Annotated in this window: 65 protein-coding genes (2 of these 65 running past the window's edge); 19 read left to right on the forward strand and 46 right to left on the reverse strand. The window is 49.6% G+C overall.

The features are described from left to right. The 3 genes from ACYU87_RS23660 to ACYU87_RS23670 all read right to left on the reverse strand — a co-directional run. On the reverse strand, positions 1-197 hold the start of the coding sequence (locus tag ACYU87_RS23660) for a hypothetical protein (protein ID WP_461116929.1). 1090 nt of this gene lie to the left of the window's left edge; 197 of the gene's 1287 nt are visible here — the first part of the coding sequence; its start codon is at positions 195-197; its stop codon lies beyond the left edge, outside the window. A 9-nt stretch (positions 198-206) separates the two neighbouring features. Beyond that, positions 207-995, reverse strand: coding sequence for a ParA family protein (locus ACYU87_RS23665; RefSeq protein ID WP_461073603.1), 789 nt, complete (start codon positions 993-995; stop codon positions 207-209). 134 nt (positions 996-1129) lie between these two features. Continuing rightward, on the reverse strand, positions 1130-1954 hold the full coding sequence (locus ACYU87_RS23670; protein ID WP_461116930.1) for a recombination directionality factor: 825 nt from the start codon (positions 1952-1954) through the stop codon (positions 1130-1132). Between the two features lie 344 nt (positions 1955-2298). Here ACYU87_RS23670 and ACYU87_RS23675 point away from each other — a divergent pair, with 344 nt between their 5' ends. After that, a complete protein-coding gene (locus ACYU87_RS23675) occupies positions 2299-3285 on the forward strand; it encodes a hypothetical protein (RefSeq protein ID WP_461116931.1) in 987 nt (328 codons plus the stop codon). Between the two features lie 494 nt (positions 3286-3779). Here the strand turns inward: ACYU87_RS23675 and ACYU87_RS23680 are convergent, their stop codons facing one another. The 15 genes from ACYU87_RS23680 to ACYU87_RS23750 form a co-directional block, all read right to left on the reverse strand. Beyond that, a complete protein-coding gene (locus ACYU87_RS23680) occupies positions 3780-4121 on the reverse strand; it encodes a hypothetical protein (protein WP_461116932.1) in 342 nt (113 codons plus the stop codon). A 227-nt stretch (positions 4122-4348) separates the two neighbouring features. After that, positions 4349-4582 (reverse strand): hypothetical protein, encoded by a 234-nt coding sequence (locus tag ACYU87_RS23685; protein WP_461136551.1) that lies wholly within the window; start codon positions 4580-4582, stop codon positions 4349-4351. 75 nt (positions 4583-4657) lie between these two features. After that, entirely contained in the window at positions 4658-4960 is a 303-nt protein-coding gene (locus ACYU87_RS23690; protein WP_100990294.1) for a hypothetical protein, read from the reverse strand. Positions 4961-5114: 154 nt separating this feature from the next. Then, on the reverse strand, positions 5115-5936 hold the full coding sequence (locus ACYU87_RS23695; RefSeq protein WP_461116934.1) for a hypothetical protein: 822 nt from the start codon (positions 5934-5936) through the stop codon (positions 5115-5117). 320 nt (positions 5937-6256) lie between these two features. After that, positions 6257-6583, reverse strand: a complete 327-nt coding sequence (locus ACYU87_RS23700) for a hypothetical protein (protein WP_461116935.1) — start codon at positions 6581-6583, stop codon at positions 6257-6259. Between the two features lie 335 nt (positions 6584-6918). Further along, the gene (locus ACYU87_RS23705; RefSeq protein ID WP_461116937.1) at positions 6919-7791 is read right to left on the reverse strand and encodes a PRTRC system ThiF family protein; all 873 of its coding nucleotides are present in this window, start codon (positions 7789-7791) and stop codon (positions 6919-6921) included. After that, positions 7778-8512, reverse strand: a complete 735-nt coding sequence (locus tag ACYU87_RS23710) for a PRTRC system protein B (protein ID WP_461116938.1) — start codon at positions 8510-8512, stop codon at positions 7778-7780. Before ACYU87_RS23710 ends, ACYU87_RS23705 begins: the two co-directional genes overlap by 14 nt. Continuing rightward, complete coding sequence (locus ACYU87_RS23715) at positions 8433-9611, reverse strand: hypothetical protein (RefSeq protein ID WP_461116939.1); 1179 nt, start codon at positions 9609-9611, stop codon at positions 8433-8435. The genes ACYU87_RS23710 and ACYU87_RS23715 overlap by 80 nt, the downstream gene beginning before the upstream one ends. A gap of 62 nt (positions 9612-9673) precedes the next feature. Then, positions 9674-9895 (reverse strand): PRTRC system protein C, encoded by a 222-nt coding sequence (locus tag ACYU87_RS23720; protein ID WP_100990059.1) that lies wholly within the window; start codon positions 9893-9895, stop codon positions 9674-9676. A gap of 9 nt (positions 9896-9904) precedes the next feature. Then, positions 9905-10426, reverse strand: coding sequence for a prtrc system protein e (locus tag ACYU87_RS23725; RefSeq protein ID WP_461073621.1), 522 nt, complete (start codon positions 10424-10426; stop codon positions 9905-9907). Positions 10427-10757: 331 nt separating this feature from the next. Further along, a complete protein-coding gene (locus ACYU87_RS23730; RefSeq protein WP_461116940.1) occupies positions 10758-11156 on the reverse strand; it encodes a hypothetical protein in 399 nt (132 codons plus the stop codon). A gap of 186 nt (positions 11157-11342) precedes the next feature. After that, complete coding sequence (locus tag ACYU87_RS23735) at positions 11343-11882, reverse strand: hypothetical protein (protein ID WP_461116941.1); 540 nt, start codon at positions 11880-11882, stop codon at positions 11343-11345. An 8-nt stretch (positions 11883-11890) separates the two neighbouring features. After that, positions 11891-12145 carry a hypothetical protein gene (locus ACYU87_RS23740; RefSeq protein WP_461116942.1) on the reverse strand — a complete coding sequence of 85 codons (255 nt, stop codon included), beginning with the start codon at positions 12143-12145 and terminating at the stop codon, positions 11891-11893. A gap of 195 nt (positions 12146-12340) precedes the next feature. Next, positions 12341-13576 (reverse strand): phosphoadenosine phosphosulfate reductase domain-containing protein, encoded by a 1236-nt coding sequence (locus tag ACYU87_RS23745; protein ID WP_461116943.1) that lies wholly within the window; start codon positions 13574-13576, stop codon positions 12341-12343. Further along, the gene (locus ACYU87_RS23750; RefSeq protein ID WP_461116944.1) at positions 13573-13959 is read right to left on the reverse strand and encodes a LytTR family transcriptional regulator DNA-binding domain-containing protein; all 387 of its coding nucleotides are present in this window, start codon (positions 13957-13959) and stop codon (positions 13573-13575) included. The genes ACYU87_RS23745 and ACYU87_RS23750 overlap by 4 nt, the downstream gene beginning before the upstream one ends. 511 nt (positions 13960-14470) lie before the next feature. Here ACYU87_RS23750 and ACYU87_RS23755 point away from each other — a divergent pair. Next, the gene (locus tag ACYU87_RS23755) at positions 14471-14935 is read left to right on the forward strand and encodes a hypothetical protein (RefSeq protein WP_461116946.1); all 465 of its coding nucleotides are present in this window, start codon (positions 14471-14473) and stop codon (positions 14933-14935) included. A gap of 23 nt (positions 14936-14958) precedes the next feature. On the opposite strand, the gene ACYU87_RS23760 is transcribed toward ACYU87_RS23755, so the two are convergent. From ACYU87_RS23760 to ACYU87_RS23790, 7 genes are all read right to left on the reverse strand, one after another. Next, entirely contained in the window at positions 14959-15399 is a 441-nt protein-coding gene (locus ACYU87_RS23760) for a DUF4326 domain-containing protein (protein WP_461116947.1), read from the reverse strand. Positions 15400-15459: 60 nt separating this feature from the next. Beyond that, positions 15460-16086 carry a PD-(D/E)XK nuclease-like domain-containing protein gene (locus tag ACYU87_RS23765; RefSeq protein ID WP_461116948.1) on the reverse strand — a complete coding sequence of 209 codons (627 nt, stop codon included), beginning with the start codon at positions 16084-16086 and terminating at the stop codon, positions 15460-15462. Positions 16087-16307: 221 nt separating this feature from the next. Beyond that, positions 16308-17054, reverse strand: a complete 747-nt coding sequence (locus ACYU87_RS23770) for a hypothetical protein (RefSeq protein ID WP_461116949.1) — start codon at positions 17052-17054, stop codon at positions 16308-16310. A gap of 7 nt (positions 17055-17061) precedes the next feature. Beyond that, positions 17062-17733 (reverse strand): hypothetical protein, encoded by a 672-nt coding sequence (locus ACYU87_RS23775; protein WP_461116950.1) that lies wholly within the window; start codon positions 17731-17733, stop codon positions 17062-17064. A 136-nt stretch (positions 17734-17869) separates the two neighbouring features. Next, positions 17870-18955: a DNA polymerase IV gene (dinB, locus tag ACYU87_RS23780; RefSeq protein WP_461116951.1), complete on the reverse strand. Its 1086-nt coding sequence runs from the start codon at positions 18953-18955 to the stop codon at positions 17870-17872. A gap of 123 nt (positions 18956-19078) precedes the next feature. Beyond that, on the reverse strand, positions 19079-19261 hold the full coding sequence (locus ACYU87_RS23785) for a hypothetical protein (RefSeq protein ID WP_461136552.1): 183 nt from the start codon (positions 19259-19261) through the stop codon (positions 19079-19081). A gap of 56 nt (positions 19262-19317) precedes the next feature. Continuing rightward, positions 19318-19578, reverse strand: coding sequence for a hypothetical protein (locus ACYU87_RS23790; protein WP_461116953.1), 261 nt, complete (start codon positions 19576-19578; stop codon positions 19318-19320). A 109-nt stretch (positions 19579-19687) separates the two neighbouring features. Here ACYU87_RS23790 and ACYU87_RS23795 point away from each other — a divergent pair, with 109 nt between their 5' ends. Together ACYU87_RS23795 and ACYU87_RS23800 are read left to right on the forward strand one after the other, a co-directional pair. Then, positions 19688-20167, forward strand: a complete 480-nt coding sequence (locus ACYU87_RS23795; RefSeq protein ID WP_461073651.1) for a LexA family protein — start codon at positions 19688-19690, stop codon at positions 20165-20167. A gap of 11 nt (positions 20168-20178) precedes the next feature. Continuing rightward, on the forward strand, positions 20179-21447 hold the full coding sequence (locus tag ACYU87_RS23800; RefSeq protein WP_461136553.1) for a Y-family DNA polymerase: 1269 nt from the start codon (positions 20179-20181) through the stop codon (positions 21445-21447). An 83-nt stretch (positions 21448-21530) separates the two neighbouring features. On the opposite strand, the gene ACYU87_RS23805 is transcribed toward ACYU87_RS23800, so the two are convergent. Then, entirely contained in the window at positions 21531-22010 is a 480-nt protein-coding gene (locus ACYU87_RS23805) for a hypothetical protein (protein ID WP_461073653.1), read from the reverse strand. Positions 22011-22151: 141 nt separating this feature from the next. On the opposite strand from ACYU87_RS23805, the gene ACYU87_RS23810 reads away from it, so the two are divergent. Next, on the forward strand, positions 22152-22349 hold the full coding sequence (locus ACYU87_RS23810) for a hypothetical protein (RefSeq protein WP_461073654.1): 198 nt from the start codon (positions 22152-22154) through the stop codon (positions 22347-22349). 166 nt (positions 22350-22515) lie between these two features. Here the strand turns inward: ACYU87_RS23810 and ACYU87_RS23815 are convergent, their stop codons facing one another. The 13 genes from ACYU87_RS23815 to ACYU87_RS23875 form a co-directional block, all read right to left on the reverse strand. Continuing rightward, on the reverse strand, positions 22516-23229 hold the full coding sequence (locus ACYU87_RS23815; protein WP_461116955.1) for a DUF5131 family protein: 714 nt from the start codon (positions 23227-23229) through the stop codon (positions 22516-22518). A gap of 64 nt (positions 23230-23293) precedes the next feature. Beyond that, positions 23294-24376, reverse strand: coding sequence for a three-Cys-motif partner protein TcmP (locus tag ACYU87_RS23820; protein WP_461116956.1), 1083 nt, complete (start codon positions 24374-24376; stop codon positions 23294-23296). 211 nt (positions 24377-24587) lie between these two features. Beyond that, positions 24588-24806, reverse strand: coding sequence for a hypothetical protein (locus ACYU87_RS23825; RefSeq protein WP_461136554.1), 219 nt, complete (start codon positions 24804-24806; stop codon positions 24588-24590). 117 nt (positions 24807-24923) lie between these two features. Continuing rightward, the gene (locus tag ACYU87_RS23830; RefSeq protein ID WP_461116957.1) at positions 24924-25610 is read right to left on the reverse strand and encodes a hypothetical protein; all 687 of its coding nucleotides are present in this window, start codon (positions 25608-25610) and stop codon (positions 24924-24926) included. 164 nt (positions 25611-25774) lie between these two features. After that, positions 25775-26143: a hypothetical protein gene (locus ACYU87_RS23835; RefSeq protein ID WP_461073658.1), complete on the reverse strand. Its 369-nt coding sequence runs from the start codon at positions 26141-26143 to the stop codon at positions 25775-25777. Positions 26144-26678: 535 nt separating this feature from the next. Beyond that, on the reverse strand, positions 26679-27794 hold the full coding sequence (locus tag ACYU87_RS23840) for an ABC transporter permease (RefSeq protein WP_461136555.1): 1116 nt from the start codon (positions 27792-27794) through the stop codon (positions 26679-26681). 57 nt (positions 27795-27851) lie between these two features. Next, positions 27852-28961 (reverse strand): ABC transporter permease, encoded by a 1110-nt coding sequence (locus tag ACYU87_RS23845; RefSeq protein WP_461073660.1) that lies wholly within the window; start codon positions 28959-28961, stop codon positions 27852-27854. Positions 28962-28990: 29 nt separating this feature from the next. Continuing rightward, on the reverse strand, positions 28991-29725 hold the full coding sequence (locus ACYU87_RS23850; protein WP_461073661.1) for an ABC transporter ATP-binding protein: 735 nt from the start codon (positions 29723-29725) through the stop codon (positions 28991-28993). Continuing rightward, entirely contained in the window at positions 29718-30626 is a 909-nt protein-coding gene (locus ACYU87_RS23855; protein ID WP_461073662.1) for an ABC transporter ATP-binding protein, read from the reverse strand. Before ACYU87_RS23855 ends, ACYU87_RS23850 begins: the two co-directional genes overlap by 8 nt. A gap of 11 nt (positions 30627-30637) precedes the next feature. Continuing rightward, the gene (locus tag ACYU87_RS23860; RefSeq protein ID WP_461073663.1) at positions 30638-31579 is read right to left on the reverse strand and encodes an HlyD family secretion protein; all 942 of its coding nucleotides are present in this window, start codon (positions 31577-31579) and stop codon (positions 30638-30640) included. 3 nt (positions 31580-31582) lie between these two features. Beyond that, the gene (locus ACYU87_RS23865) at positions 31583-32860 is read right to left on the reverse strand and encodes a TolC family protein (protein WP_461073664.1); all 1278 of its coding nucleotides are present in this window, start codon (positions 32858-32860) and stop codon (positions 31583-31585) included. 51 nt (positions 32861-32911) lie between these two features. After that, the gene (locus tag ACYU87_RS23870) at positions 32912-33523 is read right to left on the reverse strand and encodes a TetR/AcrR family transcriptional regulator (protein ID WP_461073665.1); all 612 of its coding nucleotides are present in this window, start codon (positions 33521-33523) and stop codon (positions 32912-32914) included. Between the two features lie 530 nt (positions 33524-34053). After that, a complete protein-coding gene (locus ACYU87_RS23875; protein WP_461073666.1) occupies positions 34054-34404 on the reverse strand; it encodes a winged helix-turn-helix transcriptional regulator in 351 nt (116 codons plus the stop codon). A 125-nt stretch (positions 34405-34529) separates the two neighbouring features. Between ACYU87_RS23875 and ACYU87_RS23880 the strand changes: the two genes are divergently transcribed. Next, a complete protein-coding gene (locus ACYU87_RS23880) occupies positions 34530-35300 on the forward strand; it encodes a type 1 glutamine amidotransferase domain-containing protein (RefSeq protein ID WP_461073667.1) in 771 nt (256 codons plus the stop codon). Here the strand turns inward: ACYU87_RS23880 and ACYU87_RS23885 are convergent. Beyond that, a complete protein-coding gene (locus ACYU87_RS23885) occupies positions 35278-35493 on the reverse strand; it encodes a hypothetical protein (protein WP_461136556.1) in 216 nt (71 codons plus the stop codon). The genes ACYU87_RS23880 and ACYU87_RS23885 overlap by 23 nt on opposite strands. Between ACYU87_RS23885 and ACYU87_RS23890 the strand changes: the two genes are divergently transcribed. From ACYU87_RS23890 to ACYU87_RS23915, 6 genes are all read left to right on the forward strand, one after another. Further along, positions 35480-36094: an NADPH-dependent F420 reductase gene (locus tag ACYU87_RS23890; protein WP_461073669.1), complete on the forward strand. Its 615-nt coding sequence runs from the start codon at positions 35480-35482 to the stop codon at positions 36092-36094. The genes ACYU87_RS23885 and ACYU87_RS23890 overlap by 14 nt on opposite strands. A 120-nt stretch (positions 36095-36214) precedes the next feature. Next, positions 36215-36526, forward strand: coding sequence for a transposase (locus ACYU87_RS23895; RefSeq protein ID WP_461136557.1), 312 nt, complete (start codon positions 36215-36217; stop codon positions 36524-36526). Between the two features lie 5 nt (positions 36527-36531). Beyond that, entirely contained in the window at positions 36532-37446 is a 915-nt protein-coding gene (locus tag ACYU87_RS23900) for a transposase (protein WP_461136625.1), read from the forward strand. Between the two features lie 140 nt (positions 37447-37586). Next, positions 37587-37868: a transposase gene (locus tag ACYU87_RS23905; protein ID WP_041616321.1), complete on the forward strand. Its 282-nt coding sequence runs from the start codon at positions 37587-37589 to the stop codon at positions 37866-37868. Beyond that, positions 37865-38722, forward strand: coding sequence for an IS3 family transposase (locus ACYU87_RS23910; RefSeq protein ID WP_461136558.1), 858 nt, complete (start codon positions 37865-37867; stop codon positions 38720-38722). Before ACYU87_RS23905 ends, ACYU87_RS23910 begins: the two co-directional genes overlap by 4 nt. Before the next feature lie 139 nt (positions 38723-38861). Next, on the forward strand, positions 38862-39140 hold the full coding sequence (locus ACYU87_RS23915) for a hypothetical protein (RefSeq protein ID WP_461136559.1): 279 nt from the start codon (positions 38862-38864) through the stop codon (positions 39138-39140). 692 nt (positions 39141-39832) lie between these two features. Here ACYU87_RS23915 and ACYU87_RS23920 read toward each other — a convergent pair. The 4 genes from ACYU87_RS23920 to ACYU87_RS23935 all read right to left on the reverse strand — a co-directional run bounded on the left by ACYU87_RS23920 (position 39833) and on the right by ACYU87_RS23935 (position 43675). Beyond that, positions 39833-40759: a helix-turn-helix domain-containing protein gene (locus tag ACYU87_RS23920; RefSeq protein WP_461136560.1), complete on the reverse strand. Its 927-nt coding sequence runs from the start codon at positions 40757-40759 to the stop codon at positions 39833-39835. Between the two features lie 217 nt (positions 40760-40976). Then, complete coding sequence (locus tag ACYU87_RS23925) at positions 40977-41633, reverse strand: NAD(P)-dependent oxidoreductase (RefSeq protein WP_461136561.1); 657 nt, start codon at positions 41631-41633, stop codon at positions 40977-40979. 268 nt (positions 41634-41901) lie between these two features. Then, the gene (locus ACYU87_RS23930; protein WP_461136562.1) at positions 41902-42114 is read right to left on the reverse strand and encodes a hypothetical protein; all 213 of its coding nucleotides are present in this window, start codon (positions 42112-42114) and stop codon (positions 41902-41904) included. Positions 42115-42271: 157 nt separating this feature from the next. Continuing rightward, a complete protein-coding gene (locus tag ACYU87_RS23935; RefSeq protein ID WP_461136563.1) occupies positions 42272-43675 on the reverse strand; it encodes a carcinine hydrolase/isopenicillin-N N-acyltransferase family protein in 1404 nt (467 codons plus the stop codon). 222 nt (positions 43676-43897) lie between these two features. Here ACYU87_RS23935 and ACYU87_RS23940 point away from each other — a divergent pair, with 222 nt between their 5' ends. Beyond that, a complete protein-coding gene (locus ACYU87_RS23940) occupies positions 43898-44965 on the forward strand; it encodes a sensor histidine kinase (protein ID WP_461136564.1) in 1068 nt (355 codons plus the stop codon). Beyond that, the gene (locus ACYU87_RS23945; protein WP_461136565.1) at positions 44958-45692 is read left to right on the forward strand and encodes a LytR/AlgR family response regulator transcription factor; all 735 of its coding nucleotides are present in this window, start codon (positions 44958-44960) and stop codon (positions 45690-45692) included. Before ACYU87_RS23940 ends, ACYU87_RS23945 begins: the two co-directional genes overlap by 8 nt. A 41-nt stretch (positions 45693-45733) precedes the next feature. Here the strand turns inward: ACYU87_RS23945 and ACYU87_RS23950 are convergent, their stop codons facing one another. Continuing rightward, entirely contained in the window at positions 45734-47563 is a 1830-nt protein-coding gene (locus ACYU87_RS23950) for a CocE/NonD family hydrolase (RefSeq protein WP_461136566.1), read from the reverse strand. Positions 47564-48227: 664 nt separating this feature from the next. Here ACYU87_RS23950 and ACYU87_RS23955 point away from each other — a divergent pair. The 5 genes from ACYU87_RS23955 to ACYU87_RS23975 all read left to right on the forward strand — a co-directional run bounded on the left by ACYU87_RS23955 (position 48228) and on the right by ACYU87_RS23975 (position 51550). Further along, positions 48228-48647, forward strand: coding sequence for a nuclear transport factor 2 family protein (locus ACYU87_RS23955; RefSeq protein WP_461136567.1), 420 nt, complete (start codon positions 48228-48230; stop codon positions 48645-48647). A gap of 76 nt (positions 48648-48723) precedes the next feature. Next, positions 48724-49482, forward strand: coding sequence for an enoyl-CoA hydratase/isomerase family protein (locus tag ACYU87_RS23960; RefSeq protein ID WP_461136568.1), 759 nt, complete (start codon positions 48724-48726; stop codon positions 49480-49482). Between the two features lie 54 nt (positions 49483-49536). After that, complete coding sequence (locus ACYU87_RS23965) at positions 49537-50322, forward strand: enoyl-CoA hydratase/isomerase family protein (RefSeq protein WP_461136569.1); 786 nt, start codon at positions 49537-49539, stop codon at positions 50320-50322. A gap of 60 nt (positions 50323-50382) precedes the next feature. Continuing rightward, on the forward strand, positions 50383-51153 hold the full coding sequence (locus tag ACYU87_RS23970; RefSeq protein ID WP_461136570.1) for an enoyl-CoA hydratase/isomerase family protein: 771 nt from the start codon (positions 50383-50385) through the stop codon (positions 51151-51153). Between the two features lie 106 nt (positions 51154-51259). Next, a complete protein-coding gene (locus ACYU87_RS23975; RefSeq protein WP_461136571.1) occupies positions 51260-51550 on the forward strand; it encodes a putative quinol monooxygenase in 291 nt (96 codons plus the stop codon). A gap of 34 nt (positions 51551-51584) precedes the next feature. On the opposite strand, the gene ACYU87_RS23980 is transcribed toward ACYU87_RS23975, so the two are convergent. Next, positions 51585-54606 carry the 3' portion of a sigma-54-dependent Fis family transcriptional regulator gene (locus ACYU87_RS23980; protein ID WP_461136572.1) on the reverse strand. 218 nt of this gene lie beyond the right edge of the window, so the window shows 3022 of its 3240 coding nt (coding positions 219-3240); its start codon lies beyond the right edge, outside the window — the gene reads right to left on this strand; the stop codon is at positions 51585-51587.

Here is a 54606-nt window from a genome sequence, read left to right on the forward strand (position 1 = left end):
ATCGTTGCCTCCAATCGGGCCAGTTGAGCGGCTTCGGCCGTTGTTAATGGGGTGAGGGTTTTAACGGAGCTGGAACCAAACCGGCGCGTTGGCAGGGGTACATCATTGACCATCACCTCCGGTTCCGGTTCAGGCGTTAACGCGCTGCTTAGAATGCCACCTACCTGTTGCGAAAAATCTTTTGTTTTCTTAGCCATAATTGACACTTAGTTGGCGGTAGTAAGAATGGCTAGCAGCTCATCCACTAACTGATTAAAATCTTCAGCTCCGTTACTGCCCGGATCATACTCAAATATGGATTTATGCTCGGCTGCGCTTTCCATCAGGCCAATGCTCTGCCGGATGGCGGCGGTAAAGACGGGCAATTTACTTTCCACTAAAGCTTTCTTGATTTCAGAACCAAACTTTGTACGTTCCCCAAACCGATTTTTAAGAATGCCTGCCAGTTCAAGCGACCGGTTAAAATCTTTCTTCATGCGGGTCGCCTGCTTGATAATCTGGGCCAGTCCCTGGAAGGCAAAATTTTCACCCTGCAGCGGAACAATGTAGTAGTGGGCAGCACATAAGGCATTCCGGGTAAGTATACCCAGGTTAGGCGGGCAATCAATCACGACGAAATCATAAAATGCGTCCGGTGCTTTTTCGACCTCTTCTTCGATCAAATTCCGTAGGGCGAAAAATTCCGCGTCGTTACTTAAAATGGCATCGGAACGCTGCAGATCCAGGCTAGCGGGCAGAAAGCCAAAGGGATGCCCATTTGTCTTAGTCATCTCGATTACGTCTTCCCACTGCGCATCCCCCGTCAGTAAATCACCGACATGCTTGGATTTAGCCGGCAAGCCTACGGCCATGGTCAGGTTATGCTGAGGGTCCAAATCTACCATCAGCACGGAGTGACCGCGCCGGTTGATACCGGCCGCCAGGTTAAAGGTTATCGTTGTTTTGCCCGTGCCGCCTTTGTTGTTGAATACGGCCAGAATAATTGGTTTTGACATGGTATTAAGTAACGGGGAAGAAATGCGTCAACAAAAAAACTAAGGAATATCTACATTCAGCGAAAATGGACCAACTTGTTTCAACCGGCCGCTTCTACCGGCCGGTACAACCGGGCGTAGTAGATCAAAAAATTTTATACGTGTCCAGCCGGTAAAGACACGACAGTTGGTTCATATACCTGGTCAGGCGGGCCTATCTCAAGTGGATTAAGTAAACTGGCTTGTGGTAAAGTTACCGGTTCCTTGGGGCGGTTCTGGGCAAATTGCCGGGCATGATCAAGGGAGAAGTCGGGCAGTAAGTTCAGGTAGGTGAACTGTTTGGCTTTATCGCTTGATTTACCACGTTTAATGCTGAGGACAAAGGGTACCATACACAAACTTCCCAGTAATTGCTTCCAGGTGTCTACCATTCTAGTAACCTGGGGAATGGTGGATTGTGCGCCATGCGTCATGATCTGCCAATACCCAACCAGGGGAAAGTCCCGAATCATAAAACGCAAAGATAAGGTTGGCTTCCAAACGATGTGCTTGGCCTTATCGGGCGCAAGTCCTTTTTGTAGGTGTTCTTCGGTCCGTAAGGCAATATCCGGAACCTGTTGCAACGTAACCAGTTTGGTATAGCCTGGACTTCCGTCTTTAGGTCGGAAATAAAACGTTTGGCCGTCCGAATAGGCGTATAAATCACCCTTCCGATCCCGGATTTCCAGCCGTACATTACAGCTGGCTTCCTCTGCATCGTTGTAAAAACAAATTGGCAACTGGCGTGGCTCCGGTCCGTACAGTTGCGTGAATAAATCCTGAGCCCGGCCACGGGGCACAAAGTAATCCGTGGCGGTTGGGTATACCTTCCCCCCTTCCGTGTGCGCGAGTTTTCCCAGGCCAATTCGCCCTATTTCAGGAATAGCTTCCTGCGGAATGCCGCCAGTAGCCACGGGTTGCATTGACGTTATAATCCGCATAGTTCAATGAAGGTAAACAGTATAAACCATTTCAATATGGCTTAAATATAAAGCAATATATGTTTTTTTTTCGGTCATTGCAACATAAAATTAAGAAATTTCTCTTCAATTTTTGATTTAATGTGCTGAGTATCATTATGTAAGCTTCGTTGCTATCTACGATCATAATGATCCATTAAGAGCATAATTGTCCGCCACCGAGGTCAATTAACCGATGTATGTTGGGGACTTGCTACGAAAATTTCACACGTCTAACGTTCGTTCAGCATAGGATGAAATTGCCTTCGGATTTGTTCTTTAGGTAGCGGGTCGGAAACGCCGACCCAACACGAAAGATAACGTACATGAGTAGATTGTATACACCAGCCGAAACACTCCGCCGGCTACGGAACCGAATAGGCCATCCATGCACGGATGACTACGAAATACGTCGGGTATTTTATGAGTTGTTTTCAGATCCAAAACTTAAATTTGCCTACACCCCCTACATTTTTCAACATCCCCTACTCCATCGGGCCACTAAACATATCAACGAAAATTGGTTTAGTGACTCTGACGGCAGCCCACTCATCGACCGAATGCACTGTCCGGCTCCTCCCTCCGACCGGGATTATACGTTTCCTCGGAGCCGCTGCAACCTGGATAACGAGTCGATGTTTTATGGGGCTTCGGAAATGGGTGTACCCATTTTTGAGGTTCAGGCAAAAAAAGGCCATTACGTTGTGATTTCGAGCTGGGCTCATAAGTTGGCTACCCTGGCGGCCAATAATCGACCCTCTCAACCGATTGAGGTAGAAACAATCATACTGGGGGCTGAACATATTAGACGCTCACTTGATGTGAATTCGGACGAGGACAAGGACTTGTATGACCTGCTGATTAACCACGAGCCTTATTTTTCTCCATCTACCGATCAGGAAGTTCGCGACGTGGATGCTTATATCGGGCAGGTGTTTGCCGAAAAAGGTAGCAATGAAGTTTATCGATTTACCAGTACGCTGTCAAACATCCTCTTCAATGACTTTCGAGTCAATAAAGTCGCGCCCATAAACGGGTTAATCTATCCCAGTGTCGAAAGTCAGGTAAGTGGTCATAATATCGTATTGAACGCCGACTTTGCCCATAACACGTTTAAGTTATGGGGAGCAGATATGTACTATGTACAGGAACATGACGTACATCAATCATTATTTGTTCTTCGTAAGATAAAGTCGATTAAGTATGATCCTGCTGGTAAGCATGAATGGGTGGGGGTAAGTCCTGCTGATGCAAAAAAACTGTACCGGTTGTCGCCCGCGACAAAACGGGTCTACGCTGAGCCAATGAGTTAGTTATCATTTTAGTGGTACTAAGTCATAAGTAGTTACCTCGCTTACCAGGCTATCGGGCTGTTCGTGCTGACAGCAGCCACAAACCAGGCAGAAGGAAGCTAGCTTTGAATGAACAAACCGCTCTGGACAAGTGCAGTTCCAGAAGTGAGAATTGGTCAGTAACGGTGATTCAGGGGCTACCGGACGTAATTTCCCGGAGATGATTGGGGGTCGAAAAACAGTGGAGGTAAGCCTAATTCCTTCTTTTTTGATAGTCGGAAGATACGTTCTGACTAGGATGAAAATCGATCAATGAAGGCTAAAAAGGAGTAATTTATATCAGTTCCTTCCCCCGTTATACCCCGGCTTTTTAGCCGGATTAAGTGGATAAGTGCTGTAAAACGATACTAGGTGAAGTAGTAGGTTTGGCGCTGGTCATTGGGCTAAAGGCTTTGCCTGATGTGGCCGGTGATGAGCGCTAAACTTACTTTACTTGAAACGAGGCTGGGTAGCCTTTAACGTCCTTCGTAGCGGTCATGGAGCTTCAGAAATCCCTTGAAATGCGCAGCAAAATCGGGTTGATCGCTGTAAACCCAGTCCCCACTAGCCATAAGGTGTTTTTTCTCATGACCAACTGGCCGTAGATGGGGGGCGTATTCATCGCCTAACGCACTTGGTTCAAGGTAAACGGCGGGGCATCGCTCCGAGACAAATGCATTCCCGGTGATGCCTTCACCGACAATGACGACGCTATCGACGTGACCCAGCAAATGGCGCTCATTGGGTCCATAATGACGATAGATTTGAGCACGGATGCCGTTTTGTTTTTGAAGAGCGGGGGTAAGAACAGGCTGCATAGCGGAGTTGTGGCTGATTTTCTATACCCTAAAGATCGTCAGAACAGGTCATTGCCTGGGGGTTAAGGGAAACTCGTTATTACCTGCGCAATGTCCCCTTTCCCCTGTTATAATGGGCGTAGCCTTCTCCCCGACTATCACCACGGATGATTAGTCATGCCCTTTGTCCTTTGAGTAGGTGAAGTGAAGCAAGCATGACCGGCTTCAAACGGTCATCAACTGAATACCTATCCTAAAAACCCTTTACTGTTACTCCACAGATAAACCCATTCAAAGACGTCATTTTCTTGCGGATCATTCACCTCAATAGTAAACTTATCCAGTACCAGTTCTCCCAGGCCCGTTAAGTTTACGTCCTCATCCTGGTTAGGATTGTAATTGCCCGATAAGGTTTGGTCAATTTGATACAGTTCATTCAGGAACTGGTAAACGGCTTGCTGGGTCAGGGACTTCGTTTCCATAACAGGGCGTAAGGGTTTAGTACTGAATCGGCACTGGTTTATAACTTTCTTTTAGGCACTACCCGTCAGTAGGTATTACCTGAATAAGTGAGCAGGTAAGTTTTTAGGTGGTACCAGCTTTTTTCTATTCTTACGCCAGCGGGTGAAAAAAGCCGTATTATTTTTAAAAAACCAGAGCTGAATTTGAATAAACTCACGGGCAAACTTCCTCGACACCTTATTATCCGATAGTAACTTTTTGTAAATCGGCTCATTCGCCTTAACCCGCTCGGCATTGGTGTTAATCCGGTGATGAATTAATAGACGGTACTTTTCTCGCACTTGAAGGGGCTGTTTATAACTACCAAAGTTTAAGCCTTCAAACGGTATTTTGCTCATAATAATCAGGTGTTTACCTTCCTAAAAATACGATTCATCGTGGGGGCAGCTGATTACAATAGGGGGTAGCTGCGGCTGATAGTCAAGTTTTATTCCCCTGTTTTAGTATTGCCTGAATTCGTGAAGTGAGGTAGCCAAGTCTCTATCGGGTTAGTCAATACTTAGAGACAACACAATGACCATGAGAAAATCGGTATTCTCGCAACTGTTCGATACTCCAGTGACCATACTTCTCCAGTGCCTTCTTGAGGTACTGTGGTAGAGCGAGTTTCCCTTTTACGCCATGGTTGACTTTGGACTGAGCGAATTTAGCCAGCTTAGCTGCTTCGCGCTCTACCCACTGTTGCCAGCGATCCGGGTGGGTTCTGTACAAATAAACGATCTCGACTTCGTTCTGAAAGGGACAGAACATACAATTACTTGGGTAGGGTACCGGATATCCGTACCCGGCAATGATGCGTTGGCAGGCGGCCCGGTCGTGGCCCAGTTCCAGGAGCGGATAGCGATGCTCAACGCACAGTTTCCGCCATTTGGGGATATAGGCGGGACCGGTGTCGCCCTCTTGAAACAGAACGTATTCATCCGGTTTGGCTGGCGTTTTGGGGCCTGGATGAGCGACCCGGCTTTCCTCCCCGGCGGCAAAACCGATCCAGCTGACCAGCTTACCGAAGTAATGGCGGTACTGGTAAAAAACGGAAGGGTCATTGCCACGGTATCCGTAATGATCTCGTAGCCACTGCGCCAGAAAGCGATAGCTGACTTTAATCTTCAGATTATCGGTGCAGGATTTAGCAAAGGTGACGCCCATAATGTTGTTATTGCGCTCCATCTGATCCGTAAGGCTCTGCCAGGTGGCCCCGTGAAAGCCCATGTCCGGCGTCACGAACGTAAAATCAATCCCGACCGTTGGACACCATTGTTTTAGCCACGAAACGTATTCTTCTGTTTCCTGATATTCATTGCCGGTGTCAGTCATTAAAGCACAGAAATTAGATTTACCCAAAAACGTTTTCCGAAAACCTATATCATGCTGGCATAACATTAGTAACGCTACGGAGTCCTGACCACCCCCGACAAAGAGGATACGAGTCGGTAAATCAGTGTTAAATAGTACAGACATCATTACGTGTTTAGGGTTATATATGACTAGCGTAAACGGTTTGCCGGGCTTGTTAACACTCAGTAAGTGCCTTACTGAAAGCGACTGTTAGCGCGGCTGTCATACGGATAGGCATCAGCACTGGCTTGGAGAAGGTGCAACATTCGACTGGTCATCATACAAGCGAACGGATAGGCTTATACGTCAAGAAAAACTGACATCTGTTGCGCCGTTTGATCCGTGTCCGTCGCCGTCCTGAGGACCATGAATACGTAGGGATCGGGTTTATCAAATGCCAGGGTGCCCTTCACGGGCATAAGCTCTAACTCAACAAGGCCCGAAATTGATACCCGCCAGCCCTGCCTAGCACCTTGCTCCTGGTCACTGACTTTACCCTTATCTCCACCCTGCCGTAAATACTGACCCAGTGGGTTACTCCCCACTTTCATCGGGCTACAACGCGGAAATTGACAGTTGATGTAGTTGATTCGATTGGTGAGCGGACCGCCGCTGCGGCCGTTCAATGAACACGTTCGGCTCGTCGGTCAACCGCAGCGGCGGTCCGCTGATTACAATAGGCTGGCATGACATCCAAAATCGCCTTTTGGAGTTTATTGGCGGGACTGCCCGCGTGGGAGGTACGAATATAAAATTGAGTATCCATAACCGTAGGAGAGTTACCGTGGCGGAGGCGTATGTTGGCTTACTTAAAAATACGGCTTTTATAGGACTCAATTCCTCATAAGGCTGCTTTAATAGGCTATCAATCAGCCTACGGATAAGCCTTTTCCCCTGTTATAGTCATTGAACGTACTGCTTGAGAAGGTGAAGTAAAGTAAACAGAGTAAAGCCATCCCGGTTAGGCGATGGGCAAAGGAGCGGTGCGGCCCGTTTCCAGATTAAGGAAACAGCCCCGGTGGGGTGTCATCGCTTTGCGGAACAGGGTCCAAAGTAGAGAACAGCCATGATTGGCTAGTGTTGAATTAATAAATAACTCCTGCTTTTGCAACGCTTCGGCCAGTGAACAGCTGGGCGTATTATCGGACTGGTCAGCTTCGAAAAGTAACTGGTCAAATTCGTCCGTAATAAAGGGAAGCTGGCCAACAGCCATATATTCCTGCGTAGGGGGTTGTTCAATTTCGCCAACAGTCGATAAAATGACCTGACCGATTTGTTGACTGTTCCCGTAATCAAGCCAGTAATAGGGTCTGTCGCGGTCGAACGCGCCCCGGTCAGGCGCGACCCGGTCCTGTTTGGCCTGTACGCTTAGTCCCTGTAATATCAGCGCAATTTCCCGCCGTGCCGATACAGTATCTACGCACGTAATGAACAGATTGGCCGATGCGTACTGGCGCGAAGTTCCCCGAAGGCGGCTGATACAGTAGGGGGTTGGAACCGCTTTCCAGTTGGTGCCAAAAAAACCGTTGACCCGGTTAATTAAGGCAACTGCTTTGTTAAGTTTCAATTCAGAATGGGCAAATAACTGTCTACCCAGGTTCGCATGGCTGACGGTATCACCGTCCCATAACCGAACATGCAAACCGGGGTGGCCTAATTCGGTAAAGGCGTGGTTCATTCTGGCCAGCAAGGTCAACACCTGCGAGCCGGTCCCCCCGGCCCCGATTAAATTAACCGTCAGCGGATTGGTCGGATTCAGCAGGTATGAAGCGGTAAAATGAACACTTGGTCGCGCCTGATCGGGCGAATCCACGCGGGGTCTAGTTGTTTCCATCTGTATAACCTGTAAGTTGTTTTAACGTGAAGGGGCTGGTAACGAGTACCTCAAGGGGAAAAGCTGTATTCTGATCAATCAATCGTTGCCATAGTTGAATGATGTTACCCTGAACAGGCTGATGTTCATCGAACAGGTGGGAGAAGTACGAATTGAAAAAGCTTTCTTCCCATGCCGCCATAAATTCGTTAAGCGTGGACGACTGACGAATACCGACGCTGACAGTTCCCATGCAGACCCCTCCCTGCTTGTTGGTATTGAAAAACGGAGCATAATATAGGGGGGTATCTATGGTCGGTTTCTCGGCACTCAGCAGGGCAAACAGAAATAAATAATTCTTGGAAGCCAACCATACCAACGCGGGTAGAGGGGCTATCCCGTTCGGTATAGTTAACGACTCGATGAAATATAAGTTACGCTGTTGCGGGGGGGTGTACCACATTACCCGGCCCTGATCGGCATCCAGATAAAGTACGTTTTCGGGCAACAGCCCGTTGAGTCGTAAAAAACCTTTTTTCTTTTCTTTTTCCACCGTCAGGATTTTGGCTAACTGCCTTGACTCTTGTTCGGTTAAGGGATGGAAATTAATGGGATGACCAGAAACCGGGTCAACGTCGAAGGCTTGCACATGCCCATGATGACTATTGCTCGCCTGTCGATAGACCAGCAGTCCCTGCGTCGGCAGATACGACTTCCCATACTTTGCGGTTATGTTGTTCATCAGCAAGGTTTTTTAGTAGGTCGGCTAGCTCATCAAGGCCGGTATAGAATACCTCCTCAAAGGCTAAACAAAGCGGTGGTTTGGCGCAAGGCCGTTCAAACAAATGATACGCCAGTGGTTCTTCAACGTACCCGCCCCCGTTAAAATCGCAGTCCAACGATTCCAGTATGTTCTCATGGACCCAATCCCCACATTGCCATAAAAAACCAATTCGCTGGTCGGGGTCAATTGAATAATCATCGTCGGAATTGGCCAATCCCCGCTCATAGCTTCGGTAGTAGGCGCGGTCAGGGTACTGACGATATAAATTCAAAAATGAGCCGCTAATCCGGTGTAAGGCTTCTTCCCATTCATCGGTAGGTCGGAAGGATTGATGCCGCGTTTCAAACGCATCCAGATGCCGCTGGTTCCAACCTATGTACCGTTGTAGGATTGATCCGCCCAGTCGGGTATTGGTTAACAGCGTCTCAAATTCAGCCAGCTGGTTTTCCTCATCGTCCTCCCGCATGGATTCTGCCATCATATCACATTGATAATAGACAAAGCTACTCTGGTCGGAAAAGAAGGCCACACCTGCCACCGTATGCAGATACGATACCAACGAACATAACAGGGCCGAAGCCGACAACCTGCTTTTTTCCTTGAGCGTCTGGTAAAGGGGTTCCAGCGGTATATAATACGAGCTAAAGCCCGTTTCATAGACCTTGTAAACGGCAAGGGTTGATCGGAGGGTATCATCGTCCTCGATGATGGCCAGCGATGCATTGGAGTCTGCCGCTTGCAGGGCAGCTTCGGCCTGTGAAAAGGCAAGGAAAACATTATGCGGATAAACGCTGGTATTTTCCATTGCCGTTACGTCAAAACCAAACCCATAGGCTTGAGACAAAAACAACAGGGATTGAAAGAACTCAGCTTCGATAATCGCCTGATCGTGAAGTTCGGCCAGTTCCTCAACAACTGGCTCGAAACGGTATCTTAAAAAACCATTGGTAGCTGACTCAGCGGTAAAGAGCGTCGTTTCTGAACGACGCTGTGAGCCGCGTCGGGGAGTGAGTTGAGGGTGAGCAGAAACGCGGCTATTGCCGAGGAGCGTTGCCATTGATTGGAATAGGGATAGTCCGTTGAAATAACTCTGGCGGGTTTGCCCATGATCGCTACTGATTAACCTTTCGTACCCATAACGCTATCAAACCGGTACTCGATGCGGTCGTTTCTGACTTGCCCCTCACTTACTTTTGCGGTCGTTAACAGGGGATAACTGTTGGCATAAAAATTCAGTACGGCTTGAGGGCTTAAGGACCGTTCAGGGTCAGCCAGTTCAACAGGCTGGCCTTTGTCCTGAATAATAAATACCCGTTTATAGGTTGTGGCGATCAGGTTCATACGAGTTGTTTATGCATTAATTGATTCAAATAGGGTAGGGGCACTGAACTTCTGAACTAATTCTTCCCGCTTTTTGGTGAGGGCTTCCTGCTGGTTGGGGAATAGGGTCGGGTCGGGCAGTTTGGCACACGCTTCGCGGTATTTTCCGGCTTCTTCCAATTCAGCCACTTTGACCATAATGCCATCATAGTTTTTTTTCTGTTCCTCAGCTTCTTTTCGCTGTTTGGTGTCAGCCGCTTTTGCCATTGCCGACTGCTCACTGGCCAGCGCAACACTTTTGAGATGGTCCTCCATACTGACCAGCAATTGAGAAGTCTGCTGATACGGCTCTGTAATCTTTCTGAAAAAAGCTTCATCAATGGCTTCTGGAAGTCCATTGAACAACAGGGGTTTTATTAGCTGTTGGGCTTTGTCTCCGCATTGCTCGTTGGTCAGCAGAACGCTAACAATGAGTTTTTCACCTACGGTTTGACAGACGATTTTAAAATCGCCCTGTAAGCCAAGCTGGTGGACTTTTTGAAAAAACTCCATACGCTGTTCAGGAAATAAATTGTGTTGTTTACTGGTCTAAAGATAGCCATTCAACCGGGTATGGGGTGGGGTAACGAGTGTTGCTTATAGGGATGGGGAAAGCCCTTTTCCCTGTTATGTGTAGCTAGTTGCAGGTTAGCCTGCCTGGGTCCAGGAATCGACCCCATCGCTGTCAACACAGATGAGTAGGTGAAGTAAAGTAGCGATAGCCGACTCGCCCGCTGTGTGCGCTGCGATCGGTATACGACCACCGAAGGGAAGGCGCTTCGGTGGTTATGGCTGAAAAACCCGTATGCGCCGGATCGATCAGAAAATTGTCGTCCCGTAGGATCTATTCCAGCCCTGAACCGCCGTTCCGGGAACCTCCGTTCTGGAAACCTCCGTTCCGGGTCAGGTCGTAAATAGAAACCGAGTAAAACGAATGTGACAGGCTACCCATTAAGCCAAACGAAACACGCACACCATCCACCGTTCCGGTAGAGTCAGAATAAAATATTGTAAACTCATTGAGCTTCACCGGCTGGCCTTCTACCCGTTGGTAGTGAATCAACCGGCACAGGGCGTTATTCATATCGTTGGTTAGGCTACGCCCACCCTGATCCAAGTCAATTAGAAAAAGCGTCTTGGCTTTAAGGTCGATTTGAAACTGCACGTCTGATTGCGGGTAGCCTAATATCTGGTATTTGGGGAGCGTGTGTTTGGGTAGCTGACCGTTATGACCATTTTCCATATCAGTAGACGTTTGCTGGTTTACGACTCAAAAATAGCGTTCGATACGGAAATAGACTGGCTTAGGACCCAAACCGTAGTGCAACATAAGCGCGCCTTCTCCCCTGTTATGGCCTGGTCTTAGGCGTAATAAAAAAGGTGAAGTGACTCTTTTATCAGCGAACGCAAACCTATATACGTATTGCTGTCAGGTAACTAATCTGGCGTACTCAACCGCTAAATCGTCCATTAGCTGAGGAAGTCGTTTACCCAAATCCGGGTAATCAGGCCGTTGAAATACATCGTTGAAAAATTCTTCACACCCCTCCAGGGCTACCCCGGTCAGGCCCTTATTAATTAACCGTTGTTTAGCCTGCGCAAACAACGTTTCCATCCGCTGGCTATACAAACCATACAGGATGGAATGAAACAGGTTTTTTGCGTCCGTCAGGGCGGCATGCTCGCGCCGGTAATGCTGGCGGGTGGCTGGGCTGGCCATTGCATAATGGGTTCCATTTTGCTTGAACCATTCTTCTGTCTGCTTTCGGGGCTCCAGCAGTATATGGACGTACTCATCATACAGACATGGCCACAGTTCCAGCACCTCACTGAGCGTCCGCTTCTGCCAGTCCTCATCACTGCCAATGCGTTCGATCAGACTGCCCACATCCGGCAACGGCGTAACGCGCAGCGGTTGTAGAGCGACGTCTACCGGAGAGCTAAAGAGGTTCAGTTGCCTACTTGCCATGTGGGCGTCTATTTTAAGCTATAAAATTTCACCCGCTTATCGGCGTGTTGCTCGATGAGCCGCTGCTCAGTGGCTTTTCGATCGCGTTTATCGCACCAAAGCTGCACGTACGAAGTTCGGTCTACCTCGATGGGTATGCGGTACTCTAAACGCCCCCCGGCCAGTTTGATCCGGCGAATGTGGAGAATTGGGGGCCGCTTGCTTTTGCGGACGGGCGGCACCTGAATCTGGCGAAGGCGGGGAGCAGTTGAGGCGTGTTCCATGTACTAAAGATACGCCCCTCAGCCCTGGGTATGGTCGCTAATCGATAAGGCTTGCAAAGCTGTGTTGCCTTTCACCCCCCGTTATCTTGGATGAGAAGGTGAAGTGATACAGGCAGGGTGAATAGGTTCGTTGATGACGCCTGTGGCGCGTTTCACCCTTTCCGGTTCCAAAGACGTCCCAGTCTCAGGCTATTTTCAAGGACATCGTTCAGGTTTTTGGGCTGTGTCTTGTTTTTGTCGTCTGTTCCGGGTCCGTCTAGCCATACCCAAGTCAACAGCCACTGGTTTTTTTGTTTCGCGAAGCGATTTCTGAAGTAATAATTCTGCGTAGCGCAGTTGAATGGATTCCGCAGTTGTGTAGGGCATGTCGGCCCATCCATACAGCTGCGCGATGTGCCGTCGCACCATCGCCAGTACCTTTGCATCGTCCAATCCGATCATCTCGGTTGGCCAGCCTTTGGTAAAGCGGATTCGCTTCGGCAGCCTTTGTTGTAAGGCGGTCCTCTCCTGCGCTCGATACCTGGCTTGTTGGTGGCCCATTTGCTGTTCAGCCGATAGCAACTCTGGGGCCAGGCTTGCCAGCCAGGTAGCACCCTGAAAGGAGAAGCCCGATGCATTCTCCAGATCGATCAGCTGACGGTAGGCTGCATGATTATGCTGGGCCTTAAGCGCCCCGCGTAAGTCGGCCTGACTAGACATAATGCAAAAGGTACACGAAACCCGGCTGCAACCGTAGTGTCGATAGGCTTGGTGAATGGGCAAGCCCCCAGTCTTGTGCGCGTCCCAAACCTGAGCCAGCGTCCAGTCAACCAAGGGATTCCAGGTAATACCGCTTGTATTCTTTTTCTTACGCAACAGGGCAGACTGGGGCTGCTGGACGGGCGTACGCTGGCGGTCCTTGCTTTCGGCCCGGCGAACGCCGGTTACCGAAATGATTACCTGATTGGGAAACAGTTCGGTTAGTCGCTGGCAGATAATGGCTGTTTTTAACTCGCTCGTGCAGAACCGCATGGATGGGGTCGACCAGGGCAGGATTAGCGACACGCAGGAGAGGTTTTTGTACCGTTCCACATTAGACTGCCAGCGTTGTTGCCAACGCTCGATCATGCCTCCCTGCCGGCGTTGTACGGTAATTAACGGAATGCCTAATTGATGGGCCACCTGTTGACAAATACGGGCAGAGTCCTCCCATTCAATCTGTCCCAGGTCTGCATGAACCAGGACGCGCGGCCCCCGGTGACCGATCCGGTTCAGGTAAGCCATGACTGCCCAGGCACAGGCCGATGAATCTTTTCCGCCACTAATGCCAATGGCAACCGGGGCCTGCTGCGCGAGTAGGCGATTGACTTCGTCATCAATGGCAAGGCCAAAACCCTCGTCCGTTGACAGGACGGACATTTCAGGTGAAGCAAAAAGAGAAAGCTGGCTCATATAAGAATTTGGTTTGCCTTCTTTGCTATCCGGCCTGACCTACTGGATATCTGGGATTGATTCCGTTGCAGCATACTTTGTAACACGGGTAACAGCGTGTATACCCGGCTTTGGGCAATGGGTAGACGCACGCCACCCACTAACTCAACGTCAAACAAAGGCCGTTTCTGAGAGCGGGTTTGCTGGTGCACACTGAGCAGGTAGTCCGGATTGATAACGTATTGCTTATGAATCCGCAAAAAGCTGGGATAGTACTGGGCCACTAGGGCAAGCGGGCCCCGTCGAAGATCCCGGTATCCCGATAAAAGATGGGTCCATGTGTAATTCTGCTCGCCTGACAAATAGCATACCTGCCGAGCCAATGAGAAGGGTCGATGATTCATGACCGGGAAGAATTAATGAACAGGTTAAGAGCCACCGCACCAAAGAGCGCTTAGGAACAATACGTCTCTTAGTAAGCTTGTCTGACAGCTCTCTCTAAAGTCCGCCAATCAACTTGGCTTTTTGAATTCAAGAATCAGTTCTTCATCCTGCCAGAGTTCGGTACTATTCATGTACGCTTCTCTTGACCATTCGGCGAAATGTCTGGCGTCTGACTGGAATTTGAACGTAGCAAATGGTTCGGTTTGACCCTTAATGCGAACTTCACATCTAAAGGGATTTTCTTTTTGCTTGGCCATAGCATCCGGGGACAGTTCCCTGTTTCTTCTTTCCTAAAGATACGACCCTTCAGGGCGAGCAATGACCAGAATGTATGTGCTGTACGTGTCTTCCGGGCCGCCCTTTCCCCTGTTATACCGGCGTTCACGCCGTCTTTTTTACAAGTCAACTTTTCTTCATTAGTTTAATCAGGCAATCGCCTTTGTCGATCTATCCTGATCAGATTTTACGCTCATGACTCTTTTCTTCTGCTGCCTTGGTCTCATTGCACTGGTGTCAATCCTTACGGTGCTGGCCTTAATTTTACTAAGTAGGTTACGCCGTGAACAGCAGCGTCGGGCGCAGTTGCACCAGCAGGTATGCCGTCAACAATATCGGCTTCAGGTTGATCAGGATGTGATCCGGCAGTTGTATCTCCAGAGTGGGGTTTCACATGAGCAGGTGCAGCGGTGGATCGATGGCCTAACCGAAAGCGAGTTTTACGCCACCTTCTTGTGGGAAGATTTGGTTGAGGAGTCAGGTGAAGTTATTGCCTTGTATGGCCAGGGCAATCTCCCCTTACGTCGGCTGGATCGCAGCCGGATGGCCAGTCAGCAAGGTATCGACTTGTTAAGTCATTCCTTTACTCGTCGGCAAGGCATTTACTACCAGATGCGCCGGCATATCCTGCCCACTGACAAAGGCCCTTGGTTTAGCTAGTTCATCCATCAATCGACACGGCATCATTCCAACTCAAGTCCAAGGGGAGGTAAACTTTCATCATTCGAATAAAGCAGAAGTGTATCAGCATGACAGGGGATAGGCTTCCCTTCTTTCGATAAAAGGGCGCAAAAGCAGGCTAAATTTTTTCCTTTCAGTAATCCTAGGTTACCACGCATCCAAACAAACCGCTGGCGAATGGCTTCGCTAACAAAAGACTCATCGCTCGGTATACCATTGGGATCAGCCAGTAGTTGAGCGAACCGGTCAACGACCAGCTGCTGGGCTAGTTGGTGAATTTGTTCCGCGTCAATGATTCCTGCTTTAGCGCCTTGCCGCTCGGCTAGCTTATAAACGTCAGTTAGTCGGAACGGATTACCAAACCGGCCGGGCCGGCAGACACTGATTGTGTTTGGTGGTAACCGGTATCCTTTCGTTCGTTTACGCTGTACACGGATGGGCATTTACGGTTGTCTGTTTAGGCGTTTTTTGAATTGAAATTTTGCTGGCTTCAGCCACTATTTTTACTCGATTTGCCACGATGTTGGCTGATAAGGCTGCTGTTTCCAAGACCGTAGTAATGACTGGTATTTACGGCGACCATAATTAATAAATGAATCGTCGATTACGTGTTCCAGCTTAAACAATTGATGGGGCTTTTGTTTTTGAACTCCCAAGATCAGGTACCTGGTTACGGCTTGTCCGACCTGTTGGCAACCGTCCAGATAGAAAGCGGCCTGGCGGTCGTAATCGTACGTTTGACAAGCGGTTAAAAAATCGGTGTAGGTTGTGGCTGATGTCGTTTTAACGTCAACGATCAGGCTTTCTACCGGAGCGCGTAAGTCAATGCGTGCTTTGCAGAGAAGTTTTGTCCGTTCATCCTCCCAAAAGTGCGCCTGCTCACAGATACCCTTTTTGAGCAGTTCAGAAAAATCAGTGTCGTTTCGCATCACCTCTAGCATCCGTTTTATAGCCGTAGCCCCCTTACCAGCGGGTTCGACCTCAGGAGTCAGTAATAAGTGATCATGGAAAAGAGTCCCGAATGCCAGTGCCTGGCTAAAGATTGGGATCGGCTTACGTCCGAACAGAAGTTTGTTTTTAAACTCGGTCAAGTCCGAGTTAGCAATTCGGGGAATGGCTCGGTAATTCATAATCGGCTGTCGTTGTAAATACCCACCAGATAAGCTTTTTACAACAACAAGATACACTACGTTGATGAGCCAGTAGACTTAACAGAGAAGTAATTAAACCCTTGTTTAACAGTTTTTTACCCCGTTATTAATAGCGATTGGGCCTATGCCGAATTAGTGAAGTTAGTCCCTAAAATACCTGTACCCGACATACCACTACACTTAAACCTGTGCGAAAAAAATCATTTCAATTCGCGTTCTTTTGTCAGTTCTAGTGTCACGAGTTGGGGACAGAGTCGAGTGGATAAACTGAACAGGCTCATCTCGAAATGATAAATTTCGCATTCCGGAAAAGATTTTTTCAACGTGTGGAGCAGATTAAGATAAGTCCCGTACGTTTCGTCTTTCGTTAATTCAAGCCAACCCCGATCCTCGACTAATTTCTGTCTTGGAAAGACATTCACGAAGTTTTCTCTTTTCGGCCACTGACGAAAGTGTTGGTTCTGGCTAGGTATATACGGGAAAAATACGGGTTGCTCGGGCTTCATCTGCAGTTGAACCGCATTTAAACAGGCAGCTACCCGCGCATCATAAATTGCATACTGCGTACAGTCTTTCAGCGTCAGTATTTTTGAATAGCTGGCTATGCCCTGCAAAGGCATCTGCTTAACATCAAGTTGAATCAGTTGCCAATGCGCGTCAAAGGTTGCTGGCCGGTTCGAACGCACGCCGCCCCAGTCGGCGACGATCCACCGCGCTAATGCTTTTTTGTCGACTTCATTACTGGTGTTCCAGGTCTGGGTTAAATACTTCTTTAGCGCAATGCATTCGCTGGCACTACCTGACTGCATTTCCCATTCATGCCAGGGAAAATCAGGTAAGGCTTCCTTCGTTTTTAAACGAACAGGCCAGTTATAATGGCTCTCAAGTTTAACAAGATGGTCCGCAAAAAAGCGAATAAAGGAATCGACGTGAACCGATGGACTCATTAATAAGTCAGAAAGTGGCGGCTAATTCAAGTTCGTTGTTTCGTATAAATATGGGCTCTAGAAAGGAATAAACGGCCCCGGCGATTTCATATTTCTTCTGTACTCTCTGGATGTGGTTCCAGCTGAAAGTAATATCTGTTATGGCCCTGACGGGTTCTTTATACAGATCATTAGCTGGCAGAAAGCTACCTTTGGTGTAGGTCTGCCCATGATGGGTTAGAAAATCGGTATTCTTTTTATACTTGCCTTGGTTAACGTAGTTCTTTTCGTTGGTGACACATAAAAAGCAACCTATATCAATACCTCCGTTAGTTACCAGCCAGGTTAATCTCTTCAGATCATTAACAATTTTGGCCCTTACCTGAGTTTGACCAGACTTGCTTTTCTTTTCATTGGGATACTTAAATTCAATCCCTACCCGGATTGATTGATCTCCGTGACGATATAGAATGAACAAGTCTAAAAATTGGCCATCTGAGAAATCATGAAACAGATTTGTCTCAAAGTCAATTAGTTCGATACGGTCCTGGCAGGTCTTCTGCAACAGCCAGGCAAAATTAAAAACGACTGACTTTTCCGAGGATATCAGCTTCTCGCCCGTATTCATCCACTGATCAATGGTTAGCCAGATCTGGCTGATTATATCTTCAACTTCCTGTAGTAGTGATGTTTGTTTCATTTTAACGACTCGTTTACCGACCTACCGTATTGCTCTGTGAATCGACGATCGTAACCTTTGCCGCAACGATCCCTTCTCCCTTACTTGGCTTTTTTGTTCTGGTAAATTCCTGTTGCATCTGTAACGAAATGTAGTGCTACAAATCTAACTTTAATTGACCGCTGGGTAAGGCCTGATTCGTTTGAAAGCTGGACAGACTGATGCCTACCAGTCGTACCCCTTTTGTTAGGTCCTGGATTCCCGATAGCAAGTCCATACTCAATTGTTGAAGCTGGGCTAAATTAGTGACGGCCGTGAGCACTGTCCGACTTCGGGTAATCTGTTGAAAATCCGCGTACTTAACTTTTAACGTGACCGTTCTGCCTAACATACCCGTGCGTTCACAATAAGCCCACACTCGTATGAGCAGCGGGCTTAACTGATCCGCTATAGCTGCATAATCGGTCAAATCCTGCTCAAACGTTGTTTCAGCGCCCATTGACTTCCGTTCCCGGTTGGGCGTAACCGGCCGCTGATCAACAGCGCGGGCTATTGAGTAAAAGTAAGCCCCTGCTTTGCCAAAATGCTCGTTTAAGAATCCTTCACTCTGCGCCCGTAGATCCATCCCGGTAAAGATGCCCAGTTGATTCATTTTGTCGGCCATTACGCGGCCGATACCATGAAACTGACCCACCCGTAGTTTTTCGACGAACGCCAGGCCCTGATGTGGTTTGATGACAAATAGTCCATCCGGTTTCCGATAGTCCGAGGCTAATTTAGCTAAGAACTTATTATAGGAAACCCCCGCTGATGCCGTTAACTGGGTTTGCGCTCTAATCTGCTCCTTGATGGTTTGCGCCAATTGTGTCGCCGTGCACCCATCGGGTAGGCTAGCCGTTACATCCAGGTAAGCTTCATCGAGCGAGAGCGGTTCAATCAAATCGGTATACTGAGCAAACACGTTCCGAATCTGAGCCGATACCGCTTTATACACCTCAAATCGAGGCTTAACAAATAGTAGGTCAGGGCATTTCCGGATCGCGATCGACGAGGCCATTGCCGAACGTACGCCATAGGTTCGGGCCTCATAGCTGGCTGCCGCGACAACACCCCGCTGACGGGAGCCGCCAACGGCCACAGGCTTTCCGCGTAAGTCAGGATTGTCGCGCTGCTCAACGGATGCGTAAAAGGCGTCCATATCGACGTGGATAATTTTTCGAAATTGGGCCTGTTCCTGCGCCATGAATGAATACCAGGTGTCGTTTACTTAGAAAATCTATCGTTTACTGATCTGCTGGTAATGTCCAAAATTTTGGACATTACCAGCAGATCATGGCCCTATGAATGAACGTATTTAACCCATGGTTCATGATTGTAGAGATGACTCTCGTAGGCGAACAGGTTCGCGTAATGGCCTGGTCTGAGCCGTTACTACCTGTTCAGCCGGCCGATACCAACGCCCGGTCATCCGGTACAAAGCGGCCTCGAATTCCCGTAGTTGCCGATCCAGTTCGGGCTGATCAGGGTTGAGCAATTTCTTTTTGGTCATTGAACACTTTATCGACAAACGGCCGTAACCAGCCCCCCGCCCGGCGGATACGGTGATTATGAATTAGTTGCTATCGGGTAGACATCCAAATTGATTTGCTCAAGATAGGGCTCTAAAGCAATGCTGCTTTGGAATGACCGGCAGGCTGTGATCTGATTGAGATCCTGACTATAGCGGATCTCAACGTAGAAAGTTTCCAGAGCATAGAGGCATAAATACGATATGCCGACTCGTCTGGTCACTAAAAAAGTGCCGTTTTGGAAGGCACTTGCCAGCTGCTTTTCATGGGAAAGCAGGTTGAACGGATAGAGGGTCATAACCAAGTTTTGAGTTCTAATTTACGTAAAAACTTGAAAATATTAGGATTTATAATATACTAATAATATAATAGCCCCTGAAATTATATTTTACTTGTATTAGACGCCTATGAAAACAAGGGTCCGAACCCGTTTTACAATTAGAAAGGCTGGTATAAAAAGTCGGTTGAGGATACCGTTGTTTCTCTCACGCGTCCACTGTGGGTTTCCCTCGCCGGCGACCGATTATTTGGAAAATGTCCTGGACCTGAATGAGTTGTGTATCGTTCATCCCGACGATACTTATTTTGTCCGAGTGGAAGGAAACAGTATGGTCAATCCGCGTGCCCGACTCAATTCCAGGATTGATGACGGGGATATTCTGGTGGTTGATTGTTTGATGGAGCCTGTCGATGGCCAGGTGATTGTGGCGTTTGTCAATGACGGATACGTTGTCAGGCGCATGAAGCGGGTCGGGGAGATGTTGCTCCTGAAAGCAGATAACCCAAGCTACGACCCAATTTATATGCACCCGGGGGACCCAGGGGAGGACTCCTTTGTGTTTGGAGCCGTTACCTGGGTGTTTTTTAAACCATCAATACTGCCCTAACCTTTTCGAGTATGTACGCTCATTTTGATGCCTTATCGTTTTACGCCAGTTGTCACATTTCGTTCCAGCACGCGCTCCGCAAACAGCCCGTTATTGTTTTATCCAACAACGATGGTAACGTAGTGGCGCAAAATGGGATTGCCAAACAATTAGGGATTACCCGGGGAACTCCTTTTTTCAAGATTAAGGAGTTGGTTCGTCAGCAGGGTATCCACGTTTTCTCAAGTACGTACCCGTTGTACGGGGATATGTCGAGACGAATTTTTGCCATCGTTGGCCGCTTCATCGAACGCGTGGAAGTATATTCCATTGATGAGGGCTTCTTCGATCTGGCGGGTTATGAGACGATTTATCCCGACTTACGGGAGCTTGCGCAGACGATCCGGTCCACGACGCACCGCAGTAGCCGCATACCCATAAATATCGGCATTGCGCCCACTAAAACACTTTGCAAGGTAGCCACGTGGTTTGCCAAAAAAAAGCCTGAACATAAGGGGATATGCGTGCTGGATACCCCCGCCAAGATCAGTGAGGCATTGGATGAGTTTGGCATAGGAGACTTATGGGGCATTGGGGATCGCTACGAACGGTTGCTTTTAGAGAATGGTATCCAGACTGCAGCTCAGCTGCGTAATTTACCGGATGACTGGATCAGGCAGTTTCTGACGGTTACCGGGCTTCGACTGGTGTATGAACTGCGGGGCCAGCCTTGTAAAGCACTGGAGATTGAACCCGCTCGAAAGAAATCTATTTGCACGGCACCCAGCTTTGGTACGCCGGTGAGCGGCCTGGAGCCGCTTCGTGAGGCGGTTACTACTTATCTCTCCAGAGCGGCCCTTAAACTGCGAAAACAGGCATCGGCTGCTGGATACATTACCGTATTTCTACACACGAATTATTTCCGTACCAATGACCGGCAGTACTCCAACAGTCGCACAGTCAAGTTACCTCATCACAGCTGCAGCGATGCTGAACTGATCCGATACGGGCTGGCCGCTTTGGAGTCCATTTACCGGGAGGGGTACAATTTTCAAAAAGTGGGTATTATGCTGACGGATCTGGTGGATTGGGACCATCGGCAGTTTAGCGTCTTTGACGTTGAACCTGATGAGCGCTGGAAGCGGGTGTATTCAGCCATTGACCGCATCAACCATCGGCATGGCCGTGGGCGGGTCAGGCTGGCCAGCCAGGGTTTTACGGAATCAGCCTGGCTTATGAAGCAAAATTTTCGGTCACCCTGCTACACTACCCGGTGGAAGGATATTCTCGTTGTCAAATAAGGTAGGAGGACTACTATTTGGCTATTGCTTAATGATCGTATTCTTCTTTTCAATTGAAAAGAGAATGCTTTGCTGAATTTTAGTTATTGACGCTGTAAATCTTTAAATGCGCTCCAGATATAGAACAACTTAGGAATTGGTTCGTGTAACCGTAATTGATACCCACTCATCCCATCTTCAAGCAAGAATGGTTCGATGGTAAAGGTATACTTAACGGTTTTGTACATAATTCCTTCTTCCAATAAGAGCTTACCCAGTTCAATTGTGTATCCCTTTGCCGCCTGTATCACCGTAAACGAGTCAGCTATCGAACTTCCTGCGGGAACCAGGTAAAGCATATCAATTTTTTGTCCCTCTTCAACGTCGACCCCAACTTTCATTCGCACGCTCAGCAGGTTGACATTTAACGTTAATTGCTCGACGGATTTTTTGGGTAATACCAGTTTGCCGGTTCGCGATATATACCCGGCAATACCAGCTGGCCCGTTTCCAGGTGAATTACCTTGGGCTAGTTTAAAGTCTTTAGGCGTGTGAACGGTGGGGGCGTACGTGGTCGGTATCATGAGGCTCTACTGGATGGCCTTAGGCCAATGGAAGCCTGAAATAAAATCATTCTGTCTACATACGGTTAGGGAACGATAATTATTTTTTTTTCGGCCATAGTATTGTAATATTGTACGCAACGATACTTTACTAGATGAGCTATGACAGTAGAGCAAATCCAACAGGCTATTGCCGCTTTATCCGCGGAGGAATATAACCAGTTATCTACCTGGTTAACCGAACATGACTTCAGTCGATGGGATGATCAGATTGTAACCGATATTAATGCGGGTCGGCTTGACGGGCTGATTGATGAAGTTAAACAGGAACAACAGTCAGGCTTAACGTCTCCTTTGTAAACTTGTTTCAACAATGTTAAGCAACTCAGCTGCGGGCAGGGTTTGGCGTTGCCATCATCGTTTATGCAAGACAGCGGCCTTTATTAACGAGACAGCCCTTGTCGTTAAAACAAGGGCTGTTAAAAATCTTTGGTATAGTTATTTGTTCAGTACTGATGCGATGCCGTTAAGCCATTACTGGCATTTCATCGTATGTACGTCCGTTTAAGAGTCGTCCAGATTCCTTTTTATTTCGTCCACCCCACTGTTTAAAAAAGAAGGCGACGCCTTGCTGTTCGCACTGCAAACGGATTTCTTCAACCCAGCTTTCGTGCATTGGTCTTGGATTTCGACCGGATTCCCCACCGACGATTACCCAGTCAATTCCAGTTAGATTTAAGTTTGGCAGTGGTCCAAGCAATGGTTCTAAGGATAAAAACTTTGTTTTAGCTCCTGATTGCCGTAAATGATCAATACGATCTATTACGCGGCTATCTTCGACTGATACCCCCATCCAAATATTTTCGGACCAAGTTAGTTCTGCAGAATAAGCCTCTAATAGTTCAGCACGTTTAGTTAAAACCTGGAACGTATGCTGAGGACAGCGATTCATGGTATCGAAAACTTTTTGTATAAATGGCAGAGGTACGTTTTTATGAAACAGGTCGCTCATCGAATTGACAAAAACAACCTTTGGCTTTTTCCATTCAAACGGCTTTATGAGTTCTGAGTCATGCGTTCGTATAATTTTAAAGCCTTCCGAATACTTTTCCAGTCGCATGGCCTGCAATCGTTTGGTCATAACTTCGGCATAACAGAACTTACAGCCAGCCGACAGCTTGTCGCATCCGGTTGTCGGATTCCAGGTCATTTCCGTCCATTCAATGCTAGATTGTGCCATGTATAGAGTGTTAATTCGCCTATCAATATAGTGATAATATACTTATAATCAAATAATTAACTGGTTAGTTAAAATCAATTATTGTCCCTGGTGCGAAAAATTTCCCTCTCCTTGGATTGCCATCTGCCTTTATTTTTTGAACGGATATAACTTTCATTTCTTCTAATTGACGTAAGGCTCTTTTCATATGACTAGCCAGGTAGATAGTATTCGATTCAACATATCTTTCAATCCTATCAATATTGAGGTCTTTACCTCCTTTACCTTTTTCTTTTATCAGCTTAACCAGTGAATCAAGTGGATTAACGGGAAATAGTATAGCCTGACTAGGATCATCCCTGTAGTCAAATTTAAATCCCCCGGTTTCATCAACTTTCCACATGGCCTCCTTCATCTTTACGTAGCCAGTAAGATTGTTGCTGGCGAAAAACAAATCATAAATGGGGACCCCTTTCGCATTAATCATAGAAAAAGATCCTACATATTTTGCTATTTCTTTTAACTGACTTTCGTACAAACCTTTTAAGAAGTCTAAGCGGTTTACGCCAGCAGGAACTTCTATTTTTTCTAAGCCAAATAAATCCTTCATGTGTTGCTCAACTTTTGCAACTTCGACAAAACGATTTATTGAGTTTCTAGCGAAATAGACAAATACTTCTGTTTTTTCATAAGTTAGCAATCTCTTTAACAGAGAATAGGGTACACCCGAAAAGCCAAAAGGATCAATGAAAGCAAATATTGGCGCATTCTTCGTTCCCGATTTATCTAAACTATCTAATCGACTATTGATAACGTCCTGAAAATTTGCACGCGCTACGTCTATGGTAAAGTTTTCTGGCAGGTCAAGGGTAGCAATAGCAGATTCTAAATTCTTGGCTCGTTGTTCATCCTGCTCTATAAACTCAAAGCCTACCTGTGAATGAACTAAATGCTTTTGTTGAGCTGCGGCAACCTCCAAGGCGATTAGGGGTGAACCCTTTTCTCCACCTATGTATTCGCCTGGCCCCGAAAAGCCATCAACATAAATGATTTTCCCGTTGTATCTGGCTAGTATAGGAAACCATGCACCAAGATAATATTCAAGTATTTTGTGTTTTGCAATCGTGTGTGGGGCGCATTCCCACACAACTTTGTCTGGATTGGGCATGTAGAATATTTAGGTGTGTATAGTTTAAAATACCTTAAAGACTGATAATCTACTCTTATTCTCTTTTGTCTTCCACAGCCCTATTACTTGCGTTTTGGAAGCCAGATCAAGAAAATTAACAATACAGAGTCTGAGACCAAATTGCTGAGAGAGTGTGACTTGAACCTGCGAGGCGTTTGCGTATGTGCGTTTCGTAATCTGGTGCCCACCGTTATTGGGTTTCTTCCCAGGTATGTCCATTCAATTTACTGGCTATCTCAATAGCTCCCGAGGGGATACCACCCAGAAGGCTTTTCAAATTGACAATCCGGGTACCTTGCATTCCGTATTTTGATTTTTTCAAATACTCGGTCTTAAAGAATTGCTCGATGCAAAAAAACGTATGTCCAGTCGATATGGATACTTTTTGCTCTTGCAGGCTTTCATTCATACAATCAGTAATCATCTGTAGCTGTAACTCGGTTGGCGGTTCAGTCGCGCTTATGATCTCTAACAGGGAGTTTGAAACTAGGTTGGCCTGAATGGTATTGATTAATCGTCCGACGTATTACATCCCTTTGACCGAATTTAGATTTGCGTATAGGCCTACGTAACTATGTTTGCTATAACCACGGTTAGAGGGAGCGAAATAGACGTTGTATTTAACGTTCAACTTTAAGGACCAGCCGCAGGGAACAATTCTTAGTAAGCTGTGGGATGCATCCAGAAGATTTGATTGTACGCAGTAGCCTTCATAGTCATTAATCAGATCATGTAACTCAAAATCGTACTCGGCTAACACACTTCTGATCGCGTCAACAATGGCTTGAAAGGTTGTACTTATCAACTTTACGCTTGCGTGGTGACTTTCAGTTATTACGCGTTCAACCTCTATGCGTTGCTTCTCGGCTAAATTACGAGGGCCTAAGGCTAGTAAAATCTGTTTTTGCTCGTTGTTAAAACTCGATAAATGAGCCGTAAGCTGGTTAACCGAAAATTTGTCGTGGAGCTTTGTTTCAATGATAATCTTGAAACTTTCTTGAGCCATAACTCCGTCCGGTATAGAACCTTTTCCGGCGACCTGTTGCGTAAATGAAATTCCGGTCTGTAAATCGGCATCGTTCAAAAGCTCATTTAAAAACTGGGTGAACTTGTAAGGCGCTAACTGGTAGAGTCTCGAAAATAAAAGGAGCGTGTTGTTGGTGGCAACGTTCTCAGGCTGGGAGTACCGTTGAAAATAATGAATGCTACTCATCGATTGGTGTGATGATTATTGACGCGAAAATAAGTCTGCGGAGTGGATCTAAAAAAAGGGACCAAATTCGTCACATACTCCACTGAAGCAAAAAATGAGCCTTTTTACGAGACAAAGGTTTTAATATCTGTCAACTCTAGTTAGTCGCATACGTACTAACAAAATTAGATTCGATTGGTCAACAGGACCGCGTAGTTCAACCTGATTTCCTGCACTGCCATTTGGTTTGATTCAATTAGTTGTCTTAAAGACGGGTGTGCTCCCCAGAGAATGGCTACTAAAGTCGGGTCTTTCTCGGCAGCTAAGGATTCTATGCGTTTTAAGCACAGTTGGCAGAGATAACTCATGAAAGCTTGCCGTCCGGCGGTACATTCAATTAGAAAATCGAATAATTGTTCCATATCAGGATTCTGCTGCTTCAGTCGCCTTAATTGCATCAGATCGTCTTCCATTTGCCTAACCGAAGCCGTTAAGCTCGTTACCCATTGATTGTAATCTATGAGTAACTGGTTTAGTAGCAGATCTTTTTCCATAGACTACAAGATGAGTTTTAAAAGTTAAGGTATGTGTCACAATCCATCGACGCTGATGAATAACTAGTTTTTTTCAATGGGCTGAGTTGTAATAGGAATCAAAAAGGTTACCACGCACATTTCATAAATAGTGTCCAACTGTTCGTTAAAAGGACCACCAAACGCACTGTCGGCATACATCCACAACAAATCATACAGTAACGGATGAGGTGTTCAACTCGCTCCCAAAACAACACAACCGCTTGCCAATCATGCAGAACCGCAGAGTATACGCTTCTAACTCAAAGTGGTAAACTGTATACCATTCTGGTGCTCTCCTGGGTATATAGTTTACCCGTATTCCATTTGGTTTAACTTCCTTACTGTACGGTAGGACATGCCTCTTTTTCGTTAAGAACGCCAGTATCCGTTCAACCAGAATCTATATCAATGAAGTTGTTGGATCTTACCGGTGAAACAGATACGAGTTTAACATGGACTTGTTGAACCAAACAGAAACAACAGAAAAAATCGTCCGCAATGACGAATTGCTCATTTACATTGTTTTTCGGTACCGCCAGGACGCTAGCCCGATCAGGGAAATGGCCATGAGCAGTAACGCCAGAAACTGCGTTTGCATATCCCGAAGGGTGCTGCCTTTCAGCATGACATTACGACCAACCTCAATGATGTAGCGGAGTGGGTTGAACAGGTTGACATACTGCGCCCACTGGGGCATATCGTCTGTGGACGAAAACAGGCCACTCAGCAGGATGAACAGCACCAGACAGAAAAATACGGCAAACATGGCTTGCTGCTGCGTTTCTGAGATGGCGGAGATCAGCAAACCCAACCCGACGCACAACAGTAAAAAGAGAAAGGCAAATCCGTAGAGGAGCAGCAGGCTTCCGGCTACGGGCACATGAAAGAGGAACACCCCCACGCCCAGCCCCATTGTAAACTGTACCATCCCGATGATAACGAAGGGGGTCAATTTGCCAAGAATAAATTCATACTTTTTGATGGGTGTTACGTTCAACTGCTCCTGGGTGCCAATTTCTTTTTCCCGAACGATGTTGAGAGCCGCAATCATGCCCCCGATCAGCAACATCAACTCAAATAAAATCCCCGGCACCATAAACGTCTTGTATTCCAGACGAGGGTTATACCAGTATTGATTCTCGATGGTTAACTGAGCAGTCTGGTCGCCTGAAATCATCCCCGTTTCCAGACGAATAGTCTGGTTGAAATCCCGGATGATGGCCTGCGCATAGCCCGAACCAATACCCGCTTTGGTGCCGTCGATGGCACTCACCAGCAATTGTACGGACGACTGCCCCTCCTTTCCCAGATCACGCTCAAAATACGGTGGAATGACCAGCACCAGGTCAGCCTGTCCCCCAAGTAAGGCGTGGTAGGCCGATTTATAGGCGGGAAGGTATCCCTGAAACTGGAAGTTATCGATGTATCGAAACTTGCTCACCAGCCGCTGGGCATAGGTCGTATGGTCCTGGTCTACGATGGCAATGCGGAGGTTTTTTACCTCGAAATTGGCCGCATAGGCTAATAAAATCAATTGCAGAACAGGAGCTGCCAGCATCATCCGGAGCAACACGGCGTTGCGGAAAAGCTGTTTGAACTCCTTCTCGATCATATACAGGGTGCGATTCATATGGTTTAGTGCTTAGTTGTCAGAACACGGTCATTGGTAGCGAATTCCGTTGCTCAACTAGTCCAGTCGTGGTTTTAAATTCCGAAGACTCACCGCCATCAGCACGGTGGCCATGCCCAGCAGAATCAGCGTCGGCTGCCAGAGGTCGGTCAGGCCAACGCCTTTGATCATAATGCCTTTGACAATGGCAATGAAGTAAGTAGCCGGAATGATGTTCGACACAAGTTGAAGAAAGGGGGGCATGCTTTCGATGGGGAAAATAAAACCCGATAAAAAAATGGTTGGCATCAGCATCAACAACAAGGAGACGAACATAGCCACAAGTTGCGTATCGGCGAGGGTTGAAATGAGTAATCCCAAGGAAAGCGCCAGAAAAATAAATAACAGCGTTTCGCTCAGCAGCAACAGCAGACTGCCATGCAGTGGAATACCAAGCAGAAAAACACCCAGCGCAATGATAACGCAGCCGTTTATGAACGACAGCAGCAGATAGGGAAGCACTTTACCGAACAGAATCTGAAGCTGTGACAGGGGCGATACCATGAGAACTTCCATAGTGCCGGTCTCTTTCTCGCGGGCGATGGTCACCGAGGTCATCAACGCCGAAACCAACAGCAGCACCAACGCCATAACGCCAGGAACGAACACGAAGGCCCCTTTCAGTTCGGGGTTGAACACCATACGTGGGGCTACGTTAATTTGCAACGGCTGGACCGCCCCAACGGGGTTTTGCTCGTTCTGGTATCCCTGAATAATACTGGTTGCGTAATTCGTCAGGCTAATAGCGGTGTTCTGCTCCGAGGCATCGGCCAGTAGCTGCACCTGCGCCTTCCGGCCATGCGCATAGTCGTTGGTAAAACTGGCCGGAAAAACGACAACCAGCTTCACCTTTCCCTGCCGAAACGTCGCTTCAATATCCTGAAAGCGGCTCAGGTTTTTCATCAGTTGAAAATAGCCCGACGATAGTAACCGATCGGTGATTTGCCGACTATGCTGACCATGATCGAAGTCCAGCACGGCAATGTTGGCGTTTTTGATCTCATTGGTCAGCGCAAAGCCAAACAGAAGCACCATCGCCAGCGGCATCCCGAACAGAATTAGCAGGGTCCGTTGGTCGCGCAGGATGTGGAAGAATTCCTTTTTGACGAAAGCAAGGAAGCGGTTCATGGGCGTAAGGAGTGGTAAAAGCCAATAAGTTATTTCGTTGATGTACCACGTGCCAGAATTTGAAAGACGCCATCCATGGAGTCCACACCAAACGAGCGTTTCAACTCAGTAGGTGTGTCCAGGGCCTTTATTTGACCATCCACCATGATCGACACGCGGTTGCAGTACTCGGCCTCGTCCATATAATGGGTGGTCACGAAAATGGTCGTGCCGCCGTGAGCCGCTTCATAGATCATGTCCCAGAACTGTCGGCGGGTAATAGGGTCGACACCTCCCGTTGGCTCGTCCAGAAAGATCACTTTTGGGTTATGAATCAACGCCACCGAAAAGGCCAGTCGCTGTTTCCAGCCTAAAGGCAGCGATACCACGAGCGAATCGGCCACACTTCCCAGATTCAGCTGCTGAATAATCCTGTCCGACTTGGCGCGTAGGTCGGCACGATTCAAACCGTAGACCCCCCCGTAAAAGCGGATGTTCTCGCGCACGGTCAGGTCTTCATAGAGGGAAAATTTCTGACTCATGTAGCCAATCACCTGCTTGATCTGTTCCGATTGCCGATACACATCGAAGCCCGCAATCCGGGCCTCACCGGAGGTTGGCGTCAGCAGGCCGCAAAGCATCCGCATAGCCGTTGTTTTTCCGGCTCCGTTGGCCCCCAGGAATCCGAAGATTTCACCCTGAGCCACCTCGAAAGTGATTTGGTTGGTGGCAATAAAGTCACCAAATTTTTTGGTAAGCCTGTTGGTTACGACGGCGTTATTCATGTTGCATAAGGGCCATAAAACTATCTTCTATACCCGCCTGAATCGGTTTGACAACCACTTGTTCATGTCGGTGCTGGTCGAGGTAGTGGTGAATATCTTCTGGTTTGGTTTGCTCGTGGGTGGTCAGATGCAGAAATTCGCCAAACGCGTAGCAGGTCTCCGTAAAGGGGGCTTGCCGCAGGTCCTGGATCAACCGGAATGTATCGGTAGCCCGCACGGCAAAGAGCGGTTTGGCAAAGAGCCGGGCTACTCCGGCGGGGGTATCGACTGCCAGAATCCGGCCTGTTTGCATGAGCGCGATGCGGTCGCACTGGCCCGCTTCGTCCATGTAGGGCGTGGATACCAGAATGGTTAGCCCCCGTTGTTTCAATAATTGGAGCATATCCCAAAACTCCTTCCTCGACACCGCATCAACACCCGTGGTTGGCTCGTCGAGAAACAAGACCTCCGGCTTATGAATCAGGGCACAACATAAGGCCAGTTTCTGTTTCATACCCCCCGACAGGGCACCGGCACGACGGTCTTTAAAGGGCTCCAGCTGACTATAAATATCTTTGATAAGATCGTAGTTTGTGGCGATGCTGGTGCCGAAAACGGTGGCAAAAAAGCTTAGATTTTCCTCTACGCTTAGGTCCGGGTACAGCGAAAACCGGCCCGGCATATAGCCAATATGCAGCCTCAATGACCGGAATGCCTGCAATACATCGCGCCCGGCTACCATAGCCTGACCCTGATCTGGTCGTAGCAGGGTGACCAGAATTTTAAATAATGTCGTCTTCCCGGCTCCGTCCGGTCCGATGAGGCCAAATAACTCGCCCGGCCTGACATTGAACGAAACGTCCTGCACCGCCTGGGTGGTCCCGTACGCTTTCGATATATGGTTGATGCGGATAGCGTCCATAGTTGTATCGGTTACTGGAATCGCACTTCGCCCGGCATTCCGATTTTCAACGCGCCGTCATTGCTAACCCGTACTTTAAGAGCATACACCAGATTCACCCGTTCATCTTTGGTCTGAATGACCTTGGGTGTAAATTCAGCCTTGCTGGAAATCCAGGTCACTGTGCCATCATATCGTTTGAGTTTGCCATTGGGCGCGTCGACAAAGACGCTGACTTTCTGGCCTGGCTTCACACTGACCAACTGGTCACCCCCCACATAAGCCCGTAGCGTGATGTCGGATAAGGCAGCTACTTTATAAAGCGGTTTCCCATAACTGACCACCTCGCCCGGTTCGGCATACTTGACCGTGATGGTCCCGCCCACCGGGTTCACAATGGATGATTTCTGAATCTGATCGTCAATTTGTTTTACCTGTTCGGATAAGGGGGCGGTTTCGGCCAGGGTTCCGCCCCGCTGCGTCCCCAATGCCGACGCCTGAGCGGCCCGCTGTTGCCGAATCAGGGCAATCTGGCGGTCAATGACCTCCATCTGAGCCACAATGTCATCAAGTTGCCGGGTAGGGGCAGCTCCGGCAGCAATCAGATTCTGAGCCCGCACTTTCTCGCGCTGAAGGGTTTTTAACTGCTGTTGCTGAACGGCAATTTGCTGTTCATAAGCCGACAACTGAGCCGACACATTGGGGGTCCGGCTCCGAACTGCCCGTTCACTAGCCAGCAACTGTGCTTTGCGGAGTTTCAGTTGTTTGATGTCAATCTGACCAATCACCTGACCCGCCCGAAGTTTCTGACCTTCCTGAGCAGTAAACGTTTGCAGTGCGCCGGTTGCCTGGGCGGATACGGTGGTTTCGACAGCCTCAAAGTTGCCATAAGCATCGGCGGTATCGTCGTCGTTCTGGCAAGCCAATAGTAGCACAAGGAGGCTACAAAGCAGAGGGAGTTGCGCTGTTTTCATGGATCAGTTTCCGGTTAAGGTTCGATAGTGAATGATAGCCTGCATGAGTTGAAGCTCATGCAGTTTCTGGTTCAGTAATGCCTGGTTTTCGTTTGTCAATTCGGTGGTATAATCGCGGGCGGCCAGTACGCCATTGTCGAGTTGTACGGCAGCCGCTTGCCGCACTCGGGTGCGGAGAGCCACGATCTCGGCATCCTGCCCAAGCTGATCCCGGAGCCGCTCGATCTCGGTTTGTTGCTGCCGGAGTTGTACGGACAGATTTTTGGTGAACGTTTCCTGCTGAACGGCTACCGATTGCTGGTTAAGTGCCAATATCTGTCGTTCGTTACGGATGGTATAGGCGGCCGACAGATTCCAGTTCAGCCGCAGGCCACCTATAAAAAAGCCCCGCAGGTCATTGTTCAGGAAGTTCAGGGCCGGCCGGCCGGCACCGCCCTGAGCAAACAGGTTTAGGCGAGGTTTCAGGCGGTTGTCGACCAGAAGACGTTGCGCTTCGTAGAGCGAATGTTGACTTTTATACAATTGAAATTCGGGTCTGTTCAGTGGTATATCCGACAGATCTGAAGGCTGCGAATCAAGTAGCAGTCGGGTACTATCGGAGATCGGCAGATCGGTCAGCAAGCGCAGGGACTCGCGAAGCCCGCGACGGGTGGCGTTAAGATCGGCCAGGCGTTGTTCAGAACGAAGTCGTTCGGCCAGTAAAGCGTCGACATTCATCTGGGCAACCGTACCAAAGCGCACGCTGGCGGTTAGTTTATCGATGCGGTTGCGAAGCTCGGCCAACAGGACCTGAGTCAGGCGCAGTTGTTCGTCGGTGAGCAGGGCTGATAAAAAGAAAGCGTTCACCTGATCGTTCAGCCGACGTAATTCCACCTCTACCTGTTGCTGAGCCGTGGCAGTGGTGGCCCGTTGCAAATCGGTTTGCAGGCGGGTCAGCTTCCCGTCATAAAGTGCGTAGCTGGCATCGAGCGTCAGTTTATACTGGTCTTTACTTAGTACCGGCACCGACACATTGGGCAACTCGATAGGGATCGTTGTTACTTCCGACTGCCACGACGCCTGCCCGTTGATGGACAATTGGGGCAACCGCCGATTGGTGGCCAGTGAGGCAATGGCCAGATCGCCCGTTTGTTGCAGGATACCCTGCTGTTTCAAAAGTGGGTAAGCGCTACGGGCGGCTGTGTAACATTGCTCCAGTCTTACCTCCGCCATCGGGCTACCCGACTGTGCCAGCAGTGGCGACCAAACCAGCCAGATGGCGCTTGTTAGATACGTTTTCATAGATTCCAAACATCTGTTCTAAACGGTTGTTTAATTAATGGGTAAAAAAATTTAAAATTGTCGCAGGTAGCTCATGATCATCTCGGGAACAATCTGCTTCCGGCTCTCGATAAACTGCCGGAAATTGGTCTCATCGAGACTCCCTACATACGAAATGATCGGTTGGGCGATGACTGGAAAAACGATACTGCTCAAAATCGTCACAATGACCTGTAAAGGATCTATGGAACGGATATGACCCTTCTGAGCTTCTTCCAGTAACTGCTTACGGAAGTACGAATTTTCAATAATACCTTTGACGTTCATCTCTTTAAAGAAAGAACTACCACCCTGCCGCTGTTCGGTGATGACAAACATGGGTAACAGGGGGTTTTCAAGTATAAAATCGGTGTATCGATCAACGATTTTCCAGATTTTTACCTCCAGCGGTGTTTCTTCATTGAGCATCAACACCATCCGACTCATAAATTCCCGGAATGTATCCAGATATATGCTTTTGAACAACAGATCTTTGCTACGAAAATAATAATTGACCATAGCCAGATTGACGCCCGCTTCGTCGGCAATTTGACGAATTTTAGCCCCTTCATACCCCTGCTCCAGAAATACTTTCCGGGCGGCATTTTTTATTTTCAGTTGCGCGTCCTGTTCTTCCTCTGCCATAGCTCAATCGACGGAACAAAGGTAAAAGATAAACAGGCAATTAAACAAGTGTTTAGTTTTTATTTTTTGTGAGAAGACAATCGACTTAGGGGGAGTAATTTGGGTGTTCATATGACCTAAACCTAAATGGCCAGAAAAATACTTATAAATGTTATTAGAATAGTATACCTGGGTCGAACACAGTCGTTGCTGAAATTGTGCAGATTTCTAGGAGCGATTTTTATCCAAGAACGATTTTTCTCTTAAAGCCTGGCAATCAGCAACGAATACATGTTCTTGGAAGACGGGTGCATACGGGCATTGACTCACGACTGCAATGGCGATGGGGTAACTATTTCGTCCTACGCCAAAAATGGGTTTGTGTTTGAGGTATTGTCGCTTTTTAAATGGCCCATTTTTTGAAGCATATTTATGAAGACTCTTTCGTCTCAAGTAAGAGCGAATTGTGAGACGGTGATTTTTTAATAGCCGTCCAACACCATCCGTCGCATATGCCTTGACATGTTGAATCTGTACCATTACCTGATGCTCTATTTCGCCTCCTGAATCCCGGCTTCTTTCATCAACGTACGGCCAAACTGCCGGATCGTTTCAATCACCGGAATCACCAGCCGACCCTTGTCGGTGATACGGTATTCCACATGAGGAGGCACGACCGGGTATACTTTGCGGGTAATAAAACCATGCTTCTCAAGTTCCCGGAGCTGGGTCGTCAGCATTTTGTGGCTGATGTGAGGCAGGTATTTCTTTAGTTCGCTATACCGCATCACCTGCTTGTTCAGCCGCCACAAAATGGGCATTTTCCAGGTCCCTCCGATGAAGTTCATGGCAAACTCAACCGGGTTATAGTACAACTTACCGTCGTGAAGAAAGTCAGGCATAATTATAAGTAACTGATTTACAGACACTCTCTAAAAGGAGAGTATCATACTTCGGTGTACATACCTTTACAAAGGTATATACCGCCCGCTATATTTGCTCAGGCTTACCATAACTACTTCAGGCCATGAGTTTAAAAGATCCCAATCTTGTCAATCCTGAACGCCCCAAACGCGTCGCTATCGTCGTGGCTAACCCGGCCCTATCCACGACTACCGGCTGGCCGGTCGGCTTCTGGTGGAGTGAGCTGGCTCACCCTTACTTCGAGTTCTCGGAAAAAGGCTACCAGGTCGAGATTTTCAGTCCCAACGGGGGTAAATGCGAAGGGGATGCCATGAGCGACCCCAGCGACCCCAGCGGGTATTCATCGTCCGATTTGATCTCGCAGGGCTTCATTCATACCGAACACTTGCGCGCGCTGGTCGATAACACCAGGCCAGTCCCCGACCTGAATGTGGATGATTTCGATGCGCTGGTCGTAGCGGGCGGACAGGCTCCCATGTTCACCTTTGACATGGCAACTGAGCTGCAAAACAAGTTCGTGGCGTTTTATGAAGCGGGGAAAGTGACCTCGGCTTTGTGCCACGGCACCGCGATTCTACGCTATGCCAAACTATCGAACGGCGAGTATCTGGCGAAGGGGAAGACCGTTACGGGCTTTGCCAACGTCGAGGAAGACTTTGCCGACAACGCCGTTTGGGAGTCTGGTTCGCTTCCCCGCGACAAGCACGTGATGCCCTGGCGGATTGAGGATGAACTCAAAAAACTCGGAGCCAACTACGTGCAGGCAGGTCTATGGCGCGGGTTCGCCATTCGGGATGGCAACCTGATTACCGGCCAGCAGAACTTCTCCGGCGCCGAAACCGCCAGGGTAATTATTGCCGCATTGGGCGAATAACCGGTTCCTCAAAACTCGGTGCTGACGCAGGAGCAGGCAAAAGTGAGCTGATTGCTTCTGCCTGCTCCACGTCCATTTCCTTTTTGAAGCCATCACAACCCAACAAAGAACCAACCGGCTGGTATCCCTTCGCCGGGCCGGCCACTAGGAACAGGCGCATCATAAACTCGATAAGGCCCATGAATATTGCCATTATTGGAGCCGGGAACATCGGCCGTACCCTGGCCGAAGGCTTTGCCAAAAAAGGTCATCAAATTTTTTTGGGTGTCCGAAACCCCAACAGCGTTAAGGCCGACGCACGGTTGGCAACGTATCCATCCATCACCGCGCATGCCATAGCGGAGGCAGCGCAGGCGGCTGATTTATTAATCGTCTGTACACCGGCCAAAGCAGTGGTCGAGGTTGCCCGGCAGATTGGATCAGCCAACGGGAAATACCTTGTCGATGCCACCAATGGCCCGATCGGAACGCCCGACTATCCCAATGCCGTAGCCGCGCTGAAAGCCATTACGGACAGTGCTGATGTGGTCAAGTGCTTTAACACAACGGGTTTCGAGAACCTTGGCAGCCCCAGCTACAACGGCGAAGGGATTGATCTGTTTATGGCCGGAAACAGCCACAAAGCCAAAGAGACGGTCCGAGGGCTGGCCCGCGAACTGGGCTTTGCCGAATGCTACGACCTCGGCGATGACACCAAAATTGGGATGGTGGAGCAATTGGCCTTCGTGTGGATGGCGCTGGCTTTTGGCACAGGACTCGGTCGAAATGTAGCCCTCAAGATTGTAAACCGGTAATTCATCTCGTGGCCAGGAGAGGCTTGGGAGTCAACCCGACGAGGTATTCGGTTTGTCTTAGCCCCCTGAATGACTGGACAAAATTGCAAAAACAGTTTAGTCCTTTTACATTCAGAAATCATGAGCAAAATAAGGCGGAGTTTTACTCCCGAAGATCGTTATTCCATCGTCCAGGAAGCCATCCGGGACGGTCATGCCGAGACTTCTCGCAAGTACAGCCTATCCCCTTCGCTGCTGCGCAGGTGGCGATTGAAATATTTGAGCAAAGGCAAAGAAGGCCTGAAAGATTCTTATGCACGTCTCGATCCCCAACTGCGGGCTCTCGAAGAGGAAAATGAACGCCTGAAGCGAATTGTGGCAAAACAGGCGCTTGAACTGGAAATCAAAAGCGAACTGCTAAAAAAAACGCCTATTCAACCCAGGAGAAGCTAAGACTCATAGAGCAGTTCAAAAATCAGGTAAGTCATACCCTGTTATGCCAGTGGCTCGACCTACCACGGAGCGTGTCTTACTACCAACCTCAATCAGGTAGGCCTGGGGCACGGCCCAGCCAGACGACTATGAAACTGGATGGGTCTTTGGTAGACAATCAATTGGTAATGAGCAGTATACGACAATTGCTGAATGTTGAGTTCAATGCCCTCGGCTATGAATACATCACGTATGAGTTGAAAAAAGAATACGTGATCAACAAGAAAAAGGTGTATCGGCTAATGAAGGAGCATAATTTGCTCTTAGGTAAAGTGATTCGGCCGACGGGTAAGCGGGAGTTCGTTAAATTCAGACGAATTGAAGCGACTAAGCCTTTGGAATACCTGTGCTGGGATATCAAATATGTCTGGGTACAGGGGGAACGAAGGAATTACTATCTGCTGAGTGTCATTGATGTGTACAGCCGCAAAATTCTGGACTGGTTGTTTCAAAGCAACATTCGTCAAATCGACTTAATCAATCTTTTTCGACGCATAAACCGGAGCCATGAACTGAAAGGGGTCATTTTGCGCAATGACAATGGCAGTCAATTCATTGCTCATTCGGTGCGTAGCTTTTTGAAAAGCTCAGCAATCAAGCAAGAATTCACGCACGTAGCCACTCCTGAAGAGAACTCGTATATTGAAGCTTTTCACAGTATTCTGGAACACGATGTCATCGAGCGAAATGAGTTTGCCAGCTATTACGAAGCCAAAGCAATGCTAGGCCGTTATTTTTCCCATTACAACCGCACGGGCGGCCCCGCAGCATCGGCTACACCGTTCGATTGGCTTCGTAACACCCCATCAAAAATGGGAAGAAGCACAGGTCGTTTACGACACAACCTTTTCAGAAAATCTGTCCAGTTAATAGGGGGCTAACACACTGGTATGGCCCCTGCTTGTGGCCTATCTTTGAACCAATAGACACTGGGTAGCTTATGAAATTGCTGATATATAGTACTCCCCCAAATTAGGACCACTAGCTAAGTTGAAAAACAAGCTGTAAATAGTGGTTCAAAATGAAAGCAAAACGCAAGCAGCATTCGCCTGCCTTCAAAGCCAAAGTGGCTCTGGAAGCCTTAAAAGAAAAGCAGACCTTGGCCGAATTGGCTAAAAGGTACGAGGTGCATCCGACCATGATCAGTAAGTGGAAGCAAGACTTCCTGGATCGAGCCAGCTCCATTTTTGAGAAGCCGGCCGAAGCTGAAGAGAAAATAGATCCGGAGCGGCTGTACGCCAAAATCGGTCGGTTAGAGCTAGAAAATGATTTTCTAAAAAAAAGCTTGAAGAAACTGGGTTGAAAAAATGTCGGGGGTTAATCGACAGCCAAGCCTCCATAAGTATCCGAAGACAATGTCAATTACTAGGCTTGCACCGGAGCGGGGTGTATTATCACCCGGTTCCTGAGTCTGAGCAAAACCTAAAGTTGATGAGACTGCTTGATGAGCGGAATTTGAATTATCCTACCGAGGGGGTACTTCAACTCCAGGACTATTTACGAGTTCAAGGCTATCCAGTCAACCACAAACGAATCCGACGACTACTACGAAAAATGGGTTTAATGGCTATTTATCCAAAGCGGAATTTGAGTCGATTGGGACAGGCTATATATATCCGTCCTTATTTGTTAAAGGGGCTGGCTATTACCGCTTGTAACCAGGTTTGGCAGATCGACATTACATACGTGCCCATGGCTAAGGGCTTTATGTATCTGGTAGCGCTTCTGGATGTGTATAGTCGGTATGTGACCGGATGGAGTTTATCCAACAGTATGGCTGCTGAGTGGGTAGTAGATACACTTCAGCAGGCCATTGCGAACCATGGAAAACCGGTCATTATTAATTCTGACCAGGGCAGCCAGTTCACCTGTGCGAAGTGGGTAGATTATTTAGAGCAGGAGCAAATCAAGATCAGCATGGACGGCAAAGGGCGAGCCATCGATAACATTTACATCGAGCGATTATGGCGAACAGTCAAATATGATTACATTTATTTAAGTCCAGCCGGGGATGGCTGGGCATTAGAGCGTGGCCTGACTAACTTCTTTGAGCATTACAACTACCGAAAATGCCATCAAGGTCTGGCCAGAAAAACCCCTGCTGAGGTGTATTATACTCCTTTGCAAGTCGTCGTAGAATCGGGAAATCTCAATTAATAAAGGGCAAAAACTGGTCCTAAATATAGGGAGTACCATAATACCCCTTCTAATAGGAGGCCTATTTTATTCCCTATTTTCGGGCCTCTTCCTGCTCTCGTATTATCAATTAGTAAGGAGAGCCCATAAGGCAACCGGAATGATTACCGGTTTCGATCGAAGTAATTTCATTTTACTTCGCAAGCTTTTTGTCCCGCTAGTTCGCTTTAAGACGCGCGATAACACTTGGATTGAGGGTCAGCCAGACCACTCGATATTCCATGAACTGAATTGTTTTGTCCGTCAGGGAGCGGTGACGGTTTATTATCAGAAAGACAAACCAGAAAAATTTGTTATTGAAGGTGGGCTGGAGGTATTTGTCAACTGGCTGGTTATTATCCTTACTCTTGGGGGTATAGGCTGGTTATTTAGCCAATAAAGAAGCCAATAAATGACCACTTCTGCGTCACAGATTGGCGCCTTTGAAGAGAAGGCTAATCCATATGTAATTAACCTCAAGTTTCGTACGTTGGCTTACGTACAAAAGATTATACAACCGATTTGTTGAGTCCTTCCTCCACATGAAGCTTACGACTAATATCCGCCTTCTATTAGCCTCGATAACTGTATTCATCGGGCTGGTGATGATTGGATTAGGTTATGGCACCTCGTCAGGTAGCCGCCTGGCGAATATAATTGCCACTTACTCGGGCTTCTTAACTTTTTATCTCGGATTGCGCTGGATCATTAGGATAGTCAAATCAAGGGGTTAACCTATTGCTAGCAGATTTTACTGACTGCTAAGTACTGTTTTCCATAATCACTGGGGCCTATACGATTGTTCTACATTAGTGCTTCAAATTAAGACGTATAGGAGTTTCAGCCTGGAGCGAAATGTGAGACGCTGGTTTTAATATCTGTCCAACGCTATCAGTCGCATACGATTTAGTATACAGGCGCAGAACGGGTATTGGTTTTGAAGGCTTTATCATTCCCCATTTTTATCGGTTTATCTTCACGAACGTTTTTTTTATTAGACATCCATTAGCAGTAACAAATGAGTGCCTTTTCGGAACGTTCATCAGGAGAAGAACAAACGATTAAACGAAGCTACTACCTTAAGTTTGTCCGTCACTGGAATGATTGCCGGAATGCCAAAGGGGTCTGATGCGTCTTTTCTTTAAACAACCGGCTGAACGATTGGGGGTGCTCAAACCCTAACTGATAAGCAATCTCACTGACCGACAAACGGGTGGTCGATAGCTTCTCTTTGGCTTTCTCCAGTAATCGCTGGTGAATGTGTTGCTGTGTATTAAGGCCCGTTAACTGACGGAGTAAGCCGCTTAAATAATCAGACGACGTGTGTAACTGCTCGGCAATCGCCTGCACGGTCGGCAGGCCGTTGGATAAGCGCTCTTCATCCGCTAACCAAGCCGTCAATAACTGATCTACCTGCTCTAAAAGCTGATGACCACTAATGCGACGGGTAATAAATTGGCGTTCGTAAAACCGTTCCGAATAGCTCAGCAGCGCTTCCAGTTGCGTTAGAATAATTTGCTGACTAAACTTATCCAGGTTGGCCTGGTATTCCTGGTTGATATGGTCGATGAGCTGATGGAGGATCGCTTCCTCTTTAGCCGACAGAAATAAGGCTTCGTTTACCCCGTACCCAAAAAATTCGTACTGCCGAATTTGCCGGGCCAGGCTAGTATTCCAAAAAAAATCAGGGTGTACAAACAGCATCCAGCCCGATTGGGTAGGGCTGCTAAATTTCTCGACATCCAGTCCGAACACCTGACCGGGGGCCATAAAGGAAAGTACTCCCTCATCAAAGTCGTAGACCTGCTGACCGTATTTAATTTTGATGGGTCCCCGAAACCCCTTTTTGAGCGAAATGATATACACATCGGTGACGACCAGCTTAGCCGGTGCAACAGGCGGTTCGGCAAAGGGGGTAATGAAGACCACGCTCAGTAAAGGATGCTCCGGGTTAGGCAAGCCGTACAGTCGATGCAGTTCACTAATGGTTCGGATTCGTTGTGGGGGGGCTTTTTCCATAACACGGCTTGATTATTAATTGCCCAACCCGTCAGGGCAGCGAGCATATTGGGATACCAACACGTTCCACCATCCGCGTCCCCAAACACTGGCAGCATTAGGAGCAGTCCTAAAGTAACCGATGTACCCGGTTGTTCGGACAGGCATCGACCATGATCGAAGATAGGCATGTCAACGTTAGTCAGCCATCACCCTTTTGTCAACCTGCTTTTATCTTCTACTGCTGATAATAGCTTAAGTCGTAGGTGTGAATAGCCGAATTATTGCTTAAAAGATGATAATTATAGGTGGCACAGTCGATAAAAGGAGCGATACTGAATTTCGTTTTAGACCGCTTTAAAATCCCCTTGGAAGGGCCGTCACCATAGAGACCTGCCCGATGCACCATCCACTCAATATCGGGTGCTTGCTCAACCAAATAGTTTAGCACTGCTTCATTATCTCGGTGCTGCCCCAGTAACCCGGAAAAACGCACCAGGGTCTGTTTTAATAGCCAGTTCGTAAAGGGAAGCTCTTTTTTATAGGGTCGGGTAAATCCGCCCGCCTGATACAGGAACCGTTTTACCAATTGGCGACGCATGGCAGGAATTAGTTTTTTGATAAACAAGGTATTCACAGTCTGGTGCTTCTGCATTTGCGCATCACCCAACATGCTTATCACAAAATCTACACCATTCAACAGTTCATCAATGGGTTCGTAATCAGTAATAGACCCTTTCACTACTTCCAGATTTGAATGGTGAATGTCAATCTTCTCTGGATGACGAACTAATGCCTTTACTTTATGGCCATCATTAAGTACGACCGAAATAAAATGCCTTCCGGTTCTGCCTGTACCGCCAAAAACGAGATACGTGTATGTTGAATTAGTCATTTCACGGGTTTTTTAATGTTCCTGTTGCGCCCGGATAAGCTGAGCTGCTCATCCGGGAAAGCGTGTCAATCAATTGCTGTCGTAAGCAAGAGCGGAAAGCAGCTTCTTAACACTTCACAAAGGTCGCGGTAACCCCTTTACACCTACTAACCAAATCCGGCCATGTTGTAACCAAAAGCAACTTGTCTATCCGGCGAAAACAACAATGCCCTCAGGTTTTTCAAGGTAACGGGATTTGCCCCCTGGCTGCTTTCTCCTTCAGGAAATACTATATGGAAATGACTACTTTCTGAGCCAACACGCCCTTCCGTTGCTGCTCCAGCCCGGCCTGCACATACGCCAGGCCTTTACCGATCACGTATGGCTCCAGAACCGCCCGATAGCGCCCCTGGGCCAGCGCTTTAAGTAGAAATTTTTCGTAGATAAGCGGGCGTATGCTACGTATAGTACCGCGGTGGCCGGTCCGCCGGTGCGGTACCACTTGGGAGTTATTAAAATAAGCCGTTCAATTAAACAGCCTATTTAAGGAGTAGATATATGCAAGCTCCTTTGTCTCACAGGGGAGCGTGGCTGTTGCACAACTCTGCTTCCAACATCGATTTTTCAGCGGCTGAATTGGCGAATGAGATAGAACGTGTTTACGGAATAATGAGTAGGGATTGCCAGTATTTACCCGATTGGCGGGCGAGTTGGTTAGCCGGATCGGTCATCCAATTGTCATCGCCAACCAGAAACGTATAGCGGTACTCACCCGGTGGTAGCCTAAGCTGGCATAGCCATTCTCCGGTTGGTGTTCGCACAAAGGGGTTGGCCGTGGTGCTCCAGTTGTTGAAGGAACCGACGAGGCTGATCTTCCCGGCGTATTCCAACGTATTGAGCCGGAAGCTCACCAGGCCCTGGGGATGACTCGTAAACAGGTTTCCGACGTAGTTAGCCGGGTTTTGGCGCAAGGCTTGTTGGTATAAGCTATCCGCCTTGGGCTTGTTTCCGCTCACTAGGTAAGCACTGGCCAAACTACTTACGGCGCGATCCGAGGTTGGGTACATCCGCTTATTGAGGGCGAAAATTTGTATGGCCTCGGTCAGGCGACCCGTATTCAGTAAGCGATAGCCTAACCCCTCCAGCTCCACTTCCCTAAAATTGTACCGACTGGGTGCTTCTTTACGCCACTGCGCGTACTGCGCCAAAGCCCGCCCAATACCCTCGTGCGCGATCACCGATTCCAGAGCTTCGCTGACCGAGGTAGGGAATAGGCGCTTGATCTCGACCTGGTGTCTTCCCTTTTTTAGTTCAGTGGCCAGGTTGATGGTGACGCCCTGGTCGAACTGATGCTGCTGGTAGAGGACAAACGTGCCTGCCTTCAAATCGGCTATTTGTGAATAGATGGTCGCGTTATCGGGCGCTTGTTGAGCGGCTTTGGCCAGGATGCTCCGAAACAACGATACGGACACCGGGTGCTGTTTGAGCAGGCTATCCGCCGCATTGTAGCGGTAACACGCGCTTTGGCCCGGCTGGTAGTGCTGTAAGCAGAAGTTCGTCACGGCTACGTAGGGCAGTTGACGATCCGACTTGCGGATGATATAGTTCGCGTGAATGAGCGCGTAGTCCCCCGAAGCGTCGGCTACCAGCACCTGGGCCCGGTCCTGCCAGACTAAATTGTAGCGCTGCACTAACTGAATCACCTGCTCTACGCTCGCACATTCGGCTAGTGCTTTGTCTACGAAATAGCCCTTAAAATCGGGCTTGGTCGCATCACGCACCGTGGGGATGGCCTGCATCAGGGCGGCTGCATCCCAGAACAGCCCTTTCTCGTTCATCCCCCCCTCGGGCAATTTTTGCTCACTGCCCCAACTGACAAACCCGTGCCGCTGCCCCCGGGCGGGGTGGTACCACAAGTAGGTCTTAAGCGTAGGTGAAGAGTCCTCATTATTACCTACCAAAACGGTCTGGCCGTTGGCGGCCGTAAAGATGGTACAGGCCCGTAAGTTGGAATAAGCGCCGAGCCACAGCGCCAGCAGGAGGCTACTAAATAGACGAATCATATGCATGGCGGTTTGTATAGGCCAAAATTAGGCAGGCGTTGAGCAATCAACGGGCTCAAATCTGCCAACCCGGCAAACACCCCCGCCAACCGCTCCGCGGACCAAACCTAAATACGCCTGTAAAAACGGGTTTACCGGGGCGTTGTCCGGCTTGACCGCTCGTTTGGGCGCGTTGGCGGATTAGCCCCTGGTATGGGTGAAAAATTAGGCGTAATTTGCCTCATGCCGCTTTCCTCCATTACCCCCCAGCTCCTACGCATTCATGCCCTCTTCTGGACGCTGTTCGTCGTACTGGGGGTGATGTTGAACGTGGCCCAGCACCACCAGATGCACCTGAGCTGGACCCTGTTCTGGTCGGATTTGAAGGACCCCCTCACCGCCATCGGCTACGGCCGAACGATTGGGATGAGCTACGTGAGCCTGTGGGTGTTTGACCGCTTGTTTCGTTATCGCTATTATGGCCTAGCGGTGGTAGCCTTGATGGGTCTGATCGGTGGCGATGTGCTGCTGCGCTACGGGATCGAGCAGCGGCTATTGGGCCCCTACCTGGGTATCTGGCAATACCCGGCAACGATCACCCTAACCCACTACGTAGGGGAAACCGTCTTTTTCAGCGCCTTAGGCATCTTTCTGTGCTTTTTGCTCAAAAGTGTCAATGACTATTTTGCCCACCAAGCCATTCGGCACCAAAAAGTGCAGCTGGAGCTAGCCTACCTGAAAGCGCAGCTCAACCCGCACTTTCTGTTTAATACGATGAATAACCTGTACGGTTTATCGCTAAGTGAGCCCCAGCGCGCGCCCGAAGCGATTCTGCGACTGGGCGAGATGATGCGTTACATGCTCTACGAGTCCAATGAGCCGCTCGTGCCCCTCAGCCAGGAGATCGACTACCTAAACGGCTTTGTGGAGCTGGAAAGCTTACGCTATGCGCGCCCGATCTACGTGGATTTCAGTGTGGAAGGTAATGTTAATGGCCAGCGGCTGCCCCCCCTACTGTTGATGGCGCTGGTGGAGAACTGCTTTAAGCACGGCCAGCTCCAGGACCCCGATCAGCCCGTCCGGATTCGGTTGGCCGTGGTGGGGCCGGTGTTGCAGTTCGAGACCTCGAACGGGCTGACTACTCACCGGCGAGACCCGACCGGGGGCATCGGCCTACCGAACATCAAACGTCGGTTGGCGCTGCTTTATCCCCGGCAGCACCAGCTTAAAACCTGGCAGGAAGGAGCCAGCTATTATACGCGGCTGGAAATCCAACTGACTAGTTTATCTACCCCTGACAAGTATGCTTAGTCCGACGATGCCCCCGCTAAAAATTATGCTGGTCGATGACGAGCCAATGGCCCTACGCGTGTTGGAGGCCCACGCCCAGAAACTCGGGTTCATCAAGGTGGTGTTCAGTACGACCAGCGCCCTGGAAGGCCTCTTGTATGCCCAACAGCACCCGGTCGATGGGGTCTTTTTAGATGTGCAAATGCCGGAGCTGACCGGTATGCAGTTCATTCCCTTACTAGGGGGGAAAGCCAGCGTCATCCTGACGACAGCGTACGCCCAGTATGCCGTGCAGGGCTTTGAGTACGAGGTGCTCGATTATCTGCTGAAGCCGATCTCCTTTGAGCGCTTCCTGAGGGCCATCCAGAAGCTTCAGCGCCAGCGAGCCCAACTCGACTCGTCAGCGGCTCCGACGCTACTATCCCCGGTGGGACGGCTCACCGGGGTCCTGTTCATCAAGACCGACTACAAGCTGGTGAAAGTAGATCACGATGCCTTGCTGTATTTTCAAGGCGGTAAAGACTACACCACCATCGTTACCCAAGCCGAGCCTCTACTGAGCTTAACCTCGCTGGCTCAGTTTGAACAGAGCCTGCCCATCTCCCACTTTATCCGGGTCCATAAGTCGTATTTGGTCGCCATGCATAAGATCGAATCGATTGAGCGCCAGCGGATCTACTTAGGCAGAGCGGTGATTCCCATCGGGGATGCTTACAAAGATGCGGTGATGCGCGCCATCGGCTCCTGAATACGCGTTTGTCCAGTAGGAGCCTGTCCATTCAGGTAAGCCTACCGAGCAATGGGCAGCTGAATATGCGAGGGCAACCGATCAGAACGGTAGATGCGATGAACGGCCGCCTGGTAATCAATCGGGCGGGCGGTATAGATGGACGGTACGTAGCGTTGCGGATTGCGGTCGATGAGGGGGAACCAACTACTCTGCACCTGGATCATAATCTTGTGGCCTTTCTTAAAAACGTGATCCACCTGGTGCAGATCGATGGGAAAGTGCGTGGCCTGGTTAGGCGTGAGTGGTCGGGGCGTCTGGAAGCCCGTCCGGTAGCGGCCCCGAAAGACCTCACTGGCCACCATCAGTTCGTAACCTGCCATCGTGGGCTGGGCCGGGTAGTTTTCGGGGTAGACATCGATTAGCTTGACGATCCAATCCGCATCGCTGCCCGAGGTGGCCGCGTAGAGGTTGGCCATCAGCTTGCCCGAGACGGTCAGGTCCTGCGGGAGCGTATCCGTCTGCCAGCTCAGCACATCAGGCCGGTCCTTAACAAACCGCTGGTCCTCGGTCAACCAGGTACGCCACCGCGAGCCGTGGGCGTTGGTCGGCTCGATGGGCCGGTGGCGGTAGGGGACCGGGTGGGCGGGGTCGGAGATATACGCATCAAAGACGGGCGTTTTAGTCAGGGGGCGGCTAAACGAAAGCTTGCCCCCCGCGCCCAGGTACAGATTCGTTGGAGTTGTACCGGCGGGAGGCCACTGCTCGTAGCGCTGCCAGCGGTTAGAGCCGGTTTGGAAGATAACGGCCTCGGCAAAGCGGCCGTCGCCTTTTCCCTTCAGGTAGTAGGCAAACCAGGGGGCCTGGATCTGCTGGCGGAAGGTCTGGGCAGTTGGGGAGCCAAACGGTATAGTTCCCAATTGATCCCCCGCCCAATACGCCCACTGGCCATGATGCCAGGGGCCAATCACCAGATAATTGGTATGGGTGGTATCGTTTTTCTCCAAGGTTTGGTAGAGGGTGAGTGGCCCGTAAAAATCTTCCTGGTCCCACCAGCCCGCCACCGTCAGGGTGGGCACGGTAGCAGTTTTCAGCCGAGCGGTTGCGGCCTGCTGTTGCCAGAATGAGTCATAATTGGGGTGGGCCATTAGGTTGTTCCAGGTGGGCAGCCGGTTTTTAAAATAGGTTTTATTGACGTTGGCCAGCGGGCCCAGGGCCAGGTACCAATCGTAGGTGTCGTACTGGGGAAAGGGAAAAAGCGTATCAGTTTTGGCCGCTTCCTGGCTGAAGGCATACTCGAAGCTGTAGCTCAGGCGGAAGGCCCCGTTGTGGTGAAAATCGTCCCCCAAAAACATGTCCGCCGGGGAGGCCTGAGGGGACACCGCTTTGAGGGCCGGGTGGGGCCGGATAGTACCCATTAGGGTCGTCCAGCCATCGTAGGAGATACCATACATGCCCACCTTCCCATTGTGATGGGGCACGTGATGCAAAAGCCACTCGATTGTGTCGTAGGTATCGCTACTTTCATCAATGCCCGCCTGCCCCAGGGCTAAACTAGGCCGCAAGAGTTGATAGGTACCTTCGGATTTATTGCGACCCCGGATGTCCTGGAAGACGAAAATGTAACCGTCCTGTGCCAGGTCCTTGATATAGTCATTCTGAGTGGGCGAAAAGCCTTGATCGGCTCCGTAGGGGGTGCGGGTAAAGAGAAAGGGCAGCTGTTGGGCGGGCTGAGTGGGCGTATAAATGACCGTGTAGAGCTTCACCCCATCGCGCATGGGAATCAGGGCGGTCGTCGCCGAATAAGCCAGGGGCTGACTGGATTGAGCCCAGAGGGGCGCGTCGATTAGCCATGTACTGGTGAGCCAGAGCCAGATGAGTCGGTAGCGCATAAAGTAGCCGGATTAAGTACTGAAGCAAAACTACTTTAATGACCGGAGGCAAAAGTCAGCAAATCGGTGTATGGTTCTATTTTAGCCGCCAACGCCAGGTTACGCGAGAAGGGAGTAAAAGTTGCCTTACGCCCCAATTATAAATACGCCCTAGTCTCAGTTGGGAGGGATTAATGAGACACTCAATTTTTAATTTCTGTTCAACGCCATCAGTCGCATACAATCCAAGATTTTACTCAGCGCAGTAGCCAGCCGGACCGCCGAAGCAGCCCAATTTTTCAATGTCTTTTATGCTTTAAAGAGCTGTGCCGGCCCATCCAAATTGAAGTTTTGTTCTGAAACAGAAAAACAAGTAGCGGCACGTTAAAGATACGTACAAGGAACATTGATTTTTGTCTGCCCCCAATATATTGGAGAAAGACAAAACAGGCGCTCCATAATAATAGGGAATGCCTCTGATCCCCTTTTTTAGTTCGAGACATACCTCCGCAAATGTGCCCCAGTAGGCTCTAAAAGCCATTTTTTACTGACTTAACAATTTCTTTCTGGTACTGGCACAGCCTTTGGCTTGCCATTGGCGTTACTCGTTGTCGTGAAGTACGCTTCTTACCAGGAAGCCAGCTGCGGCAACGGGAAAGCATAAACCTGTTTAATCCCAATGCTTATGCCTACTTCTAATTTAGCCATCGTTCAGGGCATCTACCAGGCCGTGGCTCGCAACGACCTGCCTGCCGTCCTCGAATCACTTGCCGAACATGTAGTGGTTCACCAGGCGGCCTCACTGCCCTACGGGGGTACCTACCACGGACACGAAGGATTTCTGAAAATGGGTACCGCCATTTTCAACACCTGGGATGACTTTCAAACACAGCCCGATGAATTTCTCGATGCCGGTGAGTGGGTGATTGTCCGGGCCGTCATGCGGGGCAAAGCTCATCAAACCGGTAAGCCACTTGATATGCGCTTAACCGAAATGTGGCGATTGAACGACAGCAAAGTGGTCGAGATTATTCCCTTTTACTGGGACACGGCCGCTACCGCTCAATTACTCATTCCGGCCCCGATGCCTTCATCAACTGAGTAGAATCATTAGGCTTTTCGCGCCTACGGGCCATCATCATTATCCGTTTCCTTTTGTTTCACCCAAATTTTCAATCATCATGGTTGTTCAATTTAGTGAGTATGCCGACCGCTACCCTAACCTGAAAATGGAGCGTCGGGACGGCATCCTGCAGGTGACCCTGCACGAGAAAGGCAATTCCTTTCTGATTACCGATCAATCGCACCGCGACCTGGGCTATGCTTTCGCCGACATCGGGGCCGACCGCGAGAATAAGGTCGTTATTCTCACCGGAGCCGGGGACAGCTTCATGGCCGGAGCCCGCTTCAGCGATCCATCGTCGCTAACCACCTCTATGGGTGTCGATACGCTCTATTGGGAAGGGCGTCAGTTACTGCTCAACCTGCTCGACATCGAAGTGCCGGTGATTGCTGCTGTCAACGGCCCGGTGAATATCCACTCCGACGTGCCGTTGCTGTGCGATATCGTCCTGACCTCCGAAACGGCGACCTTCCACGACAGCGCTCATTTTACGGCCGGGTTAGTTCCGGCCGACGGATTACAGGTAATCTGGCCATTAGCCATCGGATTAACCCGGGCCAAGTATTTTTTGCTGACGGGGCAGACGCTCACAGCCCAACAGGCTAAACAATACGGGGCTGTCAATGAAGTACTGCCCGCCGATAAACTGCTGGCCCGTGCCTGGGAGCATGCCGAGCGCTTGGCCGCTTTGCCCAACCTCACCCGTCGTTACACCCGTGTCGTAGTCACTCAGCGGCTGAAAAGCGAAATGCTCAGTGGTATGGGCTATGGGCTGGCACTGGAAGGGCTGGCCATGGTCGCCCTGAATGGTCAGTAAACCCCTCTTTTCTTTGTCCATCAAGCTGTAGAAACGAATTAACAGACAAAAGTCATGAGACGCACATTCGAGGAATATAGAGACAAGTATGAGTTTCTGGCTATGGAACGCCGGGACGGTATCCTACAGGTACGACTGACCACTAATGGCGGGCCCTGGGTGTTTACCAATGCAGCCCATAGCGGATTGGGGTATGCTTTCGCCGATATTGCCGCAGACCGCGACAACAAGGTCGTCATTATTACCGGTACGGGCGATGTGTTCTGCAACAGCGCCGTAAACAGTGAGGTGGGTTACATCTTCTCCCACATGACACCTCAACAGGTCGATGAGTGGTACTGGGACGGCAAGCGCTTTTTGGCTGGTCTGCTCAAAATCGAAGTACCTGTCATTACGGCGATTAATGGTCCAGCCACTATCCACGGCGAGATTTTTATGGGCGGTGATATTATCCTGGCCTCCGAAAACGCCACCTTTCAGGATGCCACCCACATCCCGACCGGCAATGTTCCGGGGGGCGATACGCAGGTCATCTGGGAAGAAATCTTGGGTCCGGTTCGCCACCGCTACTTCCAGTTTGCCGGTCAGACCCTCAACGCGCAGGAAGCCCTCGCATTTGGGGCCGTCAATGAGGTATTACCCCTAGAGAAGCTGCTGCCCCGCGCCTGGGAGCATGCCCGGAAGTTAATCGAGCTACCCGCCCTGACCCTCCGCTACTCGCGCATCGCCATGAACCAGCGGTTACGTAAACTGGTGCTCAATGAGGCTGGTGCCGGGATGGCGTATCTGGGCGTTTCATTGCTGGAAAACTACGGCCAGTTCAAAGAGCCGGTAGCCTGATCGGGCCTTGCCGACGTGTTCATTTTTCTTAACAACTTCCAACGTTTAACCAACATTCATATGGCAACTTTGAGTGAGTACGCCAATAAATACCCGTTCCTGAAGATGGAACGGGAGGAGGGCATTCTACAGGTAACCTTTCACGACAACGGAGGCCCGCTGGTGATCACCGATGCGCTACACGCGACCCTGGGCTACGCCTGGAACGACATCGGCTCCGACCGCGAGAATAAAGTAATTATTTTGACCGGTACGGGCGATGTGTTCTGCACGGGCACCCGCGGCTCTGACCCCACCGCCTTTACTACCCCCGATGGCCTGAGTCGAGGCTCACGAGACGGGCGGAATATGTTCGCCAACCTCTTCGACATCGAAGCGCCGGTGATTGCCGCCGTGAACGGTCCAGCCCACGTCCATGCTGACCTGATGGTGGCCAACGATATCGTCCTGGCCGCTGAACACACCACGTTTCAGGATTTTCACATGGCGGCCCATATGGTGATCGGTGGTATTGCGCAGGTTATCTGGCAGGAAGTGCTGGGTATCGTACGCGGGAAGTACTTTCTGCTGACGGGGCAGGTGCTGACGGCCCAACAGGCGCTGGACTACGGCGTAGTGAACGAAGTTTTACCCAAAGAACAACTACTACCCCGCGCCTGGGAATTAGCGCGGGCCATGGTCAAGCAGCCCCCGCTGACGCTCCGTCACACGCGCATTGCCCTGAACCAGCGCTTCCGTCAGCGGTTCCTGGAAGAAGGTGGCTATGGCTACACGCTGATCGGACTGGGCCTGATGGATCAGGTTAGGCAGGCTCAGGCACAACCTGCCTGATGGGTCACTGCTTTTTAACGGTCCTAGACGGTACTCGCCGACATACGGGGGTACCGTCTCTGGCTTTTCGTATGCCGACCAAGACAAACTCGTAAACCCTTGACGTATGATTTTAGTAACCGCCACCCTCAACCTGAAGCCAGGCAGCCAGATGGCCCTGCGTGAACTGACCATAGCCCTCATTGCCCACTCTCGGCTCGATCCGGGCTGTTTCGGTTATGACCTCTACACACAAGTGGACCAGCCGAACGTGTTTCTGCTGCTGGAAGAATGGCAGGATTTGAACTCGCTGGAGAACCATTTTCAGCAGCCGCATTTCAAAACGTTTGCTCGGGAAGCGGGCAAATTCCTGACCAGTAATCCCTTGATTCGTCAGTTCAGGACGCTGTCCGAATAAGTTTTCCGGCGAGCGCGGCTGGTCTGGGCAGCTGTCATGATTTGGGGGCCTGGGCGGCATCGGTCCCTTCGCCAACGGCGAACTCCCGCCTGATACCGAGCTTCTTCATGCGGGCTTCCAGGGTGGTGGCTTTTACCTTCAGGATCTGGGCGGCTCCACCGGCACCCCTAATGCGGCCGTTGCAGTGGCGGAGCGTGTTCAGAATCAACTCCCGCTCGTGGTCGTCGTAGCTCTTGAGCTGGAAGGCAGGGTGAATGACAACGGTGGGTGTATCGTCCGGGCGTTTGATCAAGGCCAGGTTTTTGATGGTATCGCCCACCGATTCAATGGCGGCCCGTTCCATGACGTGCTCCAGCTCACGAATGTTACCCGGCCAGTGGTAGGCCTGCAGCTCCCGAATGGCGCCATTCGAGAGCCCGCTGATGGGTTTGCCCAGTTTCTTGGATAGCTTCTGGCAGAAGTGAAGGGCCAGGAGCGAAATGTCTTCCCTGCGCTCACGCAGGGGGGGCAACTTGATGGGATAGACATTTAACCGGAAATAGAGATCGGCCCGAAAACGCCCTTCGGCCACTTCTTTCTCCAGGTTGCGGTTAGTAGCCGCCAGCACCCGCACGTCGGCTTTGATGACCTTGTTGGAGCCCAGTCGCTCAAACTCCTTCTCCTGCAACACCCGCAGCAGCTTGGCCTGTAGCTCCAGGGGCAGCTCGCCGATTTCGTCCAGGAAGATCGTGCTTTCGTGGGACAGCTCAAACTTGCCGATCCGCCGTTCGACGGCCCCGGTAAAGGCTCCCTTCTCGTGACCGAACAACTCACTCTCGATCAGTTGAGTGGGCAGGGCTGCGCAGTTGATCTTGATCAGGGGCTTCACATGACGGGGGGATGCCTGGTGGATAGCCCGGGCAATTAACTCTTTTCCCGTACCCGACTCTCCCAGGATAATCACCGTTGAGTTTAGAGGCCCCACCAGGCTTACTTTATGGAAGATATCCCGCATGGCCTGACTGGTGCCCACAATCTCCTCAAAGCGGTAGTTGGTATTGACTTCTTCCTGCAGATAGGTATTTTCCTGTTTCAACTGCTCCGAAAGGGCCGCAACCTGCTCGTAAGCCAGCAGCCGGTCCATGGTCAGGGCAATAGATGCCCCCAGTTTCAGGCCCAGATTGAGTTGAGCCGATCGGTAGGTGTCGTCATGACGGGCGTAGAAGGCGAGAATCAACTGACCATCCTGCGTGAGGGGTATGGGCAACAGCAGATGGCTTTGCAGGCGGAATGTCTGGCAGATCAGCCGCTTCAACTCATCCTTCTTCACATACAGGCTTAGGGCTTCGCCATTGAGCAGCAACGGACGGGTATAGTCGGCCTGCTGGCGCAGTTGAGCAAACCGCTCCGGGCTCAGACCGCTCAGGCGAAAGAAGTCCGGGGGAAGCAGGGTCTGGTACTCATCGGCTCCTGTTCGGTAGAAACTGTACCCGTAACGGGTCTGGCCGTCGGTTTGTACCCCCACGATACAGTAGTCGAAGGGGATGTGCGGTTGCAATGCCTTCACCATAGCCAGGAACTTTTGCTCCCAGTCAGTTCCTTCGGCCAGACCATTGCGGACGGCCAGTTGTAAGGCCATCTCGCGTTCCCGCTCCCGAATCTCTTCGTTGGCCAGGATGTTGGCTAACGCTACGGCAATGGTGTCTGTTAGCTGGGAAAAAAGGGACAGATGCCGGGCAGTAGGTTTGTGCGCTTCGGTAAAAAGCAAAATCAGTAAGCCATACGTCTGGCCCGAAACCGTCATGGGAGCCGTCAGAAAATAGCGAAGCCCCGCCTGCAACTCGGCCTCAATATAGGGAGCGTCATAGCCTAACGGCAATACATCCGTTAGCTGTCCCAGCATAGGAGGCTGGCTCATGGCGTATTCAACTAATGAACCGGGAAAAGGAAAGGTGACCAGGCCAAGCCGGCTATTTTGCTGATTGAGTTCTTTACTTCTGGTGGTGGACGGAATCTCATCGGCGTAGAGGGCGTAATAGTCTGTAAAGGTTAGTCGGTCTTTGCTAACAACGGTGACGCCCGCATCGGTATGCTGAAAAACGGGCTTCAACAGATGATCAAACCGATGCAGCAGTTCCGTGAGGGTTGTGCTGGCGGAGATGGTGGCATTGATCTCCAGCAGCAAGGTTTTCTCGCGTTCCCGCTCCCGAATCTCCTCATTGGCCAGGATGCTGGCCACCGCTACGGCGACCTGATTGCTGATCTGGGTAAAGACGGGAATGTGCGCCGACGAATAGGCCTGTTCCTGCCGGGAGTTAAAACAGATAGCCCCAATTTTCCGACCATTGGCAAACAGCGGGCCACCTATGAACTGCTTCAACCCATACGCTAAGCCGGCTTCAAATTGGGTTGCTCCGGGATGGTGGCGGTGCCGGTCGGCTTCCTCTGCCAGCGAGCGGATGAGGGGTTGGGGCTGCATCCACCAACTATCAGAGAGAGAGGCACTCAAAGGCCAGGGACCAAGCAAGCCCCCGGCGGTTAGTTTATACTGCAATTCATCATCAATGGACTCTGTATCCAGGAGTTCATAGAACAAGTCTTTTGGCTCATCGATGACGAAAAGGCCGGCATTGTCGAAGGGAAACACGTTTTTAATGTGTTCGTAAACGACCCGCAGGAGCTGTTTTCGGTTTTGCGTCCGGGAGATGGCCTCGGTGATGGCCAGCAGAGCCGATTTCTCCCGCTCCCGCGCCAGAATCTCTTCGTTGGCCAGGATGTTGGCCACCGCTACGGCGATTAAGTCGGCCACCAGTTGCACCAGCGACAGGTGCGCGGGCTGGTAGGCCCCTTCGCTTTTGGCATCCAACATCAACACCCCGAGCGGCTTGCCTTTATACACCAGGGGCACATGCAGCATGTCCCGAACACCAAACTCCCACAGAATAACTCTAAAGGGATGTTCCGGATACTGCTCCTGAAACTGCTTTACAGAAATAATACCTGCCTGCTGCAGGCTATAAGCCATCCATCGATCCAGCGGTATCCACCGGCCGTACCCTAGTTGCTGCAACAAAATG

The sequence above is a fragment of the Spirosoma lituiforme genome (assembly GCF_054776635.1).

Excerpts from the sequence above, each read along its gene's own strand:
- ACYU87_RS23665 (WP_461073603.1), bottom strand. The coding sequence starts at position 995 with ATGTCAAAACCAATTATTCTGGCCGTATTCAACAACAAAGGCGGCACG.
- ACYU87_RS23670 (WP_461116930.1), bottom strand. The coding sequence starts at position 1,954 with ATGCGGATTATAACGTCAATGCAACCCGTGGCTACTGGCGGCATTCCG.
- ACYU87_RS23675 (WP_461116931.1), top strand. The coding sequence starts at position 2,299 with ATGAGTAGATTGTATACACCAGCCGAAACACTCCGCCGGCTACGGAAC.
- ACYU87_RS23680 (WP_461116932.1), bottom strand. The coding sequence starts at position 4,121 with ATGCAGCCTGTTCTTACCCCCGCTCTTCAAAAACAAAACGGCATCCGT.
- ACYU87_RS23685 (WP_461136551.1), bottom strand. The coding sequence starts at position 4,582 with ATGGAAACGAAGTCCCTGACCCAGCAAGCCGTTTACCAGTTCCTGAAT.
- ACYU87_RS23690 (WP_100990294.1), bottom strand. The coding sequence starts at position 4,960 with ATGAGCAAAATACCGTTTGAAGGCTTAAACTTTGGTAGTTATAAACAG.
- ACYU87_RS23695 (WP_461116934.1), bottom strand. The coding sequence starts at position 5,936 with ATGACTGACACCGGCAATGAATATCAGGAAACAGAAGAATACGTTTCG.
- ACYU87_RS23705 (WP_461116937.1), bottom strand. The coding sequence starts at position 7,791 with ATGGAAACAACTAGACCCCGCGTGGATTCGCCCGATCAGGCGCGACCA.
- ACYU87_RS23710 (WP_461116938.1), bottom strand. The coding sequence starts at position 8,512 with ATGAACAACATAACCGCAAAGTATGGGAAGTCGTATCTGCCGACGCAG.
- ACYU87_RS23715 (WP_461116939.1), bottom strand. The coding sequence starts at position 9,611 with ATGGCAACGCTCCTCGGCAATAGCCGCGTTTCTGCTCACCCTCAACTC.
- ACYU87_RS23720 (WP_100990059.1), bottom strand. The coding sequence starts at position 9,895 with ATGAACCTGATCGCCACAACCTATAAACGGGTATTTATTATTCAGGAC.
- ACYU87_RS23725 (WP_461073621.1), bottom strand. The coding sequence starts at position 10,426 with ATGGAGTTTTTTCAAAAAGTCCACCAGCTTGGCTTACAGGGCGATTTT.
- ACYU87_RS23730 (WP_461116940.1), bottom strand. The coding sequence starts at position 11,156 with ATGGAAAATGGTCATAACGGTCAGCTACCCAAACACACGCTCCCCAAA.
- ACYU87_RS23735 (WP_461116941.1), bottom strand. The coding sequence starts at position 11,882 with ATGGCAAGTAGGCAACTGAACCTCTTTAGCTCTCCGGTAGACGTCGCT.
- ACYU87_RS23740 (WP_461116942.1), bottom strand. The coding sequence starts at position 12,145 with ATGGAACACGCCTCAACTGCTCCCCGCCTTCGCCAGATTCAGGTGCCG.
- ACYU87_RS23745 (WP_461116943.1), bottom strand. The coding sequence starts at position 13,576 with ATGAGCCAGCTTTCTCTTTTTGCTTCACCTGAAATGTCCGTCCTGTCA.
- ACYU87_RS23750 (WP_461116944.1), bottom strand. The coding sequence starts at position 13,959 with ATGAATCATCGACCCTTCTCATTGGCTCGGCAGGTATGCTATTTGTCA.
- ACYU87_RS23755 (WP_461116946.1), top strand. The coding sequence starts at position 14,471 with ATGACTCTTTTCTTCTGCTGCCTTGGTCTCATTGCACTGGTGTCAATC.
- ACYU87_RS23760 (WP_461116947.1), bottom strand. The coding sequence starts at position 15,399 with ATGCCCATCCGTGTACAGCGTAAACGAACGAAAGGATACCGGTTACCA.
- ACYU87_RS23765 (WP_461116948.1), bottom strand. The coding sequence starts at position 16,086 with ATGAATTACCGAGCCATTCCCCGAATTGCTAACTCGGACTTGACCGAG.
- ACYU87_RS23770 (WP_461116949.1), bottom strand. The coding sequence starts at position 17,054 with ATGAGTCCATCGGTTCACGTCGATTCCTTTATTCGCTTTTTTGCGGAC.
- ACYU87_RS23775 (WP_461116950.1), bottom strand. The coding sequence starts at position 17,733 with ATGAAACAAACATCACTACTACAGGAAGTTGAAGATATAATCAGCCAG.
- dinB (WP_461116951.1), bottom strand. The coding sequence starts at position 18,955 with ATGGCGCAGGAACAGGCCCAATTTCGAAAAATTATCCACGTCGATATG.
- ACYU87_RS23785 (WP_461136552.1), bottom strand. The coding sequence starts at position 19,261 with ATGACCAAAAAGAAATTGCTCAACCCTGATCAGCCCGAACTGGATCGG.
- ACYU87_RS23790 (WP_461116953.1), bottom strand. The coding sequence starts at position 19,578 with ATGACCCTCTATCCGTTCAACCTGCTTTCCCATGAAAAGCAGCTGGCA.
- ACYU87_RS23795 (WP_461073651.1), top strand. The coding sequence starts at position 19,688 with ATGAAAACAAGGGTCCGAACCCGTTTTACAATTAGAAAGGCTGGTATA.
- ACYU87_RS23800 (WP_461136553.1), top strand. The coding sequence starts at position 20,179 with ATGTACGCTCATTTTGATGCCTTATCGTTTTACGCCAGTTGTCACATT.
- ACYU87_RS23805 (WP_461073653.1), bottom strand. The coding sequence starts at position 22,010 with ATGATACCGACCACGTACGCCCCCACCGTTCACACGCCTAAAGACTTT.
- ACYU87_RS23810 (WP_461073654.1), top strand. The coding sequence starts at position 22,152 with ATGACAGTAGAGCAAATCCAACAGGCTATTGCCGCTTTATCCGCGGAG.
- ACYU87_RS23815 (WP_461116955.1), bottom strand. The coding sequence starts at position 23,229 with ATGGCACAATCTAGCATTGAATGGACGGAAATGACCTGGAATCCGACA.
- ACYU87_RS23820 (WP_461116956.1), bottom strand. The coding sequence starts at position 24,376 with ATGCCCAATCCAGACAAAGTTGTGTGGGAATGCGCCCCACACACGATT.
- ACYU87_RS23825 (WP_461136554.1), bottom strand. The coding sequence starts at position 24,806 with ATGAATGAAAGCCTGCAAGAGCAAAAAGTATCCATATCGACTGGACAT.
- ACYU87_RS23830 (WP_461116957.1), bottom strand. The coding sequence starts at position 25,610 with ATGAGTAGCATTCATTATTTTCAACGGTACTCCCAGCCTGAGAACGTT.
- ACYU87_RS23835 (WP_461073658.1), bottom strand. The coding sequence starts at position 26,143 with ATGGAAAAAGATCTGCTACTAAACCAGTTACTCATAGATTACAATCAA.
- ACYU87_RS23840 (WP_461136555.1), bottom strand. The coding sequence starts at position 27,794 with ATGAATCGCACCCTGTATATGATCGAGAAGGAGTTCAAACAGCTTTTC.
- ACYU87_RS23845 (WP_461073660.1), bottom strand. The coding sequence starts at position 28,961 with ATGAACCGCTTCCTTGCTTTCGTCAAAAAGGAATTCTTCCACATCCTG.
- ACYU87_RS23850 (WP_461073661.1), bottom strand. The coding sequence starts at position 29,725 with ATGAATAACGCCGTCGTAACCAACAGGCTTACCAAAAAATTTGGTGAC.
- ACYU87_RS23855 (WP_461073662.1), bottom strand. The coding sequence starts at position 30,626 with ATGGACGCTATCCGCATCAACCATATATCGAAAGCGTACGGGACCACC.
- ACYU87_RS23860 (WP_461073663.1), bottom strand. The coding sequence starts at position 31,579 with ATGAAAACAGCGCAACTCCCTCTGCTTTGTAGCCTCCTTGTGCTACTA.
- ACYU87_RS23865 (WP_461073664.1), bottom strand. The coding sequence starts at position 32,860 with ATGAAAACGTATCTAACAAGCGCCATCTGGCTGGTTTGGTCGCCACTG.
- ACYU87_RS23870 (WP_461073665.1), bottom strand. The coding sequence starts at position 33,523 with ATGGCAGAGGAAGAACAGGACGCGCAACTGAAAATAAAAAATGCCGCC.
- ACYU87_RS23875 (WP_461073666.1), bottom strand. The coding sequence starts at position 34,404 with ATGCCTGACTTTCTTCACGACGGTAAGTTGTACTATAACCCGGTTGAG.
- ACYU87_RS23880 (WP_461073667.1), top strand. The coding sequence starts at position 34,530 with ATGAGTTTAAAAGATCCCAATCTTGTCAATCCTGAACGCCCCAAACGC.
- ACYU87_RS23890 (WP_461073669.1), top strand. The coding sequence starts at position 35,480 with ATGAATATTGCCATTATTGGAGCCGGGAACATCGGCCGTACCCTGGCC.
- ACYU87_RS23885 (WP_461136556.1), bottom strand. The coding sequence starts at position 35,493 with ATGGCAATATTCATGGGCCTTATCGAGTTTATGATGCGCCTGTTCCTA.
- ACYU87_RS23895 (WP_461136557.1), top strand. The coding sequence starts at position 36,215 with ATGAGCAAAATAAGGCGGAGTTTTACTCCCGAAGATCGTTATTCCATC.
- ACYU87_RS23905 (WP_041616321.1), top strand. The coding sequence starts at position 37,587 with ATGAAAGCAAAACGCAAGCAGCATTCGCCTGCCTTCAAAGCCAAAGTG.
- ACYU87_RS23915 (WP_461136559.1), top strand. The coding sequence starts at position 38,862 with ATGATTACCGGTTTCGATCGAAGTAATTTCATTTTACTTCGCAAGCTT.
- ACYU87_RS23920 (WP_461136560.1), bottom strand. The coding sequence starts at position 40,759 with ATGGAAAAAGCCCCCCCACAACGAATCCGAACCATTAGTGAACTGCAT.
- ACYU87_RS23925 (WP_461136561.1), bottom strand. The coding sequence starts at position 41,633 with ATGACTAATTCAACATACACGTATCTCGTTTTTGGCGGTACAGGCAGA.
- ACYU87_RS23935 (WP_461136563.1), bottom strand. The coding sequence starts at position 43,675 with ATGATTCGTCTATTTAGTAGCCTCCTGCTGGCGCTGTGGCTCGGCGCT.
- ACYU87_RS23940 (WP_461136564.1), top strand. The coding sequence starts at position 43,898 with ATGCCGCTTTCCTCCATTACCCCCCAGCTCCTACGCATTCATGCCCTC.
- ACYU87_RS23945 (WP_461136565.1), top strand. The coding sequence starts at position 44,958 with ATGCTTAGTCCGACGATGCCCCCGCTAAAAATTATGCTGGTCGATGAC.
- ACYU87_RS23950 (WP_461136566.1), bottom strand. The coding sequence starts at position 47,563 with ATGCGCTACCGACTCATCTGGCTCTGGCTCACCAGTACATGGCTAATC.
- ACYU87_RS23955 (WP_461136567.1), top strand. The coding sequence starts at position 48,228 with ATGCCTACTTCTAATTTAGCCATCGTTCAGGGCATCTACCAGGCCGTG.
- ACYU87_RS23960 (WP_461136568.1), top strand. The coding sequence starts at position 48,724 with ATGGTTGTTCAATTTAGTGAGTATGCCGACCGCTACCCTAACCTGAAA.
- ACYU87_RS23965 (WP_461136569.1), top strand. The coding sequence starts at position 49,537 with ATGAGACGCACATTCGAGGAATATAGAGACAAGTATGAGTTTCTGGCT.
- ACYU87_RS23970 (WP_461136570.1), top strand. The coding sequence starts at position 50,383 with ATGGCAACTTTGAGTGAGTACGCCAATAAATACCCGTTCCTGAAGATG.
- ACYU87_RS23975 (WP_461136571.1), top strand. The coding sequence starts at position 51,260 with ATGATTTTAGTAACCGCCACCCTCAACCTGAAGCCAGGCAGCCAGATG.